This window comes from Bifidobacterium pseudolongum subsp. pseudolongum DSM 20099, from assembly GCF_000771225.1.
Classification (GTDB): Bacteria; Actinomycetota; Actinomycetes; order Actinomycetales; family Bifidobacteriaceae; genus Bifidobacterium; species Bifidobacterium pseudolongum.
Genome location: NZ_JDTZ01000002.1, coordinates 1 through 57,671, shown reverse-complemented (window position 1 = coordinate 57,671; position 57,671 = coordinate 1). Strand labels below are relative to the sequence as shown.

General features: G+C 65.0%; 51 protein-coding genes and 2 tRNA genes (1 of these 53 running past the window's edge). 40 read left to right on the top strand and 13 right to left on the bottom strand.

Features of this window, described 5'->3' with window-relative positions; translation table 11 throughout:
- On the top strand, nucleotides 1-2,168 hold the 3' portion of the coding sequence (gene ligA / locus OU02_RS00320) for an NAD-dependent DNA ligase LigA (protein ID WP_033488509.1). 388 nt of this gene lie to the left of the window's left edge; 2,168 of the gene's 2,556 nt are visible here — the last part of the coding sequence; the start codon falls outside the window, past its left edge; its stop codon occupies nucleotides 2,166-2,168.
- Between the two features lie 172 nt (nucleotides 2,169-2,340).
- Nucleotides 2,341-3,702 carry a hypothetical protein gene (locus OU02_RS00315; protein WP_033488270.1) on the top strand — a complete coding sequence of 454 codons (1,362 nt, stop codon included), beginning with the start codon at nucleotides 2,341-2,343 and terminating at the stop codon, nucleotides 3,700-3,702.
- Here OU02_RS00315 and OU02_RS00310 read toward each other — a convergent pair.
- Nucleotides 3,663-4,814 carry an Mrp/NBP35 family ATP-binding protein gene (locus OU02_RS00310; protein ID WP_051918196.1) on the bottom strand — a complete coding sequence of 384 codons (1,152 nt, stop codon included), beginning with the start codon at nucleotides 4,812-4,814 and terminating at the stop codon, nucleotides 3,663-3,665. The genes OU02_RS00315 and OU02_RS00310 overlap by 40 nt on opposite strands.
- Before the next feature lie 214 nt (nucleotides 4,815-5,028).
- Here OU02_RS00310 and OU02_RS00305 point away from each other — a divergent pair, with 214 nt between their 5' ends.
- The gene (locus tag OU02_RS00305; RefSeq protein ID WP_033488269.1) at nucleotides 5,029-5,451 is read left to right on the top strand and encodes a hypothetical protein; all 423 of its coding nucleotides are present in this window, start codon (nucleotides 5,029-5,031) and stop codon (nucleotides 5,449-5,451) included.
- A 101-nt stretch (nucleotides 5,452-5,552) separates the two neighbouring features.
- Here the strand turns inward: OU02_RS00305 and glnA are convergent, their stop codons facing one another.
- From glnA to OU02_RS00285, 4 genes are all read right to left on the bottom strand, one after another.
- Nucleotides 5,553-6,989, bottom strand: coding sequence for a type I glutamate--ammonia ligase (gene glnA / locus OU02_RS00300; RefSeq protein ID WP_033488268.1), 1,437 nt, complete (start codon nucleotides 6,987-6,989; stop codon nucleotides 5,553-5,555).
- A 252-nt stretch (nucleotides 6,990-7,241) separates the two neighbouring features.
- Nucleotides 7,242-8,030, bottom strand: a complete 789-nt coding sequence (locus tag OU02_RS00295) for a DUF4191 domain-containing protein (protein WP_033488267.1) — start codon at nucleotides 8,028-8,030, stop codon at nucleotides 7,242-7,244.
- Between the two features lie 88 nt (nucleotides 8,031-8,118).
- Nucleotides 8,119-9,594: a dihydrolipoyl dehydrogenase gene (gene lpdA, locus OU02_RS00290; RefSeq protein WP_033488266.1), complete on the bottom strand. Its 1,476-nt coding sequence runs from the start codon at nucleotides 9,592-9,594 to the stop codon at nucleotides 8,119-8,121.
- Nucleotides 9,595-9,730: 136 nt separating this feature from the next.
- Nucleotides 9,731-10,336, bottom strand: a complete 606-nt coding sequence (locus OU02_RS00285) for a DUF3043 domain-containing protein (protein WP_026643305.1) — start codon at nucleotides 10,334-10,336, stop codon at nucleotides 9,731-9,733.
- Between the two features lie 100 nt (nucleotides 10,337-10,436).
- On the opposite strand from OU02_RS00285, the gene OU02_RS00280 reads away from it, so the two are divergent.
- The 3 genes from OU02_RS00280 to OU02_RS00275 all read left to right on the top strand — a co-directional run bounded on the left by OU02_RS00280 (nucleotide 10,437) and on the right by OU02_RS00275 (nucleotide 13,269).
- Nucleotides 10,437-11,804 (top strand): dipeptidase, encoded by a 1,368-nt coding sequence (locus tag OU02_RS00280; protein ID WP_033488265.1) that lies wholly within the window; start codon nucleotides 10,437-10,439, stop codon nucleotides 11,802-11,804.
- 49 nt (nucleotides 11,805-11,853) lie between these two features.
- Entirely contained in the window at nucleotides 11,854-12,015 is a 162-nt protein-coding gene (locus tag OU02_RS08795; protein WP_155270059.1) for a hypothetical protein, read from the top strand.
- Between the two features lie 111 nt (nucleotides 12,016-12,126).
- Nucleotides 12,127-13,269, top strand: coding sequence for a sensor histidine kinase (locus OU02_RS00275; protein WP_033488264.1), 1,143 nt, complete (start codon nucleotides 12,127-12,129; stop codon nucleotides 13,267-13,269).
- A gap of 9 nt (nucleotides 13,270-13,278) precedes the next feature.
- Here OU02_RS00275 and OU02_RS08975 read toward each other — a convergent pair whose 3' ends face one another.
- Nucleotides 13,279-13,887 (bottom strand): hypothetical protein, encoded by a 609-nt coding sequence (locus OU02_RS08975; protein ID WP_238551884.1) that lies wholly within the window; start codon nucleotides 13,885-13,887, stop codon nucleotides 13,279-13,281.
- A gap of 215 nt (nucleotides 13,888-14,102) precedes the next feature.
- A complete protein-coding gene (locus OU02_RS00265; protein WP_160248836.1) occupies nucleotides 14,103-14,738 on the bottom strand; it encodes a response regulator transcription factor in 636 nt (211 codons plus the stop codon).
- A gap of 685 nt (nucleotides 14,739-15,423) precedes the next feature.
- On the opposite strand from OU02_RS00265, the gene OU02_RS08000 reads away from it, so the two are divergent.
- From OU02_RS08000 to OU02_RS00245, 4 genes are all read left to right on the top strand, one after another.
- Nucleotides 15,424-16,176 carry a hypothetical protein gene (locus OU02_RS08000; protein ID WP_225531478.1) on the top strand — a complete coding sequence of 251 codons (753 nt, stop codon included), beginning with the start codon at nucleotides 15,424-15,426 and terminating at the stop codon, nucleotides 16,174-16,176.
- A 6-nt stretch (nucleotides 16,177-16,182) separates the two neighbouring features.
- Nucleotides 16,183-16,794 (top strand): ABC transporter ATP-binding protein, encoded by a 612-nt coding sequence (locus tag OU02_RS00255; protein WP_033488262.1) that lies wholly within the window; start codon nucleotides 16,183-16,185, stop codon nucleotides 16,792-16,794.
- Nucleotides 16,795-16,803: 9 nt separating this feature from the next.
- Entirely contained in the window at nucleotides 16,804-17,889 is a 1,086-nt protein-coding gene (locus OU02_RS00250; protein WP_033488261.1) for a hypothetical protein, read from the top strand.
- A gap of 126 nt (nucleotides 17,890-18,015) precedes the next feature.
- Entirely contained in the window at nucleotides 18,016-20,511 is a 2,496-nt protein-coding gene (locus tag OU02_RS00245) for an ATP-binding cassette domain-containing protein (protein WP_033488260.1), read from the top strand.
- A 1-nt stretch (nucleotide 20,512) separates the two neighbouring features.
- Here OU02_RS00245 and OU02_RS00240 read toward each other — a convergent pair whose 3' ends face one another.
- The 3 genes from OU02_RS00240 to OU02_RS08965 are packed head-to-tail and all read right to left on the bottom strand — an operon-like array spanning nucleotide 20,513 to nucleotide 22,478.
- Nucleotides 20,513-21,217, bottom strand: a complete 705-nt coding sequence (locus OU02_RS00240; protein ID WP_033488259.1) for an ABC transporter ATP-binding protein — start codon at nucleotides 21,215-21,217, stop codon at nucleotides 20,513-20,515.
- Between the two features lie 44 nt (nucleotides 21,218-21,261).
- A complete protein-coding gene (locus OU02_RS09180) occupies nucleotides 21,262-21,897 on the bottom strand; it encodes a hypothetical protein (RefSeq protein WP_052110221.1) in 636 nt (211 codons plus the stop codon).
- The gene (locus OU02_RS08965; RefSeq protein ID WP_241434865.1) at nucleotides 21,870-22,478 is read right to left on the bottom strand and encodes a hypothetical protein; all 609 of its coding nucleotides are present in this window, start codon (nucleotides 22,476-22,478) and stop codon (nucleotides 21,870-21,872) included. Before OU02_RS08965 ends, OU02_RS09180 begins: the two co-directional genes overlap by 28 nt.
- A 251-nt stretch (nucleotides 22,479-22,729) precedes the next feature.
- On the opposite strand from OU02_RS08965, the gene OU02_RS00225 reads away from it, so the two are divergent.
- The 17 genes from OU02_RS00225 to OU02_RS00145 all read left to right on the top strand — a co-directional run bounded on the left by OU02_RS00225 (nucleotide 22,730) and on the right by OU02_RS00145 (nucleotide 42,583).
- Entirely contained in the window at nucleotides 22,730-23,599 is an 870-nt protein-coding gene (locus tag OU02_RS00225; protein WP_033488258.1) for a TrmH family RNA methyltransferase, read from the top strand.
- A gap of 40 nt (nucleotides 23,600-23,639) precedes the next feature.
- Nucleotides 23,640-24,731 carry a phenylalanine--tRNA ligase subunit alpha gene (gene pheS, locus OU02_RS00220; RefSeq protein WP_051918198.1) on the top strand — a complete coding sequence of 364 codons (1,092 nt, stop codon included), beginning with the start codon at nucleotides 23,640-23,642 and terminating at the stop codon, nucleotides 24,729-24,731.
- A 6-nt stretch (nucleotides 24,732-24,737) separates the two neighbouring features.
- Nucleotides 24,738-27,347 (top strand): phenylalanine--tRNA ligase subunit beta, encoded by a 2,610-nt coding sequence (pheT, locus tag OU02_RS00215; RefSeq protein ID WP_033488257.1) that lies wholly within the window; start codon nucleotides 24,738-24,740, stop codon nucleotides 27,345-27,347.
- Nucleotides 27,348-27,376: 29 nt separating this feature from the next.
- On the top strand, nucleotides 27,377-28,069 hold the full coding sequence (locus tag OU02_RS00210) for a DUF4190 domain-containing protein (RefSeq protein ID WP_051918199.1): 693 nt from the start codon (nucleotides 27,377-27,379) through the stop codon (nucleotides 28,067-28,069).
- Between the two features lie 106 nt (nucleotides 28,070-28,175).
- Nucleotides 28,176-29,270: an N-acetyl-gamma-glutamyl-phosphate reductase gene (gene argC / locus OU02_RS00205; RefSeq protein WP_033488256.1), complete on the top strand. Its 1,095-nt coding sequence runs from the start codon at nucleotides 28,176-28,178 to the stop codon at nucleotides 29,268-29,270.
- Nucleotides 29,267-30,439: a bifunctional glutamate N-acetyltransferase/amino-acid acetyltransferase ArgJ gene (gene argJ / locus OU02_RS00200; RefSeq protein ID WP_033488255.1), complete on the top strand. Its 1,173-nt coding sequence runs from the start codon at nucleotides 29,267-29,269 to the stop codon at nucleotides 30,437-30,439. The genes argC and argJ overlap by 4 nt, the downstream gene beginning before the upstream one ends.
- A gap of 4 nt (nucleotides 30,440-30,443) precedes the next feature.
- Nucleotides 30,444-31,400 (top strand): acetylglutamate kinase, encoded by a 957-nt coding sequence (gene argB, locus OU02_RS00195; RefSeq protein WP_033488254.1) that lies wholly within the window; start codon nucleotides 30,444-30,446, stop codon nucleotides 31,398-31,400.
- Nucleotides 31,390-32,652 (top strand): acetylornithine transaminase, encoded by a 1,263-nt coding sequence (locus tag OU02_RS00190; RefSeq protein ID WP_033488253.1) that lies wholly within the window; start codon nucleotides 31,390-31,392, stop codon nucleotides 32,650-32,652. Before argB ends, OU02_RS00190 begins: the two co-directional genes overlap by 11 nt.
- Nucleotides 32,653-32,693: 41 nt before the next feature.
- On the top strand, nucleotides 32,694-33,659 hold the full coding sequence (argF, locus tag OU02_RS00185; protein WP_101428543.1) for an ornithine carbamoyltransferase: 966 nt from the start codon (nucleotides 32,694-32,696) through the stop codon (nucleotides 33,657-33,659).
- A complete protein-coding gene (argR, locus tag OU02_RS00180) occupies nucleotides 33,659-34,180 on the top strand; it encodes an arginine repressor (protein ID WP_033488251.1) in 522 nt (173 codons plus the stop codon). Before argF ends, argR begins: the two co-directional genes overlap by 1 nt.
- 93 nt (nucleotides 34,181-34,273) lie before the next feature.
- Nucleotides 34,274-35,512 (top strand): argininosuccinate synthase, encoded by a 1,239-nt coding sequence (locus OU02_RS00175; RefSeq protein WP_033488250.1) that lies wholly within the window; start codon nucleotides 34,274-34,276, stop codon nucleotides 35,510-35,512.
- Nucleotides 35,513-35,629: 117 nt separating this feature from the next.
- Entirely contained in the window at nucleotides 35,630-37,141 is a 1,512-nt protein-coding gene (gene argH, locus OU02_RS00170) for an argininosuccinate lyase (RefSeq protein WP_033488249.1), read from the top strand.
- A gap of 75 nt (nucleotides 37,142-37,216) precedes the next feature.
- Nucleotides 37,217-37,711 carry an HD domain-containing protein gene (locus OU02_RS00165; RefSeq protein ID WP_033488248.1) on the top strand — a complete coding sequence of 165 codons (495 nt, stop codon included), beginning with the start codon at nucleotides 37,217-37,219 and terminating at the stop codon, nucleotides 37,709-37,711.
- A gap of 94 nt (nucleotides 37,712-37,805) precedes the next feature.
- Complete coding sequence (gene tyrS, locus OU02_RS00160) at nucleotides 37,806-39,128, top strand: tyrosine--tRNA ligase (RefSeq protein ID WP_033488247.1); 1,323 nt, start codon at nucleotides 37,806-37,808, stop codon at nucleotides 39,126-39,128.
- Between the two features lie 113 nt (nucleotides 39,129-39,241).
- Nucleotides 39,242-40,786 (top strand): hypothetical protein, encoded by a 1,545-nt coding sequence (locus OU02_RS00155; RefSeq protein ID WP_033488246.1) that lies wholly within the window; start codon nucleotides 39,242-39,244, stop codon nucleotides 40,784-40,786.
- Between the two features lie 6 nt (nucleotides 40,787-40,792).
- On the top strand, nucleotides 40,793-41,824 hold the full coding sequence (locus tag OU02_RS00150; protein WP_033488245.1) for an HAD-IIA family hydrolase: 1,032 nt from the start codon (nucleotides 40,793-40,795) through the stop codon (nucleotides 41,822-41,824).
- Between the two features lie 18 nt (nucleotides 41,825-41,842).
- Nucleotides 41,843-42,583 carry a TlyA family RNA methyltransferase gene (locus OU02_RS00145; protein WP_033488244.1) on the top strand — a complete coding sequence of 247 codons (741 nt, stop codon included), beginning with the start codon at nucleotides 41,843-41,845 and terminating at the stop codon, nucleotides 42,581-42,583.
- 11 nt (nucleotides 42,584-42,594) lie between these two features.
- Here OU02_RS00145 and OU02_RS00140 read toward each other — a convergent pair whose 3' ends face one another.
- Both OU02_RS00140 and OU02_RS00135 read right to left on the bottom strand, forming a co-directional pair.
- A complete protein-coding gene (locus OU02_RS00140) occupies nucleotides 42,595-43,245 on the bottom strand; it encodes a potassium channel family protein (protein ID WP_033488243.1) in 651 nt (216 codons plus the stop codon).
- A 77-nt stretch (nucleotides 43,246-43,322) separates the two neighbouring features.
- Nucleotides 43,323-44,786 carry a TrkH family potassium uptake protein gene (locus OU02_RS00135; protein WP_033488242.1) on the bottom strand — a complete coding sequence of 488 codons (1,464 nt, stop codon included), beginning with the start codon at nucleotides 44,784-44,786 and terminating at the stop codon, nucleotides 43,323-43,325.
- Nucleotides 44,787-44,959: 173 nt separating this feature from the next.
- On the opposite strand from OU02_RS00135, the gene OU02_RS00130 reads away from it, so the two are divergent.
- From OU02_RS00130 to OU02_RS00120, 3 genes are read left to right on the top strand one after another with little or no spacing between them, the layout of a single operon-like run.
- Complete coding sequence (locus OU02_RS00130; RefSeq protein WP_033488241.1) at nucleotides 44,960-45,901, top strand: NAD kinase; 942 nt, start codon at nucleotides 44,960-44,962, stop codon at nucleotides 45,899-45,901.
- Nucleotides 45,902-45,957: 56 nt separating this feature from the next.
- Nucleotides 45,958-47,715: a DNA repair protein RecN gene (gene recN / locus OU02_RS00125; RefSeq protein WP_051918200.1), complete on the top strand. Its 1,758-nt coding sequence runs from the start codon at nucleotides 45,958-45,960 to the stop codon at nucleotides 47,713-47,715.
- On the top strand, nucleotides 47,705-48,373 hold the full coding sequence (locus OU02_RS00120) for an HAD family hydrolase (protein WP_033488240.1): 669 nt from the start codon (nucleotides 47,705-47,707) through the stop codon (nucleotides 48,371-48,373). The genes recN and OU02_RS00120 overlap by 11 nt, the downstream gene beginning before the upstream one ends.
- A 59-nt stretch (nucleotides 48,374-48,432) precedes the next feature.
- On the opposite strand, the gene thrC is transcribed toward OU02_RS00120, so the two are convergent.
- Nucleotides 48,433-49,920, bottom strand: coding sequence for a threonine synthase (gene thrC / locus OU02_RS00115; protein WP_033488239.1), 1,488 nt, complete (start codon nucleotides 49,918-49,920; stop codon nucleotides 48,433-48,435).
- A 175-nt stretch (nucleotides 49,921-50,095) separates the two neighbouring features.
- Between thrC and OU02_RS00110 the strand changes: the two genes are divergently transcribed.
- The 10 genes from OU02_RS00110 (at nucleotide 50,096) to OU02_RS00065 (ending at nucleotide 57,637) form a co-directional block, all read left to right on the top strand.
- Complete coding sequence (locus OU02_RS00110) at nucleotides 50,096-51,412, top strand: glutamate-5-semialdehyde dehydrogenase (RefSeq protein WP_051918201.1); 1,317 nt, start codon at nucleotides 50,096-50,098, stop codon at nucleotides 51,410-51,412.
- Nucleotides 51,413-51,468: 56 nt separating this feature from the next.
- Nucleotides 51,469-52,002 (top strand): hypothetical protein, encoded by a 534-nt coding sequence (locus tag OU02_RS00105; RefSeq protein ID WP_033488502.1) that lies wholly within the window; start codon nucleotides 51,469-51,471, stop codon nucleotides 52,000-52,002.
- Between the two features lie 19 nt (nucleotides 52,003-52,021).
- Nucleotides 52,022-52,687, top strand: a complete 666-nt coding sequence (gene nadD, locus OU02_RS00100; RefSeq protein WP_033488501.1) for a nicotinate-nucleotide adenylyltransferase — start codon at nucleotides 52,022-52,024, stop codon at nucleotides 52,685-52,687.
- Between the two features lie 51 nt (nucleotides 52,688-52,738).
- The gene (locus OU02_RS00095) at nucleotides 52,739-53,797 is read left to right on the top strand and encodes a ribose-phosphate diphosphokinase (protein ID WP_051918203.1); all 1,059 of its coding nucleotides are present in this window, start codon (nucleotides 52,739-52,741) and stop codon (nucleotides 53,795-53,797) included.
- A 90-nt stretch (nucleotides 53,798-53,887) separates the two neighbouring features.
- Nucleotides 53,888-53,958 (top strand) — tRNA-Gln (locus OU02_RS00090).
- A 75-nt stretch (nucleotides 53,959-54,033) separates the two neighbouring features.
- Nucleotides 54,034-55,425 carry a bifunctional UDP-N-acetylglucosamine diphosphorylase/glucosamine-1-phosphate N-acetyltransferase GlmU gene (gene glmU, locus OU02_RS00085; RefSeq protein WP_033488236.1) on the top strand — a complete coding sequence of 464 codons (1,392 nt, stop codon included), beginning with the start codon at nucleotides 54,034-54,036 and terminating at the stop codon, nucleotides 55,423-55,425.
- Nucleotides 55,422-55,817 (top strand): ribosome silencing factor, encoded by a 396-nt coding sequence (gene rsfS, locus OU02_RS00080; RefSeq protein ID WP_033488235.1) that lies wholly within the window; start codon nucleotides 55,422-55,424, stop codon nucleotides 55,815-55,817. The genes glmU and rsfS overlap by 4 nt, the downstream gene beginning before the upstream one ends.
- Nucleotides 55,818-55,819: 2 nt before the next feature.
- Nucleotides 55,820-56,524, top strand: a complete 705-nt coding sequence (locus tag OU02_RS00075; RefSeq protein WP_080720459.1) for a histidine phosphatase family protein — start codon at nucleotides 55,820-55,822, stop codon at nucleotides 56,522-56,524.
- 16 nt (nucleotides 56,525-56,540) lie between these two features.
- Entirely contained in the window at nucleotides 56,541-57,440 is a 900-nt protein-coding gene (locus OU02_RS00070; RefSeq protein ID WP_033488234.1) for a hypothetical protein, read from the top strand.
- A 124-nt stretch (nucleotides 57,441-57,564) separates the two neighbouring features.
- Nucleotides 57,565-57,637, top strand: a tRNA-Ala gene (locus tag OU02_RS00065).
- Nucleotides 57,638-57,671: the final 34 nt, after the last annotated feature.

Here is a 57,671-nt window from a genome sequence, read left to right as displayed (position 1 = left end):
ACGACGAGCTGCGCGCATGGTACAACAGCGTGCGGCGCGATCTGGATTGGCCGGAGGGCAAGCCGCTGCCGATGACGTGCGAAATCAAGATCGACGGCTTGGCGCTCAACCTCATCTACCGCAACGGCGTGTTGGTGCAGGGCCTGACACGCGGCGACGGCGTGACCGGCGAGGACATCACGATGAACGTGCGCACATTCCAGTCGATTCCCGCCACGCTGCACGGGCCGGAAGGGGACATTCCCGAACTCGTGGAAATCCGTGGCGAGGTGTTCATGCGCTGGGACGACTTCAGGGCGCTCAACGCGCGCAACGAGGACGAAGGCAAACCGCCGTTCGCCAACCCGCGCAACGCGGCTGCCGGGTCGCTGCGCCAGAAGGACCCACGCATCACCGCGAGCCGGCATCTGAGCTTCTACGCGCACGGCATCGGCGAATTGCAGTGGGGCGAAGGCAAGCCGGTGGACGTGGCCGACGAGGTGCACGACCAGTCGGAGGCCTATGCGCTCTATGAACGGTGGGGCATCCCCGTCTCGCCGCATACGCGCGAGGTGACGAATTTCGACGAGATCATCGAGATGATCGAGTATTACGAGCGGCACCGTTACGACATAGAGCACGCCCTTGACGGCATTGTGGTGAAGGTGGACGATCTGGCGCTGCAGCGCCGTCTGGGCGCCACGTCGCGTGCCCCGCGCTGGGCGATCGCCTACAAGTATCCGCCGGAGGAAGTGAACACCGAACTGCTCAACATCATCGTGCAGGTGGGCCGTACCGGCCGCGTGACGCCTGTGGCGATCCTGAAACCGGTGTATGTGGCCGGCTCGACCGTCTCGCGCACCACATTGCACAACGCCTACGAGGTCAAGCGCAAAGGCATCCTCATTGGCGACACGGTGGTGGTGCGCAAGGCCGGTGACGTGATTCCCGAGCTCGTGGGCCCCGTGATCGCACGGCGCGCCGGGCGGGAGGCCGATCTGCGAGAGTTCGTGATGCCCACGCATTGCCCGTCGTGCGGCACACTCCTGCGCCCCATGAAAGAGGGCGACAAGGACCTGCGGTGCCCGAACGCCGAATCCTGCCCGGCGCAGCTCACCGAACGCATCATCAACCTCGCCTCACGCAAGGCGTTCGATATCGAGCATTTGGGGGAGGCGAGCGCGGTGGCGCTCACGAACCCCGAAGAGGACCGGCCGGATTCCGTCGAGGCGTATGCGCCTGGCATCCGTGAACTCCTCGTGGCGCCGGGCGACGAACCCGAGCCGTATGTGGCGCCGGAAGGGCTGGAACTGCCCGAACCGCAGCAGCCGGTGCTGTCGAGCGAAGCGGGTGTGTTCGCGCTGACGGCATACGACCTCAAAGACGTGCAGGTGTGGCGTGAGGCGCCGATTATCGAGGTGCGTGAACATGTGGATGAGGCGGGCAAGACACACAGGACGCGCCGTCGCATCGGTGGGTCGGGCCTGTGGCATCAGGTGCCGGCGTTCTGGACGAACCCGATCAAACAGGGCAAAGACAAGCCGGTGCCCAGCGACGCCGTGGTCGTGGGCGTGCAGGAACGCAACGGACGTGCCATCTATGTGGGACCCGCGGAGAACACACGCAAGATGCTCGCCGAAATCGACAAGGCCAAGCACACCGACCTCGACCGTGTGCTCGTGGCGCTGTCGATTCGCCGGTTGGGCCCCCCGACCGCTCGCCTGATCGCCCAACGGTTCGGCACGCTCGACGCGGTGGCGCACGCGAGCGTCGACGAGCTCACCCAGATCAGCGGCATCGGCGTCGAGATCGCCGAATCGGTCGTCGACTGGTTCGCCAAGGCACGTGAGTCCGGCGATTTCCGCGGCCGTGTGCTTGAGGCGTGGAAACAGGCGGGTGTGCGCATGGAGGCCGACCATAGCGACCTGCCGCAAACCCTCGCCGGTACCACGGTTGTGGTGACCGGTTCGTTGGAAGCGTACTCGCGCGATTCCGCGAAAGAGGCGATTGTGGCGCACGGCGGCAAGGCGTCGGGCACGGTGAGCGGCAAGACAGACTGGGTCGTGGTGGGCGCCAATCCGGGGTCCAAGGCCGCGAAGGCGGAGGCGCTCGGTGTGCCGATGATTGACGAACGCCAGTTCGGCGAACTGCTGGAAACCGGCACGGTGCAAGGCCTGGCCAAAGGCTGAGGGAGGGCATCGCACCGCGGTCCGCCTGCGGTGTGGAGCAATGTGGATAGCGGCGTGTCGTCCACTTATCCACATTGTTCACTCCGACGATTGCCCGTCCAAGCGTGATGTGCCAAGCTGCTCACGGGACGCCACCCCCGGCGTGCCCCGGCCAGCAGCGGAAAGGAACACCATGCCCAGTGCATTCGCTACACACCCACCCATCCTGTTCAACACCCACGGTTTTCTGCGTGATGTGCGCGTGGTGCAATGCCGGTTCGAGACGCTCGTCAGCGAACACCGCCGCACGCCGTTCACCCTGACCGATGATCTTGGCTACACCGACGTCGTGCTGACGCCGCTCGCCGAACACCTGTTCGGTGGCACGGCATGGCCCGACACGCTGCACTTGGCGATCGTGACCGGCGAACCGGCGATCGTGGAGCAATGCCGCGGGTTCCTCGACGGCATCGTCGGCGAGACCGAGGACCGCAGCTGGCAATGCTGGCTCATGCGCCTCGTCATAGACGGCATCATGGCCATGTGCGCGAACCGCACACTCGACGGTCTGCCCATGGCGTTGCGTGTACGCCGCAGGAAGGCGCTGCGCAAAACATTGCGGAACCGCCGACCCCACCGGTCGGACGATGGGCACAAATGCTACGAGGACCATTTGGCATATGCCCGGCAGAACCAATGGCTGTGCGCCACGACGCTGCTGCGCTGGGGCACGCCGGCGCAGACGACGGTGCGTGCCGCCCGCCAATTCATGATGTGCCACGAAAGCGCGCTAATGCTCATCGACGACGGCGAGTGCTTCACCCACGGCGAGACCGTGCATGTCGTCGGCGAAGACACATGCCCCGACCCGACGGCACCAGGTACATCGCCAATCGACGACTACTTGCAGGGTCTGCGCAGCCAGGCCGACACCGCATACCGCATGTCGGCGCGCCACACGCAGATTGTCCAGGAACTCGAATCCAGCCGCGGCGTACCACCATCTGAAGCCGACGTGCGGTACCTGTACGACGCCGAACGGCTCATCGGCGCATACCAGCGCCTGCAGCACGACGACATGCCCTCCCACACGGAACTCCTGACGCAGGTCCTGCTGTATGACAATCCCACCGGCATGGCCCTGTGGGAGAACCCGGTATACCTGTTCGACATGGCGTGTTCACTGCTCGGCTGCATGGAGGGTTTCCGCGCAGCGCGGTTCTTCGAAGCACACTGCTCAAGCCAACACGCAGCCAGCATCGACCTGTTGGAAGACCACATGCGCGTCGTACGCGACGAAGGATTGATGCGGTTGCCGTTGCGCATCGTCGGCGAGACACAGGAACTGTATTCCCAGGTGGATGCCGTGGGGCCATCCTGCCGCACCTCATTGCACAACATCCACCGGCGCAACCGCGCCGACGCGTTCTCCATCATCCTCGACCGGCTTCCGGCCCGCAATCCCGCGCGCGTGCGCGACATCGCCCTGTGTTTCGCGGACGAACGCTACGACGACTATGCGCGCATGGTCGAACCGTTCGTGGCGGCCACCTGACCACCGCGCATGAGCGTGCGTGCCAGGTCAGCGAACGTGCGTCCGAACGCGTCGTCACGCAGCGAACCATCGGCTTCGAGCACAGCGGGGCGGCCGCCCTCGCCGGTCTCACGCACATCCGGGTCGAGTGGCAATTGCGCTAGCAACGGCACATCGTAGCCGAGCGCGCGGGTCAACTGCGCGCTCACGCGTTCGCCGCCGCCCGCACCGAACAAGGCGAGGCGTTCGCCGGCATGGTCGAAATAGCTCATGTTCTCAATCACCCCGCGCACATGCATCGGCACCTGCAAGGCGACGAGTCCGGACCGTACGGCGATGTCGGAAGCGGATGGCTGTGGGGTCGTGACGACAACGAGTTCAGCGTTCGGCAGCGCCTGCGCCACCGAGATCGCCATATCGCCGGTGCCGGGGGCCAGGTCAAGGATGAGCACATCCGGCTCGCCCCACCACACGTCGGCGAGGAACTGTTCGAGTGAACGCTGCAGGCGGGGGCCGCGCCACAGGATCGCGCGGTCGGAGCCGGCGAACATGCCGATCGACATGAGTTTGACCCCCCACGCGGTGACCGGCATGAGCATGCCGTTGAGGTTCGTCGGCTGGCTGTGAGTGCCGAACAGGCGGGGCAGTGAGAAGCCGTAGATATCGGCGTCGATGGCTGCCGTATCGTAGCCGAGCGCGGCGAATGTGGCGGCCAGATTGGCGCTGATCGACGATTTGCCGACGCCGCCCTTGCCGGAGGCGACCGCGAAAATGCGTGTCTTCGTGCCGGGTTTGTTGAACGGGTTGTCGCGGCGCTGCGCTTTGAGATCGGAGACAAGCGCCTGCAACTTGCCTTCGTCCATCGCGCCGACGGTGATGCGCGCGGTCAAGGCAGCCTCGGGGTAGGAGGCGACGGCTTCTTCGATTTGCGCGCTGATCTGCGCGGACAGCGGACAGCCGGGCACGGTGAGCTCCACATCGACCATCACGTCATAGGCATTCGGCCCCGACGGTTGCGCCCGCACGCTGGCGATCATGCCCAGATCGGTGACCGAGCGGCCCAACTCCGGGTCGATGACATGGCTCAGACGGTCTATCACCGCGGTTTCAATGAGTGTCGTCCGGTCGTCCATGCCATGCCTTTCTGTGTGGTCGAAGCGGTGCCACCGCGGGGAACAACAGCCCACTGTATTGCATAAACGCATGACGCGCCAGATGGGCACAGATGCGCGGATGGTGAGTTCGCATCGGGCGAAGCGGATACGCGTACACTTGCCAAAGTAATGGCGCGTCCATTGCATTTGGGTCGCAATGGGCTGTGCAACCGGTCCAAGGCAAGGAGTGGGCATGACCGATTTGACACTGGCATTGGCGCAGGTAGCCCCTGGGATTGGCGAACAGGCCTGCCGCTCGGCGGCGTTGTGCGGGGCGGACATTGTGGTGTTGAGTGCCGAAGCCAGTGACGAACTGTTACGCACATGCGCGTGTCTGGCACCTGAACTGCGCCTCGCCATCGCCATCACGTCCAACAACGTGGTGCTGTTCGACGAAGACGGACAACAGGTCCGCAGCGTCACCACGCCGCACGGGGCCACGGTCGGGGTGGCGGGCACCCATGCCAACCTGGCCATAGCGCCCGCGACAATGGATGTCGGATGTCTCACGGCCAGTGGCGGGGCATGCTGCAACGGGCGCATGCTGCTATGTGGCGGCGAAGAACACGACATTGACGGGCCGGGCCTGTATCTGTCCAATCTGGTCGTCGACTGACGAATCGGGGCGACACGAAAAAAGAGTGGGGAACCGGGCGGTTCCCCACTCTTTTTTCGTGCCACTACCGTGGACCGGCATTCGAACGAATCGGATGCCGATCAGATGTGGAAGTAGAGCTCGTATTCGAGCGGCGTCGGCTGCAGGCGGGCCTGGTCGATCTCGCCGCGCTTGAGGTCGATCCACGTCTTGATCAGGTCGTCGGTGAACACGTCGCCGGCGGTCAGGAAGTCGTGGTCCTCTTCAAGGGCGTCCATCGCCTCGGCGAGCGAGCTCGGCACCTGCTTGATGCCGGCATGCTCCTCCGGGGGAAGCTCGTAGAGGTCCTTGTCGACCGGCTCCGGAGGCTCGATGTGGTTGAGGATGCCGTCGAGGCCCGCCATGAGCTGTGCGGAGAACGCCAGGAACGGGTTGCACGACGGATCGGGGGCGCGGAACTCGATGCGCTTGGCGGCCGGCGAAGTGCCTGCGAGCGGAATGCGGATCGCGGCGGAACGGTTGCGGGCCGAGTAGACGAGGTTGACCGGCGCCTCGAAGCCCGGGACCAGGCGGTGGTACGAGTTGAGCGACGGGTTGGTGAACGCGAGCACGGCGGAGGAGTGCTTGATCAGGCCGCCGATGTACCAGCGGGCCAGATCGGACAGGCCACCATAGTTCTTCTCATCGTAGAACAGCGGCTTGCCGTCCTTCCACAGCGACTGATGGCAGTGCATGCCGGTGCCGTTGTCGCCCGCGAGCGGCTTCGGCATGAACGTCGCGGCCTTGCCGGCGAGCGCGGCGGTCTCGTGGATCACATACTTGTACTTCATCAGGTCATCGCCGGCGTGCTGCAGCGAGTTGAAGCGGTAGTTGATCTCCTGCTGGCCTGCGCCGCCGACCTCGTGGTGGGCGCGCTCGAGGATCAGACCGACCTTCTGCAGGTTGGCGACCATGTCGTCACGCAGGTCCTGCGTGTGGTCCAGCGGCGGGACGGGGAAGTAGCCACGCTTGACGCGGTTCTTGAAACCGATGTTCGGCGTGCCGTCGGCTTCGACGTCCAGTCCGGAGTTCCACGGGGCCTCAACCGAATCGACCTCATAGAAGGAGCCGCGCATGTCGTTGCCGAAACGCACCTTGTCGAAGATGAAGAACTCGGCTTCGGGGGCGAAGGACGCGGTGTCGGCGATGCCAGTGGACTTGAGGTAGGATTCGGCCTTGGCCGCCACCTGGCGGGGATCGCGCGAATACGGTTCGTCGGTCAGCGGGTCGACGATGGAGAACGCCACGTTGAGCGTCTTGTGCTTGCGGAACGGATCCACGAACGCCGTTTCGATATCCGGGACGAGCTTCATGTCGGATTCGTTGATCGCTTGGAAGCCTTCGATGGAGGAGCCGTCGAACGGCATGCCCTCGTCGAACGCATCCTTGAGGAATTCGCTGGCAGGGACCGTGAAGTGCTGCTGAACACCAATCAGATCAGTGAAGCGAACGGAGACATATTCGATGCCTTCCTTGTTGATGAGGGCCTCGGCATCTGCCTTGGTTTCGAGTGTGGTCACGGGACCGCTCCTTTCGTAAGTTGGTTACGAGTACTCAGCATAGGGCCGCGAGTTTCGCCCGCTCGAAGGTTGGGTTACGAATATGTTTCGTCTGCTTGGATATGTTCGTGCGAATGCTGCAAAACATTGGTAGTGCGCGGTTTTCTCAGTGTTGGCGTGGCTGTGTGGGCGACTTGCGGCCCCGTTGCGCAATATGGACGAGGCCCCGATCCGGTGGGGGTCGGGGCCTCTGGGATGCTTGGGGCTCAGGCGTCAGCGGCCACGCATGGCACGGCGGCTGACCTTCTGCGTGCGCATCGGGTCCATGCCCTTGGGAATGCCCATGCCGTTCTTGCGCTGCAGGGTGTGCAGGCGCTCGTTGAGTGTGGTGAGCTGGTCCTTGCTCATCATGAACCGTGTGCGCGGGCGCAGTTTGCGCATGAGCGCGTTCTTGTGCGTGCTGGGAAGGTAGGTGCGCTTCTTGATGATGGTCTGGCGCAGGTCCTTGAGGCGCACCTGCTTGGGGCTGGTCCCGACGCAGATGCGGTAGACGGGGATGTCCGAACCGGCGGTCACGCCCTTGATCTGCTTTTCGAGGCGGTCCATGGCGCGCATGACACGTCCGTAGTCGCCCTCACCGACCAGATAGATGCCTTGATAGCCGGTGCCGCGCCACACGGCGTCCTTGGAACGCGGGTCGACCCACACCGGCTCCTGCGGGAAATCGAATCCGGCGCGCTTCATGTTGCCGAGCACGCTGATCGCGGCGCCCGGATGGCCTTCGAGCTGCTTGAATCCCACCGCGTCGGCGCGGCGTGTGAGCACAATCGTGAATAGCAGCAGGCCGATCATGAGGGCGAGGATGATGGATGTGATCCACGCGAACCAACCCCAATGGAACACAAGGCCCAGCACCACGCACAGGATGACCGGCGCGATGAATACGCCGCCGCACAGCCACGGCAACGCCTTGTCTTCTTTGTAGGTGAACGCGAAGATCTGCTTCAACTGGCTGAACATGCCGCGCTTCTTCTGCGCAGGCTGTGCTTCCTTCGATGCCATGGGCTGCCTCTCTATGTGCTCTACTGTGATGTCACGACGAACATACTGTATCAGTTGACGTGCCCGCCGCATGGCGCGGCGGTGCGGTTCAGCGCGTATGCAGGGGGCGTCCGTCCGCTTTGAGCAGCGTCTCGCCGATCATCTCGCTGAACGTGGGGTGCGGGTGGATCGCATTGGCGGCCTCGTGCAGCGGGATGTGGTTCGCCACGATCTGCTGCGCCTCGGCGATCAGGTCGCTCGCGTCGGGCGCCACGACGTGCACGCCCAGCACGGTCTGCGTGCCGTCGCCGTCGCGCAATGCACCGGTGACGATGGAGAACGAGCCGCCCATGCCGCTCATGACCATGCGCGCGTTCGCCATGACCGGGAATATCGTCTCGTGTACGTCGGCGTACCGCTCGTCCGCCTGCGCCTCACGCAGCGTCAGGCCGACCGTCGCGAATTCCGGCGTGGAGAAGATCACGCTCGGCACCGTATGCTCGTCGACCGGCTGCGGGTCGAGGCCGCCGATAGATTCCGCAATCACCAATCCTTGGGCAAAGGCGCGGTGCGCGAGCAGTTGCCCGCGCGTCACATCGCCCACCGCCCACACATGGTCGAGATTGGTGCGCCCATACGCGTCGGTGGGAATCATGCCGTCGTCGTCCACCTGCAGCCCGCTGCTCGCGAACCACGGCGCCTGCGTGTTCGGCGTGCGGCCGATCGCGACGAGCGCGAGCTCGGAGGCGAAGGTCTGCTCGCCGCCGTCGGCCGTGGTGTAGTGCACGACCGCGCCCAGGTTCTCGCCGGTGTCCACATGCGTGACCTGCGCGTTCGCGACGATCGTGATGCCGAGCCGCTTGAGTTCGCGGTTCAGAGCGAGCGCGGCGCGGCGGTCGCTGTGCGAGAGCACGTTGCCGTGGCGGATGAACAGCGTGACGTCGCAGCCCGCCGAACGCCACATCGACGCGAATTCGAGCGCGACGGCCCCCGAGCCGATGATCGCGGCGCTGTGCGGGAACGTGTTGAGTTCGAGTGCGTGCGTCGAATCGATGACCGCGGCGCTGAACGGCGTGCCGGGCAGGGGGCGGGGGGAGGAGCCGGTGGCGATCACGACGTCGGTGGCCTGGATCTCCATGTGCTCGTCGACGTCTTCGAAACCGCCGTCCTCCGCATACCGCCGCACATGCGCGTTGTCGTCCGAGGGGTCGACATGCACGGTGCGGTCCGCGTCGAGCGATGCCTCGCCTTGGTAGACGGTGATCTTGCGGAACGCGACCAGGCCGCGCAGTCCCTGCGTCATCGTGTCCACGGTGTGTTCGCGGTAGTCGCGCAACTGGCCAAAGTCGATCTCCTCCAGCGAGGACACGATGCCCATCTGCGTGCCGTGGCGCATCGTGTCCAATGTGCGGGTGGCGGTGATGAGCGCCTTCGAGGGGATGCAGCCGCGGTTGAGGCATGTGCCGCCGAGCGTGGCGTCACGCTCGACCATGACGACGCTCTTGCCCAGTTGCGCCGCCCTCAATGCGGTGGCGTACCCGCCGGGACCTGCGCCGATGATTGCGATATCGAACTGTTGTGCCATCGTGCTCCTTTGTGGGATCGACCCGGACCCGAAAAACGGCCGGCTGCCCCTGATTGTAGTCGCAGTACAGGGTTCAAGAAAGGGCGGTCCGATCGCACACGATCGGACCGCCCTGAAGCGAATGGGTGCACAGGCGTTACTTCGGCCAGTGCCCGCGCTTCTTGTAGCGCGGTTTGGGAAGACGCCAGCGGCGCAGCTGGATCGCGCGGCTCCACGCATAGGAACCGGTGCGCATGCCTTTGGCCACGGACTGTTCGCCGTACTTGGCGATCAGGAGCTTCTTGAGTTTGCGCCACATCACCACCACGTCGATGACGATCGCGAACAGGTACACATACAGAACCGTCATCAGGATCAGTGTGACGACCGGGTTGGGGTAGACGGCGGTGAGGATCACCGACGCGATCAGGATGACGAGCGCGACCGGAATGAAGAACTCGCCGATGTTGAAACGCGCATCGATGTAATCGCGCGTATAGACGCGCCACGGCAGGCGCTCGGCCTTGGGCATGTGCTGCAGGTCGCCGGTGCGCATGGCCTCGTATTCGATGTTCTCGCGCTCGCGGATGCGGGCCTTGGCGCGCTTGCGCTGCTCCTTGCTGTCTTTGGGCACGAGCGGGCGGAGTTTCTGAGCCTGGGCCTCTTTGCGCTTAGGGGTGGGGCGGCCCTTGCCCGCCTGTTCGCTCTGCGCTTCAACCTTCTGTTCGGAAGCGGAATCCTTGTCTTGCTTCAACACTGCCATGGTTCGCAAGCGTACGGGAATCCGTAGACGCGCCCCAAGTCATTACAATGGCTCACGGACACAGATTCGAGACCGTCCTGATACAGGGAGGAACCAAGGCATGATCCTGACCGCAAAAGAAATACGCAACCGTGTGGACGCCGATTGGAACGGCATCCTCGACGTGGTGAAGCACCGCATCGCACTGAAGGCCATTTCCTCGCAGGGCATCGCCGGTGACCATATGCGGCGTTCCGCCGAGTACGTGGCGTCGCTGCTGCAGGAGGTGGGCGTGGACGCGCGGGCGGTCCAGGCCACGGGCGCGGATGGGCAGCCCGGCGCGTGGGAGGTCATCGGGTCGCTCACCGTCGATCCCGAGGCGCCGACTGTGCTGCTGTACGCGCATCATGACGTGCAGCCGGTGCCCGATGCGGGCGAATGGGACACGGACCCCTTCACCGGCACGCAGGTGGGTGACCGTCTTTACGGCCGCGGGGCGTGCGATGACGCCGGTGGCATCGCCATCCACTACGGCGCCCTCAAAGCGCTGGGCGACGATCTGGGTGTGAACATCAAGGTGTTCATCGAAGGCGAGGAGGAGATGGGCAGCCCCAGCTTCATCCCGTTCATCCAGGAGCACCGTGACGAGTTCGCAGCCGATGTGATCATCGTGGCCGATTCAGGCAACTGGGCCCCGGACGTGCCGTCGCTGACCACGAGCCTGCGCGGCAATGCCACATGCGATGTGCACGTGAAGGTGCTGGACCATCCGGTGCACTCGGGCCAGTACGGCGGCCCGGTGCTCGACGCCAACACGCTCGCCGCGATGCTCATCGCCTCGATGTACAACAAGCATGGCGAACTCGCCATCCCCGGTCTGGACGGTGGGGAACCAATCGGCGGTCTGGACCGCGATATCGAGGAAGTGGACATGCGCGCCGACAGTGGTGTGGTCGATTCGTACCGGCTCGCAGGCACCGGCTCGCTCGCCTCACGCCTGTGGACCAAGCCGAGTGCCACGGTCATCGGCTTCGACGCGCACCCCGTGGACGGGTCGTTCAATGTGATCAGCCCCGAAACGCGGTTCCGCATCAGCCTGCGCGTGGCCCCCACTCAGGAGCCGCACGCCGCGATGCAGGCAATGGTGACGTTCCTTGAATCGCATGCGCCCTTCGGTGCCGAGGTCCATGTCACGCCGCTCGACGAGGGCATGGGCTGGGCCATGGACCCGCAGTGCGAGGCCACCCGTGACGCCGAGGAGGCGTTGCGTGAGGCCTTTGGCGTCAATCCGGTGAACAAGGGCGAAGGTGGCTCCATCCCGTTCATCCCCGAACTGCAGCGCATCTTCCCCCATGCGCAAGTGCTCGTGACGGGCCCCGAAGACCCCCAGTCCAACGCGCACAGTCCCAACGAGTCCGTGAGTGTGTCCGGCCTGCGCAACGACGTGGTGGCGGAGGCGCTCCTGCTCGACAAACTCAACCACCGCTAAGATGGGATGATGCATCCAATAACCATGTGAGTACAGGAGGACATGCATCATGGGCATCTCATCATTCATTGTGACCATCGCGCTTGTGGCGACCACCGCCGTCGCACCGGCCGCTCCGGCCGACATGCGTTCAGTGGAACTGGGAGAGGGCGGCAATCCGTCCATGGTGGAATATTGTCCCGATTGGGCTCATAAGTTCGGGTTGTGCTAGGCGCCGCCTCTGGCTCGACCGAAGTAGGGGAGAGCCCTTCCTGTAGATTGGGAGGGATTCTTTTCCCCCCCCTACCATGAGAAGGCAACGATATATTCTAGGTGGCAGACCATGAAACAGAAACTCATCGATGTTTTGAACCACATCCAGCATCCCTATCTTTTCCTGGTCATCGCGATGTTCTCGTGTATGCTGCAATTCGAGATATGGAGCTTTGGCAAAGCCAACGGCGCCGCAATCATCACCGCCCTCGTCATCGTGCAGGTCTTGGCGGTCACATGCTACTGGTTCCCCGTCCAGGCCGCGCTCGCCATCCTCGTGTTCAATGGCATAGGTGAATACGCCATTGCCGGGTATGGGGTGTTCACGTCGTACATGCTGCTCATGGCGTTGCTCATCCTGAGCTATAAACTGAGCAACCGTGGCGCCATCGCCGTGTATGTGGCCATAATCTGCTACACCATCCTCGAAGGTGTGCTGCGCTCTGAGTTCATGCCTGCGCAAACGGTGTTGGCATTTTGCGCCGGTTACACGCTCATCGCCGTTCTCGGACGCTTCTTCCGGTGGAACAGCGAACGCAACCGCAAGTATCGCCAGTTGTTGCGTGTGCAATCCGAACTGCGCATCCTGCGCCGCGACCAGATGCTCGCCGCGCACATCCACGACACCTTGTCGCAGAAACTCTCCGCCATCTCGATGATCGCCCAGTGCCAACACACTGCTGATGGCGAGGATGCGGATGCCTGGCGGCGGATCCTGGAATACAGCAGCGCCGCCCAGCTGGACATGCGCACACTGATCCGCCAATTGCACGAAAGCGGCGAAAGCGAGGAACTTCAGTTCGATGCGTTCACACGGGACCTGCGTGCGGAAATTGACGAAGACGAACAATACCTGCGCGACAACGCCTTCCAAGGGCATACTGAGGTGCGCATCGATGAGCACGCGGCCACAACGCGCGTCCTCCAGACCTCGTCGGTCGCCTTGATGGTGGTGCATGAGATCTACACGAACATCTTCAAACACGCCGATTCCGCACAGCCGTATGCGGTGTCCATCGCCATCAGTGCAGACGGCATCCGTATGGATGCGCGTAACACCATCGCCGCTGAGGGCCAAGTGGTGGAATATGGCGGCAGTGGGTTGCAGTCCCTCACCACCGTGATCCGTGAACTCGGTGGCACACTGGTTGGGTCAGCGGATGGGGTCCAATGGCGTACACGGGCGTTCATTCCGCTGCAGGAGGCTGAATAGGCCGCCCTGTCAGCCTAGTGGTTTCCATATCTCCAACCGGGGTTGGAGCAGTGTCGGTGCGGTTGTGGCCATGCAGGTGAGCGTGTCGCTGTCGTTGATGTTGAAGCTGAACCGGTCGAATGCGTGTTCGCTTGTATCATTCATATACAAGTCGGACTCCTTCCGGTACTGGTCCATCGTATAGCTCTGCGGCACCAGGTTCTTGCGGTGCAGGCAATCGACCAAAGCCACCTCGGGATCGCCGTAGAACTCGGGATTGCCGAGCCGTGTCCGGTATGCCAAATCGATGGCAGCAACCCGTGATGTTCGGCATTCACCGATGTCGTCATTCAGTTTGCGGTCTTGCTCTTCTGTCAGACCCTCAGACGATACGTATGCCGGTGCGAAGTAGATGCCGTTGGTGAGGTTTTGCGGTGGTTTGGTGTACCCTTTATCTACCAAGCACTGCCTGTAGGACTCCCATGCCGCACTGTAGGAAGCATACGGAATCTCCCCATTGTGCTGCAACGCAGTACGTAGGACATTCTTCTGTGCCTCGTCGTATTGGTCATCATCAAGCAATGAATCGATAAGGTCGGTCATTCCGCTTGCAAATTTTCCGGTATCGACTCCTGTCATGGCATTGTTGGATTCGGCTTCGCTCTTCGAACAGGACGACAGACTGACAACGGAAGCGATGATTGTGATTATTGACAGTACCTTGTGAATGCTTCTCATGATGCCCCTCAAATGGTGACTTCTTCGTCGAACACAGTCTGGACATCTCACTGTACCCGTTTCTGGGAAGACATGTGGCAAACCGTGCGGTGTAGTCGGCAAAAGACTACACATCCTTATTCGCCCCGTCTGTTGCGCCATGCGATGATAGCCTCGACCTGTGTGCGCACGCCCAGTTTCGTGTAGATGCGCTGCGCATAGGTTTTGATGGTGGATTCGGAGGTGTTGAGCCGTTTGGCGATCCATGAGGATGACTTGCCCAAATCGATCCATGTCATGACTTCCTCTTCACACGGTGACAGCATGACCACGCGAACTGGGTTCACCTGCTGCTCCTCACTGAGGCGGCGGTGGGCTTCGTCGGCGCTTTCCGTGGAGAAACGCGCGTCGTTGGGTATCCGGCATTCACAGAGCGCCATGACGGCTTGGCAGATGTCCTGCGGCCTGTCCTTGGGCAGCAGGCATTGAGCCCCGCTATCCATCATGGCGTCATGGAAGCGGTCGAGGATGAACGAAGTCACTCCCACAAGCACGATCTCGGTATCGTTGGTGCGGATGCGCCGGCAGACCTCGCTTCCGGTCATGCCTTCCAAGGAGGCGTCAACGATGAGCGCGTCCGGTGTGGTGGCGGGTGCCGAGCAGAGGGACACCGCCCTGTTCCCATCGGTCTCTTTCCAGATCACCTCGCTCTGCGGCAGATAGGTGCGCACCACATACTGCAAGGCGCCTAAGACAAGGGCGTCGTTGTCCACGATCCCGATTCTGATGTGTTTTCCCGGATAGCGCATTATTCCCCCTTCTGAACATGTCCCATCATACCAATGGAGACGGTGCATGCAGCGGCACATGAATGCGGAGCATCAGAGTTGTCTTCGCTGTTGGTTTGAAAATCACCGCCATACGACTCAATAAAGCGCGCAAGTGACTATCTGTTGTCATCTAAAGACGACAACAACGCCTGTGGCACGGAAAATCCCGTGAGGCTCTCTATGCTTGGGGTGGTGCTAGGCATACACATAACGAGCATGCCGGTTGCGTTTTGCGGGAAGTATACGTGAGACTGGATATGCACTGTGGCATACCGCGAGGCAGGGGAGGGGCCATGACGAGGAAACAGCAGCACAATGGCAAGCGCAGAGCCGCACCCGTGTTGACTTGGGTGTTGCTTGCGGCGATCACCGCCGCCGCGCTTACGGTAGGGGCATGCGCATTGTGGTTGCCGGACCGCGCACCCTCGGTGTTGAGTGCCCCAAGCATGGTGGAATCGGCGCCGGCCAGCGTGCAGGAGTACTCCGGCACACAACAGGTGAACGTGGTTCCCACGGTCTCCGGCAACCGCGACCTGTTGGGCAACGCCAGCGGCACTGTGACCGAGAACTGGACGGGGGAGAGCTGCGTTCCGGTACACGGGCCTATCAGGTCAACGACCGGAACATCGTGGCGCTGCACACGGCGACACCCCTGTACCGTGACCTCAAGGTGGGGGACAGGGGAGAGGACGTCCGTTCGTTGAATGACGAGCTCGGCAGATTGGGCTATGACAGCGTGCCGCAATCCGCGGAATACAACTGGAACACCGGCAACGGGTGGCGGCAGCTCATGGTGGATGTGGGCAACTCGGACGGCGTTGCGCCAGAAGACATGGACATGCGTCTTTCGGACACCATGTGGATTCCCGAGGATGTGGTGAACGTACGGGACTGGACGGCGGTCCAAGGCAGCAATGTGCAGGCGGGAGCCGCATTGGGGATGGTGCCAGGCGGGTTGGTGAAGCTCGCGATCCGCAACGGTTCCCCTTCCGACAAGGAACGCACACTGACGGTGTTCGGCGTTGCGGCGCCACTGCCCGCAGGCTCCACGGAGATCACCGATGCCGGTCTGCTCGCACAGATCGCCGCCACCGAAGGCTACCAAGGCAAGACGCCGGAGGAACGGGCCGCGGGCATGGACGCCCAGCTCACGCTAAACCAGGCCATACAAACACTGCGGGTGCCCGCCGGCGCCGTGTTCGGCACCGATGGGGCCTCGGCATGCATCGCCACGGGCACGGCGCGATCGCCCAAGACGGTACCGGTGCGCATCATCACGAGCGAATTGGGCGCGTCGCTTGTGCAGCCTGAACACTTGGACGTCAAGGACGTGCATGATGTGCTGATCGGCCCCACGCTGGCCACATTGCAGTGCGGGTGATCGGCCATGCGGTTGGTAGTGCATGATTTGGCCCACCGGTTCCCCGGAACCGACCTGCTGTTCGAACATCTTGACATGACCGTGGACCCCGGGATGACGGTGGCGGTCTGCGGGCCGTCCGGATGTGGGAAGTCCACGCTACTGTCGATCCTGGCCGGTTGGGAAAAGCCCTATGCGGGCAGCGTGGAGCGCATTGGCATCGCCCGGACCGGCTGGGTGTTCCAGAACCCGGTGGGTGTGGCGCAACGGAGCGCGTTGGACCACGTGGTGTTCCCGCTGCTCGCCAAGGGGTTCAGCCGTGAGGAAGCGGAACCACAGGCCTTGGAGGCGATGGGGCTGTTCGATCTTGACCATGCGGCCGGCCGGCGGTTCAGTGAGCTGTCCGGAGGCGAGGCGCAACGGCTCATGCTGGCGAGGGCCGTGTGCTCACGACCCGACATGCTGCTTGTGGACGAGCCAACGGCCCAACTGGACACACGGACCGCGCATTCGGTGAGCCACGTGCTGGGCAACCTCGCCAACCAAGGCATGATCGTGCTGGTGGCCACCCATGATCCCGACACCAGGGACGCCTGCGACCATGTGGTCGATCTTGCACACTACGCACCCAATGGATGAAGGGGGGACATGAGACTCAGGTCGATACTCTCCGAGGCGATGCGCAATGTGGGCGCCGGCAACGCGCACGCATTGGCGTTGTTCGTCGCCGTGCTGCTTGGTGGCATGCTGCTCGGGGGATACGAAGCCTACACGGTGGTGGCGATGGAACATGAGGCCATGGCACGCGTGCAGGCCATGGCCGACGTGGATACGGTGGTCGGCGGCACCGTGGACGGTGGTGCATGCGACCGGCTCGCCCAATCGTCAGGCGTTCCCATCGCGCAATCGGGCGCCGTGCGCACCGGCGAGGAGATCACGCCATTGTCCACGCCGAACAACGCCCTGCAATCATTCGAGGTCACACAAGGCATGCTATCGCTCATCGCGTCGAACGGCGCCGTCGCCTCGCCGATCGACACGTCGGGGATCTGGGTGTCGACCGACGTGGCGCGTGACTTCGGGCTCACGGTCGGCTCCACATTGGCCACGGACCATGGCAACGCCACCGTGGCAGGCGTCTACCCATGGCCCAACGATGGGCGTGACACCCGTTTCGCCTACGCGTTCCTTGTGCCACGCGCCGCCGCCCTAGGCGACTACAACGAATGCTGGATACGCCAATGGCCGCGTTCGGAACCGGCGAGCAACCTGCTGTACTCCACGCTGCGTGTGGGCAATGGGCAGAACCAAGCCGGTGTGGTCGCACTCAACAAGAGTTTCGACGCGCACTACGACCCCTACGCCACCTACATGGCGCGCACCACCCGTTGGATCCCGTTCCTCGCGGCGCTTCTGGGCCTTGCCATCGGTGTGATCGCCGTGCGCATGCGCAGGCTCGAATACGCCGCCGCGCTGCATTCGGGGGAGTCAAAGCCGGCGCAATTGCTCGGCATATGCGTGGAGACGCTCGTATGGGCCGGATTGGCCACGGCGGGCTCATGCGCGCTCATCGCCGCCTATGGTGTGCGCATGGCCGTCGGGGATACCGCGGTGGTCATCGCGACCGCATGCCGTGCCCCACTGGCGTTGCTGTGCGCCGTGGTGCTTGCGGCGCTCGCCAGTGGCCTGTGTGTGCGGCAGTCGCAATTGTTCCGCCTGTTCAAAGGCCGGTGAGCGGGACATCTGGCCCCAGACTATGCTTACCGGTCCTCGGCCTGTCTTAGACTCGGAACTCGACACGGGGGCTGATGCGCGCGGCGCATCGGCATATCCACCACCGCAAAGGAACACGCAGCAACCATGACCACTCCAGCATCCGCAGCACACGCCGCCTCGATACAATTCCGCGATTGGGGCTACCGGCATGCCTCGCGCAACCATTTCGCCGTGCGCAAGCTCAACCTCACCATCAAGGCCGGCGAGCGCGTCCTGCTGCTGGGCGCTTCCGGCATCGGCAAATCCACGATCCTCGAAGGCGTGGCCGGCCTGCTCGGCGACGAATCCGCCGCACAGACCGCGGCGCAAGACACCGGCGTGCAGGTCGAAGACGCGGACGGCGGCGTCACCGAAGGCGAGATCCTCATTGGCGGCGTCGAAACACACGCCGCGCGCGGCGCCGTGGGACTCGTGCTGCAGGATCCGGAGGCGCAGGCCATCTTCCAGCGTCTCGGAGACAATGTGGCGTTCGGGCCGGAAAACCTCGACGTGCCTCGTGAGCAGATCTGGCCACGTGTCGACGATGCGCTCGCCGCGGTGGGCATGGGCGGCCTGCAGCTCGACCGCTCGGTCATGCATCTGAGCGGCGGGCAGATGCAGCGGCTCGCCCTCGCCGGCGCGCTCGCGATGCAGCCGCGTGTGCTGCTGCTCGACGAGCCGACCGCCAACCTCGATCCCGACGGTGTGGCGCAGATCGTCGGCGCCGTGGGCGATGTGCTCACGCGAACCGGCGCGACGATGGTGCTTGTCGAGCACCGCGCCGACCGGTGGGTCGACATGATCGACCGCGTCGTCGTACTCGGCCTGGAAACCGAACATGACGCGCGCCAAGTGGAACAGCACGGGTTCGAAGAGGAGATCGACCGCAGCACGTTCCGCAACACCGTGGTCGTGGCCGACGGCACGCCCGAAATAGTGTTCACCGACCCCACACTCGACTTTGCGCAGCTCGGCATCTGGGTGCCCGAACGCTTCCGCCGCGCCGAAGACGAGATCACGCGCATCCGCACCGACGGCGAACCTGCATACGAGCCGGCCGATGGCACAGGCGAACCGGTGCTCACGACCGACGACCTGGCGATCGGCCGGGACGGCAATGCCATCGCCGAACACATCAGCCTCGCGTTCCGCCCGGGCCAGATCACCGCGCTCGTCGGCGCGAACGGCGCGGGAAAATCCACCCTGTCGCTCACCCTCGCCGGGCTCCTCGAACCCATCACCGGCCGCGTCGTCGCCGGAGCGGCGCTCGCCCCCGACGCACAGCACCCGTGGCCGGTCGACTGGACGTCACGCCAGCTCGCCTCGCGGATCTCCTACGTCTTCCAGAACCCCGAGCACCAGTTCGCCTGCTCAAGCGTGCTCGGCGAAGTCATGCTCGGCCCCACGCGCACCGGCGTGGACGAACAGACGGCCCGCGAGCGCGGCATGGAACTGCTGCGCCGGTTCCACCTCGACCAATACGCGCGGATGAACCCCTACACGCTGTCCGGCGGCGAAAAGCGGCGTCTGACCGTGGCCGCCGCGCTCGCCGCCGCACCGCGCGTGCTCATCCTCGACGAGCCGACCTTCGGGCAGGACCGGCGCACATGGATGCAGATCGTGCGGCTCATCCACTCCCTGCGCTCCGACGGCGTCAGCATCATCGTCGTCACGCACGACCGCGAGCTCGTCACCGCGCTCGGCGCGCGCGTCGTCGAACTCGTGCCGCACGACGCACACGGTGAATGGGTTGCGGCTCCGCAGTCCGCGCCCGCCGCGCACTCCACTGACATCGAGGTCAGCGCGGTCAACGAGCGCGAAGACACGATCAAACCGGCGAGCAGGTCACCCCTGCTCGCCTCGATCAACCCCGTCTACCGGTTGGGCGGCGCGTTCCTGGCGTCGCTGCCGCTGCTGCTGAGCCTCGACTGGGTCTCCGCGAGCGTGGCGCTCGGGCTCGAGGTGCTCATCCTCATGGCCATCGGGTTCACGCCGTGGCGCATCGTGCGCTCCACGTGGCCGATCTTCATCGGCGCGCCCGGATCCGCCTTGGCGGTGCTGCTGTACGGCAAATCAGGAGGCGGCACATGGTGGCACTGGGGGTGGATCACCATCACCGACCGTTCCGCCGAACTGGCGCTCGCCACGGCGTTGCGCATCCTCGCAATCGGCATTCCCGCAATCATCGCCGTGCTCGGCATCGACGCGACCGATCTGGCGGACGGGTTCAGCCAGCTGTTGCACCTGCCCGACCGGTTCGTGTACGGCGGGCTCGCCGGCATGCGTCTGTTCTCCGTGCTGCAGGACGACTGGGCCGCACTCACCGCGTCGCGCCGGTCGCGCGGACTGGGCGACGACAGCAAATTCAAGTCGTTCTTCCCGCAGGCCTTCGCGCTGCTCGTGCTGTCGATACGCCGTTCCACCACGCTCGCCGTGGCCATGCAGGCGCGCGGGTTCGGCTCCGACGAACCGCGCAGCCACGCGCGCGTCAGTGTCGTACGCGCGCGCGACCGCTGGTTCCTCGTGGTCTGCCTGCTTATTCCGGTGGCCGCGCTCACGGCCGCCCTATGCGCAGGCACATTCTCGTTCTTCGGCAACTGACCTACCGTTGCGCCGGGGCCAGCCGCAGCACCGCGTCGGACATCTCGGCGATCTGCGGGCTGTGCGTCACGATGATCACGCAACGGCCCTGCTGGTGCGCAAGGTCGAGGAAGATGCGCATGATGTCGTCCTGCGTGGCCGGGTCAAGGTTGCCGGTCGGCTCGTCGGCGATGATCACCCGCGGGTCGTCGCTCAGCGCGCGGGCGATCGCCACGCGCTGCTGTTCGCCGCCCGACAGGTGCAGGATGCGCTCGTCCGCATACCGCTCGGGCAGATGCACCTGCTTGAGCAGGTCGAGCGCGATCTCGCGTTTGATCCGGTCGAACCGTTTGCCCGAGGCGTCCATCGTGAGCATGATGTTCTCCAGCACGGTCAATCCGGGCAGCAGGTTGTAGCTTTGGAAGATCACGCCGATGTCACGGCTGCGGTACCAGTAGCGGTCGATCGACGCCAGGTCGCGTCCTTCGAAGAGCACGGCGCCGCCGGTCGGCGTCGTCAAACCGCTGATGAGCGAGAGCAGGGTGGTCTTGCCCGCGCCCGAAGGTCCGACGATCGAGGTGACCTGCCCTGCGGCGAAGTCGTGGCTGATATGGCTGATGACGTCGGGTCCGCCCTTGGCGTAGGCGTAGCTCACGTCGTCCAACGCGAGGATCGGGGTGGCGGTTGCGGATGTATTCGATGATGGTGCGGAAGATGGTTGTGCCATGGTGACAATCCTTACTCGTGATGGTGGGTGTGGGTGGTGTGCGCTCAGGAGCGGTCGGCCAGAATCTGCAGGGGTTCGTAACGCATCACGAACACGGCGGCCACAAGCGAGGCGAGCAGGGTCAGGCCAATGCCGATGAGCAGCATCCAGCCGATTGTGGCCCAGTTCACTGTGGCGTTGACCTTGGAGACCATCTGCGTGGCATGTCCCCACTGCTGCGGGGCACCGTTGCCTTTCTGCGGAGCGTTGGGTAGGCCGTCCTGAGAGGATCCGCCCTGCGCCGAACCGCTCGGCGGCTGTATGTCACGGCCGAACTGCGCGCGCTGCTGTTGCTGCTGCTCGGCCTGCGCCTCGACTTGGGAGGAGAGCAGCGAATTCGACACAGGGAACGATGCCGCGGCACCGGCACCGACGCCGAGCAGGGTCTTCGCGAATTTCGCTAGGTTGTCCAACGGCACGAGGCTCGCTTCGTATGGTTGGACGTCAGCGGACGAGACGGTGTATGCGTCGTCCAGACCGGCCGTCCGGACGTTCTTGACGAACCGGTCGTACTGTGCCTTGCCGTCGAAGACGTAGGTGTAGCTCAATTGCGCCGCCTGCGTCTCGCGGGTGTCGCCACGCGCGTCGGTGACCTCGATCGTCTTGCCACTGGTCAGGCCCAGTGTATCGAGCGTGGACACCGAGGTGTAGATCGCGTTCGCGGGGTCATTTGCGGTGGGGCCATGGGTCCGCCCGTCGGCATTGTGTTCTCGGCGGTGTTGCGGTAGATGCCGACGATGGTGAACGTGTAGGTCGTGGTGTCGTCGGTGATGTCGGCGACCTTGAAGGTGTCACCAATCGACTGGTCCTCTTGGCTTGTCACGGTGGCGTTGGAATCCACCGGCTCGATGCCGTCGTCCACGGCGGCGGCCGAAGCTGTCTCGGTGTAATACGATGAGGCGACGCCATACGCCGTTTTGTCGTATTTCTGGTAATCAGCGAGGGTGAGTTGCTTGCTGGTCATCGCCTCGCGCATCGACTGTATGTCCACGCCGCCGGACTGCGTGTCGCGGGCCTTGCCGATCATCGCACTGTGGTCGATCGAGATCTGCGCGCTGATTGTGGTGTCGTCCAAGGCTGAGGTGCGTGCGCGTTCCGCGGCCTGCACGATTGCGAGCGCCACGGCCGCAGCCGCGGTGATGATGGCGATGATGAGGATCATCAACGCGTTTCGGCCTTTGTTGCGCACCACGTTGTGCAGTGCGTTCCTGACTATGAGCATGGTCGGTTCCTTTTGTGATCAATCGATGGATGGGGTGGGCCTGCGCCTGGGCGCTGCATGTCGCAGTGCAGGGCATATGCCCGGAGCGTAATCAGCGTTGGTGTGATTGCGCTTTGACGCCACTGCGATTCGACTCGGTACTTCGTGGCCGCGTGCTGAACGCTCGCTGGGAGTTTTTCTGAAAACAGGTGGTTGATGGGTGAGATGACGGAAGGCCGACGCTTGCCCCGCGCTGGCGGTAGGGTGGGCATATGCCGATTGATGCAACTGTGATGACCAATGTCAAGGCGGACCGTGTGCGCCGCACGGCCGATCTTTCCTCCCGCAAACACCGTGAACGCAGCGGAAGGTTCCTTATCGAAGGTCCCCAAGCGGTGCGTGAGGCGCTCACCTGGCAGCCTGGCGTGGTGCGCGACCTCTATGTGGCCGTGGATGGCACCGAACCCGACGCCGGATTCGCCAACCCCACCGTCGCCTCGCTCGCTGGCCTGGCCATGGGGGAGGGCATCTACGTGCATAAGGCCACACCGGATGTGGTGGCACATATGAGCCGTGACGCCCAAGGCGTGGTAGCTGTGGGTGACCTTGAGGCGTGCCGTGCACGGCTCACCCAAGCGCCGTCCACGCCGCGCCCGTTCATCGCGGCGTTCTGGCAGGTGCGCGACCCCGGCAACGCGGGCACCGTCATCCGCAGCGCCGATGCCGCCGGGTGTGACGCCGTCGTCATGGTCGGGTCATGCGTGGACGTGTTCAACCCCAAGGTCATCCGTGCCACGACCGGATCGCTGTTCCATCTGCCGGTGCTCGCGATGGATGAAAACGCGTTCTTCGTGTTCTGCGCCGACCACGCCACCACCGTCATGGCCGCCGACGTCTATGGCACGGAAGGCAGGCCTCCGGAAAGCCTGCCCGATGTGGTGCGCGAAGGCGCCGCGCTGGACGGCTCGATTGCGGTGTTGTTCGGCAATGAGGCACGAGGACTGGATCCTGTCCTGCTCGAACAGGCGGACATCATCACCTCGATCCCGATCTATGGCAAGGCCGAATCGCTCAACCTTGGCACAAGCGCCGCGGTGATGCTCATGACCTTGGCTATGTCGAGTCGTATTGAAAGAATGTGAAGTCGGTAAATCGTTGGAATGACGCGTTTTCGCGTCTCCGATGCATGTGACGGAAAGGTATCTCGTGGCACAAGGCACACAATTTGATGCCGATGCGGTAGCCAAAGCGGTTGCCGAAGGCATCGCCGCAATAGCACAGGCCTCCAGCATGGAGGAACTCAAGGCGATCAAGACGCAATACGCCGGCGCCCAATCCGCGATGACCCAGGCCAGCAAGGCCATCGGTTCGCTCGACAAGGACCAGAAGAAAGAGGCCGGCAAGCTCATGGGCAAGCTGCGCGCCGACTTCGGCCGAGCCTACGGCACGAAGGAAGCCGAGGTGAAAGCCCAAGAGGAAGCCCGCGAACTGGCCGCCGAAACCGTGGACATGACGCTGCCGGTACGCCGCAACCCGCTTGGCGCGCGCCATCCGCTGCCCAAGCTCATGGAAGACGTCGAGGACTTCTTCGTCGGCATGGGTTGGCAGATTTCCGACGGTCCCGAAGTGGAAACCGAATGGTTCGACTTCGACGCGTTGAACTTCGGCCCCGACCATCCGGCACGCCAGATGCAGGACACGTTCTATGTCAAGGGCAACCAGTCCAAGGATGCCGCCGGGTTTGTGGGCTCCAACATGGTGCTGCGCACCCAGACCTCGTCGGACCAGGTCCGTGGGCTCATCGCCCATGGTGTGCCGCTGTATATCGCGTGCCCCGGCCGCGTGTTCCGCACTGATGAGCTCGACGCGACCCACACACCGGTCTTCCACCAGGTCGAGGCGCTCGCCGTGGACAAGGGCCTGACGATGGCCGACCTCAAGGGTGTGCTCGACAAACTTGCCGTGGCCATGTTCGGCCCCGAAGCCAAGAGCCGTCTGCGCCCCAGCTACTTCCCGTTCACTGAGCCGAGCGCCGAACTCGACCTGTGGTTCCCCGACAAGAAGGGCGGCCCCGGTTGGATCGAATGGGGCGGCTGCGGCATGGTCAACCCGAATGTGCTGCGCTCCGCGGGCCTCGACCCGGACGTGTACACCGGCTTCGCGTTCGGTGTGGGAGTCGAGCGCACGCTGCTGCTGCGCCACGATATCAACGACATGCACGACCTGGTCGAAGGTGACGTGCGATTCAGCGAACAGTTTGTGATGGGGGAGTGATTCGAGATGCCCATGGTAGATATTGATTGGTTGCGCGACCACGTGGAGGTGCCCGAGGGGCTCACGTACGAGCAGCTCGCGAAGGACCTCGTGCGTGTCGGACTCGAGGAGGAGGAGATCCACCAGTCGCAGGTCACCGGTCCAATCGTGGTAGGCTACGTTGTCGACGCCACGCCCGAACCGCAGAAGAACGGCAAGGTCATCAACTGGTGCCATGTGGACGTGGGCGACGCATACAACAGCGTCGACGAGCAGGGCAACAAGGTGCCGCGCGGCATCATCTGCGGCGCACCGAACATGAAGGCCGGCGAGAAGGTCGTTGTCACGCTGCCCGGCGCCGTGCTGCCCGGCGACTTCCGCATCGAACCGCGCAAGACCTACGGCCACATCTCCGATGGCATGTGCGCCTCGGAACGTGAGCTCGGCCTCGGCGACAGCCACGACGGCATCATCCTGCTGCGTGACTACGGCTTCACCCCCGAGGAATACGAGGCGCTCAAGCCCGGTGACGACGCGATGCACCTGCTGCACCTCGACCAGCCGATCCTCGAGATCAACGTGACTCCGGACCGCGGTTACGCGTTCTCCTACCGCGGCATCGCGCGCGAATTCCACAATTCCACGGGCGCCGAGTTCACCGACCCGGTCGGCGAGCTCAATGCGCATGTGCCGCAGATCGAAGAACAGGCCGAAGGCACGACGCACGACATCGACGTGATCATCGACGATGAGAACCCGATCCACGGCGTCGTCGGCTGTGACCGCTTCTATGCGCGCGCCGTGCATGGCTACGACGCCGCGAGCAAGACACCGAACTGGATGCGCCGCCGCCTGACGCGCGCAGGCATGCGTTCGTTGACATTGCCGGTCGACGTGACGAACTACGTCATGCTCGATCTGGGACAGCCGATGCACGCCTACGACCTCGACAAGATCGAGGGGCCGATTGTCGTGCGCCGTGCGCGCGCTGGAGAAACGCTCACCACGCTCGACGGCAAGGACCACGACCTCGACCCCGAGGACCTGCTCATCACCGATTCGCCGAATGGCGAACAGGGGTCGCGCATCCTCGGCATCGCCGGCGTCATGGGCGGCGAATACGGCGAGGTCACCAGTGAGACAACGAACATCCTGCTCGAAGCCGCACACTTCGATCCGATCTCCGTGGCGCGCTCCTCGCGCCGCCACAAGATCCCGTCAGAAGCCGCCCGCCGTTTCGAACGCGGTGTGGACGACCAGATCCAGCCGGCCGCCGCGCAGATGGCATGCGACCTGCTCGAGGCCTACGGGTCGGCGACCGCCTCGCAAACACCGCGCGACGTAAACAACACCAAGCGCCGCCAGCCGATCGTGTTCAAGGCGAACGAAGTCAAGCGCATCGCAGGCCTCGATCTGGACCTCAACGACATTAGTGCGATCCTCACCGACATCGGTTGCACCGCCGCGGGTGGCGGCAACGGTGAATTCTCCGTCGTGCCGCCGTCGTGGCGCCCGGACCTGAACGAGCCATGCGACCTTGTCGAGGAAGTCGCGCGCATCTACGGGTACGACAAGATCCCCGTGCATGTGCCGCACGCGCCGGTGGAAGGGCATGTGGGCCTCACCGCCGACCAGCTCCACAAGCGTCAGGTGGCCGACGAGCTTGCCGAATACGGCATGGTGGAGACACTGAGCTACCCGTTTGTGGGCCCTGCCGACTACAAGGCATTCATGATCGACCCCAAAGAGGTGGAGCCGGTGAGCGTGGAAATCGTCAACCCGCTCGCCGACGACCGCCCGTACCTGCGCCGCCAGATCCTGCTCACGCTGGCGCAGACGGTGCAGCGCAACATCCGCCGTGGCCTTGACAACGTGGCCTGCTACGAGCTCGGCCACGTGTATCTCGCCTCGCCGGACGCCCCGGCGATTCCCGCACTGCCCGGCGGCGTGCGTCCCACGCCTGAACAGCTTGCCGCACTCGACGCCGGCCTGCCTGACCAGCCGCTGCATGTGGCCGGCATGATGACCGGGCTCGCCGAAGACGACGGCTGGCTTGGCGACCGCCGCACCGTCGACTGGAGCGACGCCGTCGAAGCGGTACGCCGCATCGCCGCGCGCCTCGGCGCCGATGTGACCTTCGACCAGCCCGCCGCGCAGGATGTGCCTGCGCAATGGCACCCCGGCCGCAGCGCCCATGTGGTGGCCGGCGGCAAGCGCGTCGGCTTCGTCGGAGAGTTGCACCCCAAGGTCGACGACGCGCTCGGCATGCCGCACCACACCGCCGCCTTCGAACTCGACCTGACCGCGCTGTTCGGCACCCTGAGCAACAAACCGGTGCAGGCCAAGCCGATCTCCACGTTCCCGCCGGTCAAGCAGGACCTCGCGTTCACGGTGCCCGACACGGTGAGTGCGCATGATCTCGGCGAAGCGATCCGTGACGCCGCCGGCGACATGCTCGAGTCCATCGAACTGTTCGACGTGTATACGGGCGATCAGGTGGGCGAAGGCAAGAAGTCGCTCGCGTATGCGGTCACGTTCCGCGCGCCGGACCGCACCCTCACTTCCGAAGACAGCGAGGAGATCCGCCAGCGCATCGTCGACAAGGCATCCGAACTCGGTGCGCAACTGCGCGCCTAGTGCACACCAACCACCAAACGAACAGGACCATGATGAGTCAACCGGACCAGTATCCATCGTCGCAGCCGCAGCAGGGGCCGAACGGGGCCAATGCTGCTCCGGTCGACTCATCCGGCCCTGCAGCCGGCACACAAGGGGCCAGCCAGCCGAGATACGGGCAATATCTGCGCCCGGCGTACGGCGCGATGGACAACCAGTTCCCGCAGGACTACGACCCCTACATCTTCGGGCGTCCCGACCCCGAGCCCCAGCCGGCGGAAGCAACGCAAGCGGGGCCGACGCCGGCAGTGCCGCAGCCGAACCAGGCGCCCACCCAACCGTGGGCCGGGCAGCAGGCGCAGGCGCCGCAAGCACCCGGCGCCACCCAGCAGGGCAGCAAATACCCGCGCTACGTCAACGGCATTGACATGGAGGACCCCAACCAGAACATCTTCTACGGGCGGTGGGACGCCGGCGCGATCATCGCGTTCGTGTTCGCGTTGTTCTTGCCCGTGCCGATCATGCCCGCGATCCTGGGCGCACTGAGCATGCGCCGCACGCGCATCATGCGCATGAAAGGGTATGGGCTCGCCCTGGCCGCGGTCATCATCAACGTGCTCTACACAATCGCGTTCGTGTGGCTCATGATCAACGGCGTCTCGATGGACGACGTGATGAACCAGATGCTCCAGTCGCTCAATTCCTCCACGTCCGGCGGCTCCGGCGACTCCGTGCAGGCGTGAGCGGCGCTCGGCGACACGCACAGACGGCTCCCCAAGAACGTATAGTTATGCATTGTTCTGCATAAAGTGTATACTCGGCAGCTAACCAAGCACAGAGGAGCTGACCATGGGCAAACATACCGTCGCCGTCGCAGGCGCCACCGGCTATGCCGGCGGTGAGATGCTGCGTATTCTGGCTGCGCATCCGGACTTCGAGGTCACCACGGTGGCCGGGCATTCGTCGGTGGGGCAGCCACTGGGCGCCTTCCAGCCGCATATTCCCCAATTGGCCCACCTGATCGTCGAAGACACTACACCCGAGGCGTTGAACGGGCACGATGTGATTGTGCTCGCCTTGCCCCATGGCGCATCCGGCGCCCTCGCCGCACAGCTCGACGACGACGCGGTGATCGTGGACCTGGGCGCCGACCACCGCCTCGAACAGCAGCAGGCGTGGGACGACTATTATGGTGGCGCGTTCTACGAGCATTGGGTGTACGGCATGCCCGAACTCATTCTCGGCAAGGATGCCAATGGCGCATACCGGCGCCAGCGCGAGCGGCTCGCGCTGGCCAAGCGCATCGCCGGTCCCGGTTGCAACGTCACCGCCGTCACCTTGGCCATGCAGCCCGGTATCGCGAACAACCTCGTCGTGCCACACACGATCGTCGCCGATCTGGCCGTCGGGTATTCCGGGGCCGGCAAGAACCTCAAGCGCACCAACCTGCTCGCCTCCGAGGCGCTCAATTCGGCGGTACCGTATGCGGTGGGCGGCACCCACCGCCACATTCCCGAAATCCTGCAGAACTTCGCCCACGCCGCCGGTCTGGACGCCGCGGCGGCCGGCGAGTTCACCCTCGCGTTCACCCCGATGCTCGTGCCGATGTCGCGTGGCATCCTCGCCTCGGTGAGCGCGAAACTCACCGACGCCGCCATGGACCTGACCGACGAGCAGATCCATGCCATATGGACCGGCGCATACGAGGGCCAAGGGTTCATCAGCGTGCTCGCCCCCGGCGCCATGCCGGCCACGCAGAACGTGCTCGGATCGAACGCCGCGCATGTGCAAGTGGCCGTGGACCGGCGCAGCCGAACCCTGCACGCGTTCGCCGCGATCGACAACCTCAACCGCGGCACAGCCGGCCAGGCGGTCGAATCCCTCAACCTGGCCTTCGGACTCAATGAGGAAAACGGTTTGACGAAGATTGGAGTCGCACCATGAGCGTGACATTCGCGCAAGGATTCTCAGCGGCCGGTGTCGAAGCCGGCATCTCGGCTACACCGGGCAAGAAAGATGTGGCGCTCGTCGTGAATGAGGGGCCGCTCACGGCCGCCGCCGGCGTGTTCACCACCAACCGGTTCTGCGCCGCGCCCGTGCAATGGTCGCGCAAGGCCGTGGCCAACGGTTCGCTCAAGGCCGTCATCCTCAACTCCGGCGGCGCCAACGCATGCACCGGCGAAGCGGGGTATGCGCAATCCGTGGCAACCGCACATGAGGTGGCCGGGCTGCTCGGCACCGAAGACGGCGAAGTGGCCGTATGCTCCACCGGTCTCATCGGTGAACTGCTTCCGCTCGACAAGGTGCTTGACGGCGCCGCGCGCGCCTTCGCCAAGCTTGAGCCGACGATGGCCGCCGGCGAGGACGCCGCCCACGCGATCATGACGACCGACACCAAACCCAAGACAGTCACACGCATGGGGTCGAACGGATTCCGTGTGGGCGGCATGGTCAAGGGCTCGGGCATGATCGCCCCACAGCTTGCCACGATGCTCTGTGTGGTCACCACCGACGCCGTGGTGACAGCCGGCCAGCTCCAAGCGGCGCTGGGAGCGGCGGTCGACACTTCGTTCAACCGCATTGACGTGGACGGTTGCATGTCCACCAACGACACCGTGCTGCTGCTGGCCTCGGGAGCCTCGGGCATCGAACCCGACCCGGATGAGTTCAACGACCTCATCGCGAACTGCTGTGCGAGCTTGGCCCGCCAGATCATCGGTGACGGCGAAGGCGCGAGCCACGACATCCGCATCACCGTGGCCGGTGCCACAAGCGAGGATGCGGCGCTGGCGTGTGGACGTGCGATCGCGTCGTCGAACCTGCTCAAATGCGCGATCAGTGGCAACGACCCCAACTGGGGGCGCATCGTCAGCTCACTCGGCACCGTGCCGGTGGATGTGGCGCCCTACGACCCCGACGCGGTGACGGTCGATGTCAACGGCGTGCGCATCTGCGATGGCGGCAAACCTGGCCGCGACCGCAGCGAGGTCGACATGACGCCACGCCAGATCGACATCGACGTGGACCTGCATGCGGGCACAGAGTCCGCCACCGTGTGGACCGACGACCTGACCCACGAATACGTGCACATCAATGCGGACTACGAGAGCTGAGGATATGGCAAAGGAACTGAAAGGACCGGGATTCCACCTCGACGTGCACACCGACCTGCGCGCCGACCAGAAGGCGGAAGTGCTCATCGAGGCACTGCCGTGGCTTGAGGAATTCTACGGCAAGACGATCGTCATCAAATACGGTGGCAACGCGATGGTCGACGACCACCTCAAGGAATGCTTCGCCGAAGACATGGTGTTCCTGCGCCAAGTGGGCCTGCACCCGGTGATCGTGCACGGCGGCGGCCCGCAGATCTCGCACATGCTCAAGGCCTTGGGCATCCACTCCGAGTTCAAGGGCGGCCTGCGCGTCACGACGCCCGAGGCGATGGATGTGGTGCGCATGGTGCTCACCGGCAAGGTCTCGCGCGAACTCGTCGGCCTGATCAACGCGCACGGACCCCTTGCCGTCGGCCTGTCCGGTGAGGACGGCGCGCTGTTCTCCGCGATCCAACGCAAGCCGCTCATCGACGGCAAGCCCACCGACATCGGCCTGGTGGGCGACGTCGTCGGCGTCGATGCCTCGGCCGTGATCGATTTGATCAACGCCGGTCGCATCCCCGTCGTCTCGTCGGTCGCCCCGAACGAGGACGACGCCACCGAGGTGCTCAACGTCAACGCCGATTCCGCCGCGGCCGCGCTTGCCACCGCGCTCGGCGCGCACAAGCTCGTCATCCTCACGGATGTGGACGGCCTGTACGCGGACTGGCCCGACCGCAATTCGCTCATCGGCCGCATCGGCGTCGAGGACCTGCGCGACCTGCTGCCCGACCTCGAATCGGGCATGCGCCCCAAGATGGAGGCGTGCATCCGCGCCATCGACGGCGGCGTGCGCCAGGCGCACATCATCGACGGACGCAAACCACACTCCATACTCAACGAGATATTCACCTCGGCGGGCATCGGCACGATGGTCGAACCGGGTGAAGGACTGGAAATGAGGAGCTCATATGGCAACTGAGACACAGCCACTGGGGCAGGACGCCGCTTGGCTCGGCAAATACGACGATGTGCACATGCACGTGTTCGGCACGCCGCTGCGCGTGCTCGACCATGGGCAGGGCATGCGCGTGTGGGACGTCGACGGCAACGAATACCTCGACTTCCTCGCGGGCATCGCGGTGAACGCGCTCGGCTACGCACACCCGGACTGGTGCGAGGCCGTCGCGCAACAGGCACAGCGCGCCGCGCACGTGAGCAACTATTTCGCGACCAAGCCGCAGATCGAACTGGCCACCAAGCTCATCGAACTCGCCGGCGCCCCGCAGGGCTCGCACGTCTACTTCGGCAATTCAGGGACCGAGGCCAACGAGGCCGCGCTCAAGATGGCCAAGCTGTACGGCGCCACCCTGCAGACCGACGATGCGCGCCCCTACCGCATCCTCGCGCTGACCCACGGATTCCACGGGCGCACGATGGGTGCGCTTTCGGCCACCTGGAAGCCGGCGATCCGCACGCCGTTCGAGCCTCTTGTGCCGAATATCGAGTTCGTCGAGGCCAACGACCTCGACGCGATGGGCGCCGCGCTCGCCACCGATGACGGCAAAGGCCCGGTGGCCGCGGTCATCATGGAACTGATTCAGGGCGAGGCGGGCGTGCTGCCACTCGACGCCGAGTACATCCGCGGCGTGCGGGCGCTGTGCGACGAGCACAACGCCCTGATGATCGTCGACGAGGTGCAGACCGGCATGGGCCGCACGGGCGCATGGTTCGCGTTCCAGCGCGACGATCTGGGCGGCATCACCCCCGACATCGTAACCTTTGCCAAAGGCGTGGCCGGCGGATTCCCGATGGGCGGCATGATCTCGTTCGGCGAGGAACTCTCGGCGTTGTTCTCGCCCGGCACCCATGGTTCGACGTTCGCCGGCAACCCGCTTGGCGCCGCGGCGGCCCTCGCCACCATCGGCGTGATCGAACGCGAAGGGCTTGTGGCGCAGGCGAACGAGCGCGGCGAGCAACTGCGCACGGGCATCATGGCCACCGACAACCCGCTGTTCGCGTCGGTGCGCGGCCGCGGCCTGCTCAATGCGATCGTGCTGACGCGGCCGTGCGCGCATGCCGCTGTGGGATGGGCGCTCGACCACGGTCTGATCATCAACGCACCGTCGCCGACCGTGCTACGTCTGGCACCGCCGTTGATCGCGAGCGAACAGGACATCAACGAGGCCGTCGGCATCCTCGCCCTCATGCCGAACGATCTGGCGACCGAATAGGCGCGGGAGCCGAAAACCACCCACCATACAGCAAGGAGGCCATTATGGCGCAGCTTCGGCACATGCTTCGCGATGACGACGTCAATCACGAGGAGCAAAAGCAGATTCTGGAACTGGGCATGAAGTTCCGCGAGAACCGTTTTCACCACCGACCTTTCGAGGGGCCGCAGGGCGTGGCCGTGCTCTTCGACAAGCCGAGCACGCGCACGCGCTCGAGCTTCTCGATCGGCGTGGCCGAATTGGGCGGTTATCCGCTCGTCATCGACAAGTCCGGGTCCCAGTTGGGTCGTGGCGAGCCAATCAGCGACACGACCGAAGTGCTCACGCGCATGGCGTATGCAATCGTCTGGCGCACGTTCGAACAGTCGCGCATCGAGGAGATGGCCTCGGTGGCCACAGTGCCGGTCGTCAACGCGCTCACCGACGAATTCCACCCCTGCCAGGTGCTCGCCGACTTCCTGACCCTGGCCCAGTTCAAGGGTGGCGTCGACGCGCTCGAAGGCATGTCGATTGCGTACTTGGGCGATGCGGCGAACAACATGGCGAACTCGTACCTGCTCGCGGGCGCCGTGGCCGGCATGCATGTGGCCGTGGCCGGCCCGAACGGCTACCTGCCCGATGAGGCGATTGTGCAGGACGCCGAGGCGATCGCCGCCACGACCGGCGGATCGATCCTCGTGACGACCAGTCCGCGCGAGGCCGTGGCCGGCGCGGACTGCGTGTTCACTGACACTTGGGTCTCGATGGGCGAGGAATCGCAGTACGCTGTGCGTTCCAAGCCGTTCTGGCCCTATCAGGTCAACGAGGAGCTCATGGGGTATGCCAAGCCCGATGCGCTGTTCCAGCACTGCCTGCCCGCCTACCGCGGCAAGGAGGTGACCGCCGAGGTCATTGACGGCCCGCAGTCGGTCGTGTGGGACGAGGCCGAGAACCGGTTGCACGCGCAGAAGGCGCTGCTCACCTGGCTCATCGGCAAGCAGCGTGGCGACGAAAGCCTGCTGGTCTGATGACGCAGGACTCCCAGCCGATGCAACGTCCGGCGAGCCGCATCGCGCGCTTGAACGCGATCGAGCAGGCGCTCGAGAACAATGTGGTCACGTCGCAGGCGGAGCTCTCCGAAATCCTCAGTAGCCAGGGCATCGATGTGACCCAAGCCACATTGAGCCGCGATCTCGACGAGATCAACGCCACGAAGACACGCCTGCCAGACGGCGTGCTCGCCTACACCGTCGGTGAGCACGCGCCGGCGGAGGCGGAGGGCCACGAGCCCGATGAGCGTGCCCAGCAGCAGATGTCGAAAGTACTGTCGGGCATCGTCACCTCGGTGGCCCGTGCGCGCAACCTCATCGTGGTGCACACCTCGTCGGGCGCCGCCCAATACGTGGCGAGCGTCATCGACCGCCACGCCGTCCCGGGCATCCTCGGCACGATCGCCGGCGACGACACCGTGCTGGTGATCTGCCAGGACGACCAGTCGGCCCTGCGGCGCAGCGCATGGCTGCTTGACATCGCGTCCAAACGCGGCTGAGCATTCGCATTGTGGGCACATCGTGCCCACAATGCATATTTATACACACTTTTGTATATACTGGCGCGTATCGCACCTGAAGAAAGGCAAGACATGAGCGATAAGAACCGTATTGTGCTCGCGTACTCCGGCGGCCTCGACACCTCCGTCGCCATCCCGTACCTCAAGGACCGCACCGGCAAAGACGTGGTGGCCGTCTCGCTCGACGTCGGCCAGGGCGGCGAAAGCCTCGAGACGATCAAGGAACGCGCGCTCGCGTGCGGCGCCGTCGAAGCGTACATCGTGGACGCACGCGACGAGTTCGCGAACGAATACTGCATGCAGGCCCTCAAGGCGAACGCCATGTACGAAGGCGTGTACCCGCTCGTCTCCGCGATCTCGCGCCCGTTGATCACCAAGCATCTGGTGCGCGCCGCACACCAGTTCGGCGCCGACACGATCGCGCACGGCTGCACCGGCAAGGGCAACGACCAGGTGCGCTTCGAGGTCTCCATCCAGTCGATCGACCCCGAACTCAAGGCGATCAGCCCGATCCGCGACCTGTCGCTGACGCGCGACGTGGAGATTGCCTACGCCAACGACCACGACCTGCCGATTGTGCAGACCGAGAAGAGCCCGTTCTCCATCGACCAGAACGTGTGGGGCCGTGCCATTGAGACCGGCTTCCTCGAGGACCCGTGGAATGCGCCCACCAAGGACTGCTACTCGTACACCGACGACCCGGACTTCCCGCCGGTCGAAGACGAGGTCGTCATCGAATTCAAGCAGGGCGTGCCGGTCAAGATCGACGGCCGCGACGTGACCCCACTGCAGGCGATCGAGGAGATGAACCGCCGCGCGGGCGCCCAGGGCATCGGCCGCGTCGACCTCATCGAGGACCGCCTTGTCGGCATCAAGTCGCGCGAACTCTACGAGGCGCCCGGCGCGATCGCGCTGATCACCGCGCACGAAGAGCTCGAGAACATGTGCCTCGAACGCGAACAGCACCGCATCAAGCGCGACATCGACAAGCGCTGGGCCGAGCTCGTCTACGACGCGCAGTGGTTCTCCCCGGCCGTCAAGTCGCTCAACGCGTTCATCAACGACACCCAGCAGTACGTCAACGGCGAGATCCGCATGGTGCTGCACGGCGGCCGCGCAGTGGTGGTGGGACGCCGTTCCGACAGCTCGCTGTACGACTACAACCTCGCCACCTACGATTCGGGTGACACCTTCGACCAGAACGCGTCGAACGGCTTCATCGAGATCTACGGCCTGCCCACCAAGGTGGCCGCGGCGCGCGACGTGAAGTTCGGCAACGGCATCGAAGTTCCGGACAACGACGTAGAGTAGGGCACATCACCAGGCGGTTGCATCCGCTGCGCGAACAGACGGGCGGCGCGCCCGCGGCACGAGCCGCGCGCGGCCGCCCTTTTTCGGCCGGCAAGGCACCGGGAAAGAGAGGAAACCATGACCGAGGGCACCACGCACGAAGGGGAGCATCTGGCATTGTGGGGCGGGCGGTTCTCGTCCGGCCCGTCGCCCGAGCTCGCCGCGCTGAGCAAATCCACGCAGTTCGACTGGCGTCTGGCCGACGACGACATCGCGGGTTCGCGCGCACACGCCCGTGCCTTGGCCCGCGCGGGACTGCTCACCTCCGACGAGCTGCAGCGCATGGAAGCGGCGCTCAACGAGCTGCAATACCGCGTGGACACCGGCGCGTTCGCACCGGTCGAGGACGACGAGGACGAAGCGACCGCGCTCGAACGCGGCCTGCTGGAGATCGCCGGCGACGAGCTGGGCGGCAAACTGCGCGCCGGCCGTTCGCGCAACGACCAGATCGCCGCGCTGATCCGCATGTGGCTGCGCCGCCAGTCGCGCGTCATCGCCAACCAACTGCTCGACCTGTGCATGGCGCTCATCGACCAGTCCCTCAAAGTCGGTCGCACCGTGATGCCCGGCCGCACCCACATGCAGCACGCCCAGCCCGTGCTGCTCGCGCACCAGCTCATGGCGCACGTGTGGCCGCTGCTGCGCGACGTGGACCGCCTGCGCGATTGGGACCGGCGCATTGACGCGAGTCCCTACGGCTCCGGTGCGCTCGCCGGCAACACGCTCGGCCTCGAACCGGTGGCCGTGGCACGCGAACTGGGGTTCACGACCGTCACCGAAAACTCCATCGATGGCACCGCGAGCCGCGATCTCGTGGCGGAGTTCTCGTTCGTCGCGGCTATGGCCGGCGTCGACATCAGCCGCCTGGCCGAGGAGATCATCATCTGGAACACGCAGGAGTTCGCCTTCGTGCGGCTCGACGACGCGTACTCGACCGGCTCCTCGATCATGCCGCAGAAGAAGAACCCCGACATCGCCGAACTCGCGCGCGGCAAGGCCGGCCGCCTCATCGGCGACCTGACCGGCCTGCTCGCCACGCTCAAAGGCCTGCCCACCGCGTACGCGCGCGATTTGCAGGAAGACAAAGAGGCCGTGTTCGATCAGGTCGACACACTCGAAGTGCTGCTACCTGCGTTCACCGGCATGGTGGCCACGATGACCTTCGACGCCGCCCGTCTCGAGGCCGAGGCGCCGACCGGCTTCGCGCTCGCCACCGACATTGCCGAGTGGCTCGTCAAGCAGGGCGTGCCGTTCCGCCACGCTCATGAGCTTTCCGGCGCATGCGTCAAGATCGCCGAAGGCCGCGGCGAAGAGCTGTGGGACCTGACCGACGACGATTTCATCGAGGTGTTCCGCGAATTCCTGCCCGCCGAACAGGCCGTGGGTGTGCGCGAAGTGCTCTCCACCGAAGGCTCGGTCGCCGCGCGCGCCGGCAAGGGCGGCACCGCGCCGACCCGCGTGCGCGAGCAGATCGTCTCCGCCAAATCCGCTGTCGAACAGCTGCGCACGTATTTCCACGCGAGCAGCGACGGCACGGCGTATGTCTCGCCCGAGGCGATTGTCAAACTGCACGACGCCGACCAGGCGTGACGCGTCCGGTGTGGCGGCGGCCGCGCATACCGCCGCCACACCGGACGCAATCCGTGTGCGCAGGCAGGGGGAGTCGTGCTCAGCAGACGCGCGATCGACCGCATCGTGCGCCATTACGGCGCCGACATCCTGACGCATGAGCATATGGAGGTGGAGCGCCGCGCGTACCAGCACGGCAACGTGACGACCTACGAGCATTCGGTGCGCGTCGCGCGTCTGGCCGTGTGGTTCGCCGACCGCCTGCGCCTGTGGCGGCGCGTGGACCTGCGCTCACTGGTGCGCGCCGCCCTGCTCCACGACTATTTCCTGTACGACTGGCACGAGTATGACAACGGCACACACCGCTGGCATGGGTTCAGGCACCCGGTCACGGCCGAACGCAATGCGCGCGCCGATTTCGCCATCGACGACGTGGTGGCCAACAGCATCCGCACACACATGTTCCCGCTCACGCCGGTTCCACCGCGCCATGTGGAAGGCTGGCTCGTCACCGCCGCCGACAAAATCAGCGCGACCGCCGAGACGTTCTCGCCCGACCGCTTCGCAAAACCCCACGGCAAAGGCCGGTGAGTGTCTGCGAGCCGTGCGACACTGGGAACCGGCCGGGGCCGTGCTATGCACGCGCCCCGCGTAGACATACGTCAGATTCAGGAGAACATTAGGCATGGCTCACGTCATCGATTACAAGGAAGCCGGATTCGATTCGGTACTGGATGAATTGGAATGGCGCGGGTTGATTTCCCAGTCGACCGACCGGGAACGACTCGCAGAGACGCTCGATGGAGATCCGATCACCTATTACTGCGGGTTCGACCCCACCGCGCCGTCACTGCACATCGGCAACCTCGTGCAGCTCATCATCATGCGCCACCTGCAGGCGGCCGGGCACCACCCGATCGCGCTCGTGGGCGGTGCCACCGGCCTGATCGGCGACCCGCGCCAGTCAGGTGAGCGCGTGCTCAACTCCAAGGACATCGTGGCCGGCTGGTGCGATCGCCTGCGCGCACAGATCGGCGAAGTGCTCGTGCAGGACGGCGCCAACCCGGTGCGCTTTGTCTCAAACTACGACTGGACGGCGTCGATGAACGTCATCGATTTCCTGCGCGACGTGGGCAAGAACTTCCGTCTGGGCACGATGCTCTCCAAGGACATCGTGGCACGCCGCCTCAATTCGGAGGAGGGCATATCGTTCACCGAGTTCAGCTACCAGGTGCTCCAAGGCAACGACTACCTGCACCTGTACGACAATTTCGACTGCGTGCTCGAGCTCGGCGGATCCGACCAGTGGGGCAACCTCACGTCGGGCCTCGACCTGATCCACAAGGTGCGCGGCGTCAATGTGAACGTCATGGCCAGTCCGATCATCACCGACGCCAGCGGCAAGAAATTCGGCAAGTCCGAAGGCAACGCCGTGTGGCTCGACCCCACGATGCTCAGCCCGTACCGGTTCTACCAGTTCTGGATCAACCGCCCGGACGCCGAGATGGAAAGCCTGCTCAAGGCCTTCACGTTCCTGCCGAAGCAGGAGATCGAACGCCTCATGGAGAGCACCGCCACGAACCCGGGCGCCCGCGAGGCCCAGCGTGTGCTCGCATGGGAGGTCACAAGCCTCGTGCACGGCGAGGACGCCACACGGCAGGCCATCGAGGCGTCCGCGGCGCTCTTCGGACGCGGCGGCGACCTGGCGGCCATTGGCATGGACACGCTCGAAGCGGCGCTCGACGGCCTCAAGGTCGAGAACGAAGAGGGAGCCAAGGTCTTCGCCACGGCCACGGCCGGTGAGCGTGTGAGCGAGGCCGGTGTGCGTGCCGGGTTGTTCAAGTCGATATCCGAAGCGCGCAAGACAATCGCTTCGGGGGGTGTGTATCTCAATAATGCGCGCGTGGAGGACCAGGAGCGTCTGCTGGGCGCCGATGACTTCCTGCAGGGCCGGTTCGCGCTCATCCGCCGCGGCAAGAAGGCGCTTGGCGTGGTGGAGCTCGGCTGAGTTTACGCTATCGCCCCAATGCGCCGCGTCGGCGCCGGCGAGCGATTACACTGAAGACATAAGAACGGATGAGGCGGGCGCACGGCCCGCCTCTCGAATGCAAAGGGCATAGAATGGCAGACGAACGCGGATCCCAGCATCAATCACACGGGTCGAACCGCCGGTACGGGTCGAACAATTCCGGCAAGCGCAAGGGCTACGGCCAGCGCAAGGGCCAAGGCGGCGGATCGTTCCACCGCAGCGGCTCCCAGCACCGCAACCGCGACTTCCACCGCGACGGCGAACGCGGTGAATTCCGGCAGGACGGCGAACGCCGCCAGCGTTTCCACCGCGACGGCGAGTCGGGCGGGTCGCGCGGCTACCGTTCGGGCGACCGCAGGAACCGCAACAACCACGGCAACGGCCAGCGCCGTGACTTCCACCGTGGCGACCGCAGGGATTTCCGTCGTGATGACCGCCGTGACGGCGAACGCCGTGACTTCCACCGCGAGGGCGAACGCCGTGATGGCGACCGCAGGGATTTCCGTCGTGATGACCGCCGCAACAACCATCATGACGACCGCCGTGGGGACCGCTTCAACCACCATGACGACAAGCGCCGTGAGTACATGTCGAAGTCGCGCAAGAACTCCGATGGCACGGTCAGCTTCCCCTCGCAGAACCCTTACACCGACCGTCGTCCGGGTGAGCCGGTCATGCCCAAGGGTCTGGAATGGAACATGCTGAGCAAGGACGAGCGCGAACGTCTGCGCGGACTGTCGAAGGAGCATGCCGAGAACATCGGCCTGCACATCCTGGCCGCGTACACGCTTGAGGCCGACGACCCGAAGGCGGCGCTCGAGCACGCCAAGTGGGTGGCCAAGCAGGCGTCGCGCATCGATTTCGCCCGCGAGACGCTCGCGATGGTGGCCTACCGCAACGGCGACTACAAGCTCGCGTTGCGCGAGTTCCGCACGGCGTTCCGCATGAACGGCTACTTGGATTACCTGCCGTTCATGGCGGATTGCGAGCGTGGGCTCGAACAGCCCAAGAAGGCGATCGACATCGCGCTGTCCGACGACGCCAAGCACCTGACCGGCGAACCGAAGGCCGAGATGTTCCTCGTGTACGCCGGCGCGCTCGCCGATCTGGGCATGTGGGACCAGGCGATCGAGGTCGCGTCGAAACTCGTGCACGCCAAGGGCTTGGCGGGGGAGTACCGCATGCGCGCCGCACAGGCCGAGCAGTACTTCCTCGAGCAGGCCGGCCGCTCCGACGAGGCCGTGGCGATGGATGAGCTCATCGACGACCTGGAGGCCAAGTACGCCGATATCGAAGAGGATGAGACGAGCGATGACTTCGTGGTCGACTACGACGTGGAGGATCTGCCCGAAGACCTGCAGGCCAAGCTCGGCGTGACCGAGGATGACGCGCAGTACGCGCCATTCGACGACGAGGACGGTGTGAACATGGACGACGAGACGCGCCTGCCGGAAGAGGAGCAGCGCGAAGGCGCCGCCATGGACATCGAACCCGCCGAGATGGAGGAACGCAACGAACGTCGTGACGAGGAAGGCGTGATGGCCGACCCCGACCTGACCGACGTCGCTGAGGACTTCAACGATGAGGATGCCCAGATCGGCGACGACGAAGAGCAGATCGACAGCGAAACGGAGTGACCCAACGTGCTGAAAGCCACCACGACCGCGCTCAGTGAGTCCTACCGTCTGGCGCTGCTGGACCTCGACGGCGTCGTCTATTACGGCAAGCAGCCGGTGCCGCACGCCAGTGCGAGCATCACCGAGGCCGAGCGGCTCGGCATGACGATCGAGTACACCACGAACAACTCCTCGCGCATGCAGGGCGTGGTGGCCGGCCAGCTCCATGGGTTCGGTCTGGAAGTCCAGCCGTGGCAGGTGATCACCTCGTCGGTCGTCGCCGCCCGCATGATGGCGCGCCATGTGCCCGTAGGCTCACGCGTGCTCGTGGTGGGCGCCGACCATTTGCGTGACGAAGTGGCCAAGCAGGGTTTGGTCATCGTCGAAGACGCCAAGGATGACCCGGCCGCGGTCATCCAAGGCTGGTATCCGCAGATGACGTGGCAGCAGATGGCCGAAGCCGCGTATGCGGTCGAGGCGGGAGCCCGGTATTTCGTGACAAACCGTGACCTCACGATTCCCCGTGAGCAGGGCATCGCGCCGGGATGCGGTTCGATGATCCAGGCCGTCATCAACGCCACCGGCGTCGAACCGATCGCCTCGGCGGGCAAACCCGAATCGGCGATGTATGACGAGGCGCGCATGCTCGCCGCCCATGACGGTGAGAGGATGGTGTCGGTCGCGCAGAGCCTCGCCATCGGCGACCGCTTGGACACCGACATCGAAGCGGGCAACCGCGGCGGCTATGATTCGCTGCTCGTGCTCACCGGCGTGACCGACGAACGGCTCCTCATGTGCGCCCCGGCCGCATTGCGCCCCACGTACATCGCCCGTGACCTGCGTGGACTGAATGTGCCCCACCCGGGTGTCGAACGGCTCGCGGATGGTGACTGGCGTTGCGGTGGCATGACCGCCACATGGCGCGACGGCGCCGTCAGTGTCAGCGACACGACGAGCGTCGACGCGCTGCGCGCCGCATGCGCGCTCATCTGGGACCGCATGGACAATGGCATTGACGCCGCGGGCATCGCCCTGCCGCAGTTCCATCTCGACGACTGACCGGCGGCCATGGTGGGGATGGAACGGCTTGACGCATACGTGGCGCGTTGTGCGCTGGCGCCATCGCGCGCCAAAGCGCAGCGCCTCATCCGCGACGGCTCGGTGTTCGTTGATGGCGTGTGTGTGCGCAAACCGTCGGCATCCGTGCCTCACGGCGCACACGTCGAGATACATGGCGCCGACGATTACGTCTCACGTGGAGCCTACAAGCTGCTCGGCGCGTTCAGCGCGTTCGCATCCCACGGTCTGCGGCCGCCCGCGGGCCTCGATTGCCTCGACATCGGCGCGTCGACCGGCGGGTTCTGTGACGTGCTGCTGCGCTGTGGCGCGCGGCACGTCATCGCGCTCGACGTGGGCCATGGGCAGCTCGATGCGCGCATCGCCGCCGACCCGCGCACCACGGAGATGAGCGGCGTCAATATCCGCGACGTCGGGCCGGAGGACCTGCCGTTCGTGCCGCAGATGGTCGTGTCGGACGTCTCATTCATCTCGCTGACATATGTGCTGCCGGTCGTCGCGCGCATCGCCGCACCAGGCGCGTCGGTGGTCATGCTGGTCAAACCGCAGTTCGAAGTCGGTAGGCAAGGGCTTGGCAAACACGGCATCGTCACCGACCCCCAGCTACGCGCACACGCGTTGGACGATGTCGTGCGATGCGCGCGTGAGTGCGGGCTGGATGTTGTGGCGACCGCCGACTCGCCGATCGAAGGCACGCACGGCAACATCGAATACCTCATGTATGCGCGGGCCCGTGCCTGAAGCCGGCTGGCTCAGCCGCGGATGAAGTGGTCGATCTGGTCCTGCTTGCCCATGATGATCAGTTCGTCATTGCGGTGCAGCTCAAGGCCGTTTGACGCGTACTGGAACTCATGGCCCGGCGATTTGACGCCGACGATCGTCACGCCATAGCGGTCGTGGATCTTCGCGTCTCCGATCGTATAGCCCACGAACTGCGCGGGCGTGTGGATCTTGACGACGTTGTACGCGCCTTCGAGCTCGATGTAGTCGAGGTAGTTGCCCGACACGAGATGCCCCACACGCTTGCCCGCATCGGTTTCGGCGTTGATGATGTGGCGTGCGCCGATGCGCTGCAGGATGCGCGCGTGCTCCTTCGACACCGATTTGGCCCAGATGTCGGAGATGCCGGCGTCGAGCAGGTTGCCGGCGGTGATCACGGACGCCTCGACGCTGTCGCCGATCGCCACGACCGCGGTGTCGAAGTCGGCGGCGTTGAGCTGTTCGAGTGCCAGCACGTCGGTCATGTCGGCCTGCACGGTGGGGATCTGCGAAGACCAGCGGTTCACGAGCTCGGGATCGCGGTCCACGGCCAGCACATCCTGGCCCATCGCGTCGAGCGTGGTGGCCACCGCGCTGCCGAAACGGCCGAGTCCCACCACAAGTACACTGCGGTTGTCCGCCATGGTTACCTCCTGCAAGTTGCGAGTGAATGATGATGAAGAACGATCGGTTGGCATTGGCGTGTGTGCATGGCCGCCTGTCAGCCCACCACGATCTGGTCGGTGGGGTAGCGCACCACCTCCAGTTGTTTTGGTCGGCTCACCGCATAGGCGAGCGTCATCGGGCCCAAACGCCCCACGACCATCGTCGCGGCGAGCACGTAGAGCGCCGCATCGCTGCCTTCCTGCGCCACACCCACCGAATAGCCGCCCAGGCCGAATGACGAGCATGCATCGAACAGCGCGTGGCTGAACGAGGCGTCGGTGATGAGCATGAGCGACATCGAGGCCACGAGCACGAGCGCGAAGCACGCGGTGGTGATGCTGACGGCCGTCATGATCACATGCGTGTGGATGCGCCGGTGGAACGCGTTCACATCGCTGTGCCCGGTGAACGCGGCCTTGCACACCAGCAGGATCACGGCGAAGGTCGTGACTCGGATGCCGCCGGCCGTGGAGGTGCTGCCGCCGCCGATGAACATGACGAAGCTCATGAATACTTTTGTCGCCTCGCTCACCTGCGGCACCCATGAAAGGTCGAAGCCGCTGCTGCGTGGCATCACCGCGGCCACCATGGCGCGCCGCATGCGCGTCTCCACGTCGGCGTGTTTGAACAGCGCCGGATTGTCCCATTCCACAGCCAGGAACCAGATGAGCGAGACAAGCACGATCGCGAACGTGGTGATGAGGGTGACCTTGGTGTGCAGGTTCCAGCGTTTGGGCGGCTGGTGCCGGCGTGTGCAACGGAAGATGTTGAGGATGACGGGAAAGCCGAGCGTGCCGCAGAACGCGGAGAGCATGATCGGCATGCCCACAGCCCAGTTGTTCACGTACAGCCCCGCACCGTCGGGGGTGAAGCCCGCGTTGTTGTACGCCATGACGGCGAAGAACAGCGACTCCCACAGCGAATGCCCCACCGACCCCTTGTTCACATGGAGCAGGCCGGGGAACAGGGCGATGAACGTGATGCTCTCGATGACGAACGTGGTGGTGAGCACCACCGTGAGCACGCCGCGGATCTCGCTGAGCTTGTTGGTGCCGAGCTCGGAGGCCGTCAGCAGGCGTTGCATGGCCTTGAGGTGGTGGTTGACGGCGAGCGCGATGAGCGAGGCGAAGGTCATGACCCCCAGACCGCCCATCTGCACGGCGATGATGAGCACCGCCTGGCCGAACATGGACCAGTGGCTTGTGGTGTTCACGATCGAGATGCCGCATGTCGACAGCGCGCTGACCGCGGTGAAGAACGCGGTGGAGAACGACGTGGACTGGCCCTCCTGTGTGGAGATGGGAAGGAGCAGCAGCGACGTGGACAGGCTTACCAGCACGACGAAGTAAATAATCGTCAACCGTCCGGGGTGCGAGTTGATCCGGTAGCTCAGCGAGCGCCGGATCGGTTTGCGTTCCTCGGCGGCGGCTTTCTCGAACGTGTCGCCCGAGAACCACCAGGCATAGCCTTGTGAAGCGTCGCTGTTCGACGCCGATTCGTCGAACAGGAGATTCGCCATGCTGCCTCCCCGTCAATGCCGTGTACACGATATGTGTTCTTACGTAGCCATTGTAAAGCCACGAGCGACTTCACGGCGCCTGTTCGCGCATCGCTGGGCCCCGGCATGGGGTTGGCCGATACGAGGCGTCGACTACCATGGTGGCGTACACCCACGCGAGAAACGGAGCGGCCATGACCACAACGCGGCATGTCATTGTCGTCACACACGAGCGTCTCATGCACCGGGGGGACGTGGTGCAGGGCACGGTCGGGCAACTGCAGGAGGCCGGGTTCGACGTGCAGGTCATCGACCGGCTCGACGTGCCCGAATTCGGACAGCCGTGCGAGCGTGTGCCTGAAGACACCGAGATTGTCGTCGTCCTCGGCGGCGACGGCACGATCCTGCGCGCCGCCGAACTCGTGCACTGCACGGACGTGCCGATCATCGGCATCAACATGGGCCATGTGGGCTTTTTGGCGGAATTCGAAAGCTTCCAGATCCACGACGCGATCCGGCGCATCGCCGAACGCGACTACAACATCGACGAGCGCATGATCGCGCATGTGGACGTCTGGCTGCCCGGTGCGCTCGAACCGTTGCGCGACTGGGCGCTCAACGACATCACGATCGAACGCGCCGACCGAGGCAAGATGGTCGAGCTGTCGATTGGCGTGGACGGTGTGGAGATGAGCTCGTTCGGCTGTGACGGTGTCATCTTCTCGACGCCCACCGGCTCGACCGCCTACGCGTTCTCCGCCGGAGGCCCGGTGATCTGGCCCGACGTGCAGGCCCTGCTCATGGTGCCGCTCGCCGCGCATGCGCTGTTCGCCCGTCCAATCGTCATCGGCTCCGACTCCTCGTTCTCGCTGCGCATCGACGACGATTCCACGTCCGAAGGATGGATCTGCTGCGATGGGCGCCGCCAGCACGCACTGCCCAAAGGCGCGCGCGTCGCCATCCGCCAATCGGCCGCACGCCTGCGCTTGGCACGCCTGTCGGACGCGCCGTTCACCAACCGGCTCGTCACGAAATTCAACCTGCCGGTCGTCGGATGGCGCGACCGCCACGCCACAGGGGCCAACACGTCGCTGCGCGGCCAGGGCGACGCCGATGACCCGGACTACGTCGCCTGACCCCGCCCATCGTCATACACCCCACACACCTCACACAAGGAACCGGTGACCCCACTTTGCTTGAAGAACTCGAACTGCGAGACCTAGGGCCCATCCACACCGCAACCATCACCCCCCACGCCGGCATGACGGCGATCACCGGTGAAACCGGCGCCGGCAAATCCATGCTCCTGTCCGCACTCAACATGGTCTGCGGCGCCCCGGCCGACCCCACGCGCGTCGCCAACGGCGCGACGGCCGCATGGGCGCAGGCGATCTTCACACTGCCCGCCGATTCGCCGGCCGCGCCACTGATCGACGACGCCGGCATCGGCACCGAGGACAATGAGGTGTTCCTCGCACGCACTGTGCCGGCGCACGGCCGTTCACGCGCCGTCCTCTGTGGCAAAACGGTGCCGCGCTCGCTACTGGGCGAGGTATGCGCCGAACTCATCACCGTCCACGGGCAGGCCGACCAGTTGCGGTTCGCCACCGCGGCCCGACAACGCGCGTTCCTGGACCGCTACGCCGCCGACGACGACCTGCTCCATGCCTACGCGCGCGCCTATGCCGCCTACCGTGAGGCGGACGACCATCTGCATCGGATCGAATCGCAGGAGGCGTCGATGCGCCAGCAAGCGGACTATCTGCGCGAATCGATCGCGCGTATTGACCGCGTCGACCCGCAGGCCGGCGAACTCGACGACCTCAAGGCGCGCCGCAGCCGTATCGAAAACGCCGCACGGGTCAACGCCGGTGTCGCCCAAGCGCTTGCCGCGCTCGACGCCGCCCAGAACGGCGACGGCATGGAGCTGCCCGGCGCATGCGAGCTCGTGCAGCGCGCCGCCGACGCCCTGCGCGCGCTCGGATTCGACGACGGGCTGCGCCAGTGCGCCGACCGGTTGGACGCCGTGGGCACCGAGCTCGCCGATGTGGTGTTCACGTTGACGCGGCAGCTCGACAGTGAAGGCGGCCCTGAAGAACTCGACGCGCTCAACGGGCGCATCCATGAGCTCGACGAACTGACGCGCCGGTGGGGGCCGACGCTCGCCGACGTGCTCGCATGGCGCGAACGGTCACGGTTCGAACTCGAGGACCTCGACGATTCACCCGAACGGCTCGCCCAATTGCGCGCCGAACGCGACGCGCGCGCCGCCACGGCGATGCGTGCGGCGCAACGGCTCACCAAGAGGCGCCAGAAAGCCGCCCGCGCATTATGCCAGGCGGTCGCGGACGAACTCGGGCAACTGGCGATGGACGGCGCGGCGCTCTCGATCCGCGTGCAGCCGCGCAGTGGCGAGGGCGCGCTCGACGCGCACGGCGCCGACGACATCGCGTTCCTGTTCACGCCGTTCCCGGGCGCCGAGCCGATGCCGATGGGTTCCAGCGCGTCGGGCGGCGAACTGAGCCGGCTCATGCTCGCGCTCGAACTGTCCGCGGCGGGCCATGGCGCGCCGGGGGAGCAGGGCGCGCCGATGACGTTCATCTTCGACGAGGTCGACGCCGGTGTGGGCGGGCGCACCGCGGTGGAGCTCGGACGGCGCTTGGCGCGCCTCGCCCGGCATGCGCAGGTCATCGTCGTCACGCATCTGCCGCAAGTGGCTTCGTGGGCCCAACGCCAGTACGTGGTGAGCAAAAGCACCGATGGCGGGGGGCGCACGGGCACGAGTGTGCACGAAGTACAGGGGCAGGCGCGCGTCGAGGAGATCGCGCGCATGCTCGCCGGCGACACGACACGCGCATCGCTCGAGCATGCGCGCGAACTGCTCGACGCGTCGCGCCTGGGCGACGGCCATACGGGGGCGGAACCAGGAGGCAGTGCGCATGACGACTGACGAGAACCTCGGCAAGGCCGCGATCTTCGACCTGGACGGCACCTTGCTCGACTCGATGGGCGTCTGGGACCAGATCGATGCCGCGTTCCTAGCGAAGCGCGGCATCGCGGTGCCCGACGACTATATGGAGACCGTCACGGCGATGCAGTTCCGTGACATCGCGCGTTATACGATCGACCGGTTCGGGCTTGACGACACCGAGGACGAGCTGATGGACGAATGGGACCGCATGGCGCATGACGCGTATACGAGCGTCGTGCGGCCCAAGGCGCATGCGCTCGACTACCTGCGTTACCTCAAAGACACCGGCGCCCGTCTCGCCGTGGCCACGACGATGCCGGCCGGATTGCGCGCGCCGGCCCTCAGGCATGTCGGCATGCTCGGCATGTTCGACGCCATCGTCGGCGTCGACGACGTGGGGCGGGGCAAGGAGCACCCCGACATCTACTTGGAGGCCGCCGCACGTGTCGGCGTGCCGGCCCATGCGGCCACAGTGTTCGAGGATCTGCTCGCCGGCGTCCGGTCGGCCGTGCGCGCCGGCATGCGGGTGTGGGGTGTGTACGACGCGTCGTCGGCGCAAGTCTGGCCGAGCATCGAGCAGGCCGCGCACGGGACGATCACCGATTTCGCGCAAGCGCCGCGCCCACTCGACGGATGAGGCTATGGCTGGGGCCCATCACCGGTGTGGTGATGGGCCCCAGCCATAGCCTCAACGGGTTACAGGCGGTCGGCGCACTGCTCCACGTAGTGGGCCATGTCACTGACCTCCACGCAGTCGCGGAACCGCACATCGGCGCTTTCCAGTCCACGCAGCATGGCGGGCACCTCGGTGCCAGTGGCGGCCGCGAGTTCGTCCATGCATTCGAAATCGGTGCCGTCGGACTTGAGCCCCAGCGCCTCATTGACCACGCGCGGGAACTTGTAGGGGCTCGCGGTGCTCAGCAGCACGCGCGGTGTGCCCGGATCGGCGGGCATCTGCCGCATCACGAAATAGCCGCACGCGGTATGCGGGTCGATCACGTACCGGTTGTCGCGCCAGCATTCGGCGATCATCTGGCGCACCTGGTCCTCGTCGGCCCAGCCGGTGGCGAACAGTTGGCGGATCTGCACGAGCAGCTGCGGAGGCACCTCGTAGGCCCCATACTGCGCCAGGTCGTTCATCAGGTAGGTGATCAGGCGCGGGTCCTTGTCCGCCATGTAATACAGCATGCGTTCCAGGTTCGAGGAGATGAGTATGTCCATCGACGGCGAGATTGTCTCGTAGAACGGGCGGTTGCGGTTGTAGGTGCCGGTCGTCAGGAAGTCGAACAGCACGTTGTTCTTGTCGGAGGCCACAACGAGCTGGCGCACCGGCAGGCCGAGCATCTTCGCGTAGTATCCGGCGAGCACATCGCCGAAATTGCCGGTCGGCACGACGAAATCGACGCCGTCGCCCACATTGATCACCTGAGATTCGAGCAGCTGCGCATACGCCGAGAAATAGTAGACGACCTGCGGCACCAATCGGCCCACATTGATCGAGTTCGCCGACGACAGCACCACATGGTCATCCGTGGCGAGGCGTCCGGCGAGCTCCTGGTCGCCGAAGATCTCCTTGACCGTGGACTGCGCGTCATCGAAATTGCCGTTGACGGCGCACACATGCACGTTGGAGCCGGTCTGCGTGGTCATCTGCAGCTCCTGCACACGGCTCACCCGGCCTTGCGGGTAGAACACGGTGATGCCGGTGCCGGGGGCGTCGGCGAACCCGGCCAGCGCGGCCTTGCCCGTGTCGCCCGACGTGGCGGTCACGATCATGATCTTCTCGTCCGCGTCGCCGTCGGCCGGCGTGGTGCGGGCCATGAAGCGCGGCAGGATCTGCAGCGCCACATCCTTGAACGCGCATGTGGGGCCGTTGAACAGTTCCATCACATAGTCGTCGCCGAGCGGCTTGACCGGGGTGATGCGCTCATCGGACCATTGGCTGCCATATGCTTCGGCGATGCACTGCTTCAACTCGTCTTCGCCGAAGTCGGGCAGCAGCACGCTGAGCACATCGAACGCAATCTGCTGGTACGACTTGCCGGCGAGTGCGGAGATGTCGACCGTGGTCTCGCCGAGTTGATCGGTCACAAAAAGGCCGCCGTCGTCGGCGATGCCTTTGCGGATGGCCTGCTTGGAGGTGAGCGCGTCGGTGCTGCCGCGCGTGCTGTGGAAAGTAGTCACTTGCGAATGGTCCTTACCGAACTAGAAATGTGCCGGATTGCTTGCGCAGCCCAGTCTAGCCGTATCAGTGGGCAGCGCAGGCCCGCACGTCCGTGCTGTGGGACGCGCCGGGCGCGCGTCCCACGTTCCGTGACGCCGCATGCGACTGTATGGCTCATCCACTATCCTCACAGATATGACGACTACAGCGATGGAAGAGACGAATCAGGTGTCTGGCGGCGTGTTCGAAGCGGTGTGCGCGATGGCCGACCGCGCCGCGCAGGCGCAACGCGCCCTGGCGAAATCCACGACCGACGTGAAGAACGGGCTGCTTGCGGCGATCGCCGACGCGCTCGACGCGCGCGCTGACGAAATCGCCGCGGCGAACGCGCTCGACATGAGCCAGGCGTTCGACGAAGGCATGGACGCAGGCAAGCTCGACCGGCTCAAATTCGACGTGCCACGCATCGCGGCCTCGGCGCAGGACATGCGCCATGTGGCCATGCTGCCCGACCCGGTGGGGCAGGTTGTGCGCGGGTTCGAAGCCCCCAACGGCCTGCGCCTGCAGCAGGTGCGCGTGCCGATGGGTGTGATCGGCATGATCTATGAGGCACGCCCCAACGTTACCGTGGACGTGGTGTCGTTGTGCATCAAATCCGGCAACGCGGCCCTGCTGCGCGGCGGCCACGCGGCCGAACGCACCAACGCGGCCACGCTGGCGATCGTCAAGGACGTGCTCGCCGAACTGCATTTCGACGCGGCCCTCGTCGACACCGTGGACCCGTACGGGCGCGAAGGCGCCACCGCGCTCATGGAGGCGCGCGGGCATGTCGACCTGCTCGTTCCCCGCGGCAGTGCGCGCCTCATCCAGGCAGTGGTGCGCAACTCCAAGGTGCCCGTCATCGAAACCGGCGCCGGCAACGTGCACATCTACGTGGACCGTTCCGCCGACCTTACGAAGGCCATCCCGATCCTGCTCAACGCCAAGACGCAGCGCGTCGGCGTGTGCAATGCGGCGGAAAAACTCATCGTGCACCGCGACGTGGCCGAGGCGTTCCTGCCGATGGCGGCGCAGGCGCTCGCCAACGCGCATGTGGCGATCCACGCCGACGGAGTCTCATACCGCATCATCGGCGAGGCGAACATCCGCGACATCGAACTGCTCGAAGCCGACGCGGCCGATTGGGACACCGAATACCTCGCCCTCGAGATCGGCGTGCTCGTCGTCGATTCGATCGACGACGCGATCGCGCACATCAACACGTATTCGACCCACCACACCGAGGCGATCCTCGCCGAGGACTACAGCGCGGTCGAACGCTTCACGAAAGACATCGACTCCGCGGTCGTCATGGTCAACGCCTCGACCCGCTTCACCGATGGCGGCGTGTTCGGCTTCGGTGCCGAACTGGGCATCTCGACGCAGAAGATGCACGCGCGCGGCCCGATGGGACTGCAGGAGATGACCACGACCAAGTGGATCGGCTACGGCACCGGGCAGGTGCGCGCATGAGCGGCGTCGCAGGCCAGTCCAGCCCATCGCCCGTGGTGCGCGTCAACGACCATGTGATGCCCAACCCGTGGGGCGTCAACTTGGAGCAGCGCACAAGCGTGCTCAAGATCGTCTCCGAACGGCTCAGCCTCGTGCGCTACGTGTTCCTCGTGCAGATCGAGGACGGCATCGCCACCGCCGCCCAGCGCGCGTCGCTCGAATACGCGGACGCGGTGCTCATCGGCTGGCCCGAGGAGGACGCGCCCGACCTCATCGCCGTCACCGACGAGCAATACCAGGAGGCGCTCGGCCAGGTCACCCTCATGGAGGAGTACATCGACCGCTTCCGCACAATGGAACAGCAGGCCGACATCGACGGCATGACCGACACACTCATCCGCATCACGGAGCGCGTGGCGCATGTGCGGCGCACGTTCCAGCCGAAGTTCCTGCTGCCGACCTTCGCGGAGATCCGCCGTGTCGTGCAGGACGAATGGGACGAGGACATGGGGCGCATCGACTCCGAAGGCGAATCGGACGCCGACACGATCCGCTCGCTGCAAGGCGAATTCGACGCGCTCGCCGACGAAGCCGGGGTGTCCGGTGAGTGAGCACGGCCAGCCGCGGCGCATGGCGGAACTGTCGGCGGCCCAGGCGCCCGCGCATATCATCTCGGCGCCCGGCAAACGCTCCGCCCGCGGCAATTGGCATGAGCGTTCGCGCGTCGGCATCATGGGCGGCACGTTCGACCCGATCCACAACGGCCACCTTGTGGCCGCGTCGGAAGTGGCGTGGGTCTACGACCTCGACGAGGTCATCTTCGTGCCGACGGGCCGGCCGGTGTTCAAACTCGACAAACATGTGACGAACGCCGAGGACCGGTACCTGATGACGGTCATCGCCACCGCGTCGAACCCGAAGTTCACCGTGTCACGCGTCGACATCGACCGCCCGGGCATCACCTATACGATCGACACGTTGCGTGACCTGCGGGCGCTGTACCCGGACGCGGACCTGTTCTTCATCACCGGCGCCGACGCCGTCGCCGAGATCATGCAATGGAAGGATGTCGAACAGATGTTCGACATCGCGCATTTTGTGGCGGTCACCCGGCCCGGCTATGCGGCGTCGAACCCCCTGCCCGAAGGCAAGGTCGACATGCTCGAAATCCCCGCGCTGGCCATTTCGAGCACCGATGTGCGCCGGCGCGCCACCCATGACGAACCGGTGTGGTACCTCGTGCCCGACGGCGTGGTGCAGTACATCGGCAAGCACGGCCTCTACCACGCCTCATAGCGGATTTCCGACGCGCGTAAGCGCCCGCGCCGGTCAGCTGGCGCCGTTACTATGGGACACGTCCACAACGAACTGACGTTTGGAGATACGGTGAGCGCAATCCTCGAAGGCAAACCTGATAAGAACCTCATTCTCGTTACCGGCAGGGCCCATCCCAAGCTCGCCACGGATGTGGCGCAGCAGCTTGGCATCGATGTCCTGGAGACCACGGCGTACGATTTCGCCAATGGCGAGATGTATGTGCGGTACACCGAATCCGTGCGTGGCGCGGACGTGTTCGTCCTGCAAAGCCACAGCGCCCCCGTCAACGACGCGATCATGGAGCAGCTCATCATGATCGACGCGCTCAAGCGCGCGTCCGCGCGGTCCATCACCGCGGTGAGCCCACTGCTGGGCTATTCGCGCCAGGACAAGAAGCACCGTGGCCGTGAACCCATCTCGTGCCGTCTGGTGTTCGACCTGCTCAAGACGGCGGGCGCCGACCGCATCATGAGCGTCGACCTGCATGCCGCGCAATCCCAGGGCTTCTTTGATGGCCCTGTGGACCACCTCATCGCCATGCCGGTGCTCGTCGATTACATCCGCGACCGGTTCGCGAACAATCTGGACAATGTCACGGTCGTCTCCCCGGACGCCGGCCGCATCCGCGTGGCCGAACAGTGGGCGCAGCGCCTCGGCGGCGGACCGCTCGCCTTCGTGCACAAGACGCGCGACATCACCCGGCCCAACCAGGCCGTGGCCAACCGTGTCGTCGGCGACGTCAAGGGCAAGGACTGCGTGCTTGTCGACGACCTGATCGACACCGCCGGCACAATCGCCGGCGCATGCAAGGTGCTGCAGGAATCCAGCGCCAAGTCAGTGACCGTCGTCGCCACGCACGGCGTGCTTTCAGGCCCCGCTGTCGAACGGCTCAAGAATTGCGGCGCCCGCGAAGTGGTGCTGACCGACACCGTGCCGATCCCCGAGGAGAAGCGTTGGGACGGGCTGACCGTGCTGTCGATCGCGCCGCTGCTGGCGAGCGCCATCAAGGCCGTGTTCGAGGACGGCTCCGTCGCCGAACTGTTCGACACCTACCCCGAGCACCATGGCAAGGGGTTCCTGTTCGCCTGACGGCCGTGCAGGCCCCTGACCGGCATGGCCGTGTCGCGGGAAAGTCCGGGCGTATGGCATAATAAACACTTGGCGGGTTCGCCCCGCCGTTCCCCCATGGTGTAATGGCAGCACACGGGTCTTTGGAACCCTTTGTCTTGGTTCGAGTCCAGGTGGGGGAGCGAGCCTAGCGCCCGCATTCCACGGTTCTTCCACTGTGGGAGCGGGCGCTTTTTCTATAATGTTTGGAGGATTCCATGACAGTCACCGCCGCTATCGTGCTGGCCGCGGGCGAAGGTACGCGCATGCGTTCGGCGACGCCCAAGGTACTGCACCCCTTTGCCGGCAAGACGTTCCTCGCACGTGTCATGGCGTCGGTCGCCGCGCTTGGCCCGGCCACCCTCGCCGTGGTCGTGCGCCATCAGGCCGAACACGTGGCGCAGGCAGCGCGCGCCTACGACCCGCGTGTGCGCATCGTGCAGCAGGATGAGATTCCCGGTACCGGCCGCGCCGTGCAATGCGCGATGGATCAGTTGCAGCACGACGGTCCGTTGGAGGGGCCGGTGCTCATCGCGGCGTCCGACATGCCGTTGCTCGACACCGCCACGCTCAGCGCACTGCTCGAGTACCATGTGGTGAGCGGCGACGGTGCCACCGTGCTTACGACCGAACTCGACGATCCGACCGGGTACGGCCGCATCATCCGCGGCTCCAACGGCGATGTGCTCAAGATCGTGGAGCAGAAGGACGCCAACAAGAGCGAACTGGCCGTGCGTGAAGTGAACACCTCGGTCTATGTGTTCGATGCGCAGGTGCTGACCCGTGCGATCGCGCACCTCGATGCGAACAACGCGCAGGGCGAGTTCTACCTGACCGACGCGTTGAAGGAGGCGAAAGCGTTCGGCAAGGTCGGTGCGTTCGCGGCCCCGGACCCGTTGAGCGTCGAAGGCGTGAACGACCGCGTGCAGCTCGCCGCGCTCGCCAAGGCGCACAACATGCGCGTCTGCGAGCATTGGATGCGGGCAGGCGTGACGATCCTCGACCCGCAGACCACGTGGATCGAAGACGATGTGCGCATCGAAGCGGACGCGGTGATCCTGCCCGGCTGCTTCCTGCAGGGGAATACGTCGATCGGCGCCGAAGCGCAGATCGGCCCGTACACGACGCTCATCGACGCCACCGTGGACGCGCAGGCGCATGTGGAACGCTCGCGCGTGCAGGACACGCACATCGGCCGCGCCGCCACCATCGGCCCCTGGACCTACCTGCGTCCGGGCAACGAGATCGGTGAGGAAGCCAAGGCCGGCGCGTTCGTCGAGATGAAGAAGGCGCACATCGGCCGTGGTACCAAGGTGCCGCATCTGAGCTATGTGGGCGACGCCGACCTCGGCGAACACACCAACATCGGCGGCGGCACGATCACCGCCAACTACGACGGCGTGCACAAACACCACACCACGATCGGCTCCGGTGCGCACATCGGCGCCGGCAACCTCTTCGTGGCCCCCGTGACCGTGGGCGACCATGTCACGAGCGGCGCCGGGTCGGTCATCCGCCACGAGGTGCCGGACGACGCCATGGTGTATTCAGAGAACACACAACACAATGTAGAGCATTGGAAACCAGCTTGGGAGCGTGAAACAGCATGACAGCATTGGAATCATCCATCGCATCGATCCGTACCGCGGCCACGGCCGCCGACCGCATGAAGGCGCATGACATCGTGGCCTACGACGTCAGTGACACGCTCGGCATCTGCGACGGCATGCTCATCGCGTCCGCACCGAACGAACGCCAAGTGCTCGCCATCGCCGAAGAGATCGAAAAGGACCTGTTCCTCAACGACGGCAAACGCCAGCCGCGCTCGCGCGAAGGCGTGCAGGAGGCCCAATGGATCCTGCTCGACTACGGCGACTTCATCGTGCACGTCATGCACGACGAGGCACGTGACTTCTACCATCTGGAGCGTCTATGGCGCGACTGCCCGCAGATCGAACTGCCCCTCGAACACCCCGAGGAACCGCAGTCCACGGAGCGCTGAGCATGCAGGTCCGTTCGATCACGCTCGTGCGGCACGGGCGCACCGCGTACAACAAGGCCGGCCGCATCCAAGGATGGGTCGACATCCCACTCGACACGACGGGCCGATGGCAGGTGGGCCAGACCGGCCGAGCGTTGCGTGACCTGTACGTCACGCCCGAACCCGCCGCACGCCAGCTCGTCGTCGCCTCCGACCTCAAGCGCGCACAACAGAGCGCGCACGCCTTCGCTGACCCGCTCGGACTCGACGTGCACGTCGACGAACGGCTGCGTGAACGGCACTTCGGCGACTGGGAGGGCATGTCCATGGACGAACTGCGTGCCGCGTTCCCCGACGATTTCGACTTGTGGACGCACGGTCTGGGCGGTGAAATGCGCCACCACGCCGAATCCCACACGCACGCCGGCACCCGTGGCTGGGACGCGTTGCGTGACTGGTCGCACCGCGCCGGTCCCGACACCGATCTGTTCGTCTTCTCGCATGGCGCGCTGATCGAGAACACGATCCAAGTGATGTACGGCATCGGCGAACGCTTCCCCGACTTCGTATCCATCACCTCGATGCGCAACGCGCACTGGACACGCCTCGTCGACGCGCGCATCGGTGAAGACGACCGGTGGATCCTCGTCGACTACAACCATGGCCCGGCGCGCGCCGACACCACCGCATGGGACGGTCCCGGCGCGCCCCGGGCGCAGGGCGAGTGAATCGGGGCGGTGCACAGTGAAGAACTTCTTCAAAGGACTGTCCTTCTCCCAACTGTTCGCGGGCGCGCTCGCGGCGATCACGTCATTCCTGCTGTCTTCGAAGATCGGCATCGCCGGTTCGGTCATCGGCGTCGCTGTGGCGTCGATCGTTTCAACAGCCGCTTCGCAGATCTACAAGAACGTCATCGACGCGTCGAGCAAGAAGCTGCAGGACGCCGCGCAGAACCAGCTCGGGCTCGCCCCCGCGGATGAGCACACCGGCGATACGGCGGACGGCACAGATGATGCGGGGGAGCGGACCGACAGCACCCAGCGGATCCCCACAGTGCAGGATGACACCGGGGGAGCGCGCATCGGGCGAACGGTCTCCTCGTCGCATGCTTCGTCCGCGCACGCCTCCGGCGCCCAGGTGCCGATGAGCGCGCGCAACAAGCGTGTGGCCATCATCGTGGCGGTCGTGTCCGCGCTTGTGGCCGTCGGCGCCACCGCGGGCATCATCCTGGCGCTGACCGACGGGCAGGGCACCGATTCCGTGGTGCGTGACATCGTGCATCCCACCGAGACGACCGAGGACACGCGGCACAAGGAACCGGTGATCACGCCCAGCCCGACCGACACGCCGACGCAACCCTCGTCGCAATCGTCCACGACTCCCACGCCCACACCGCAGGCCACCACCGAGCAACCCGATGCCACATCCGGCAATGGGCAGAGCGCCGGCGCCGATGACCCGAACGGTGGGGCGGGCGCTGGCAGCAGCGATACGGATACGGGCAATGGCGCGGACTCCGGGGTCGACAATGAATCCGATACGGGGCACAGTGGCGACTCCGGTGCCGCTGACGGCACCCAAGGCGGTGACAACGCGGATTCCGGCACCACCCAACACAAGGATGGCAGCCAAACAGGGCAGTGAACCATTGGGGCTCCATGCCTAGAACCGGATGCGGACGGCGTGTCGACACAGTGCGACACGCCGTCTTTTGCGTCTCGGGAGCAAATGATGTAACCTATCTCAGGTTCGATTGAGCAAGTCGAATGGGGCTATGGCGCAGCTGGTAGCGCATCTCCATGGCATGGAGAGGGTCAGGGGTTCGAATCCCCTTAGCTCCACGAAGCGGCTGGTGGCACACCGGCCGTCCCATTC

What these genes read in the sequence shown, in the direction of transcription:
- OU02_RS00295 (WP_033488267.1), bottom strand. Translation starts at nt 8,030, where the DNA reads ATGGCATCGAAGGAAGCACAGCCTGCGCAGAAGAAGCGCGGCATGTTC.
- glmU (WP_033488236.1), top strand. Translation starts at nt 54,034, where the DNA reads ATGACAGTCACCGCCGCTATCGTGCTGGCCGCGGGCGAAGGTACGCGC.
- OU02_RS08975 (WP_238551884.1), bottom strand. Translation starts at nt 13,887, where the DNA reads ATGACAGGAGTCGATACCGGAAAATTTGCAAGCGGAATGACCGACCTT.
- OU02_RS00075 (WP_080720459.1), top strand. Translation starts at nt 55,820, where the DNA reads ATGCAGGTCCGTTCGATCACGCTCGTGCGGCACGGGCGCACCGCGTAC.
- OU02_RS00155 (WP_033488246.1), top strand. Translation starts at nt 39,242, where the DNA reads ATGGCAGACGAACGCGGATCCCAGCATCAATCACACGGGTCGAACCGC.
- argR (WP_033488251.1), top strand. Translation starts at nt 33,659, where the DNA reads ATGACGCAGGACTCCCAGCCGATGCAACGTCCGGCGAGCCGCATCGCG.
- OU02_RS00245 (WP_033488260.1), top strand. Translation starts at nt 18,016, where the DNA reads ATGACCACTCCAGCATCCGCAGCACACGCCGCCTCGATACAATTCCGC.
- argB (WP_033488254.1), top strand. Translation starts at nt 30,444, where the DNA reads ATGGCAAAGGAACTGAAAGGACCGGGATTCCACCTCGACGTGCACACC.
- pheS (WP_051918198.1), top strand. Translation starts at nt 23,640, where the DNA reads ATGCATGTGACGGAAAGGTATCTCGTGGCACAAGGCACACAATTTGAT.
- pheT (WP_033488257.1), top strand. Translation starts at nt 24,738, where the DNA reads ATGCCCATGGTAGATATTGATTGGTTGCGCGACCACGTGGAGGTGCCC.
- OU02_RS00310 (WP_051918196.1), bottom strand. Translation starts at nt 4,814, where the DNA reads ATGGACGACCGGACGACACTCATTGAAACCGCGGTGATAGACCGTCTG.
- OU02_RS00275 (WP_033488264.1), top strand. Translation starts at nt 12,127, where the DNA reads ATGAAACAGAAACTCATCGATGTTTTGAACCACATCCAGCATCCCTAT.
- OU02_RS00105 (WP_033488502.1), top strand. Translation starts at nt 51,469, where the DNA reads ATGCCCAACCCGTGGGGCGTCAACTTGGAGCAGCGCACAAGCGTGCTC.
- OU02_RS00280 (WP_033488265.1), top strand. Translation starts at nt 10,437, where the DNA reads ATGATCCTGACCGCAAAAGAAATACGCAACCGTGTGGACGCCGATTGG.
- OU02_RS08965 (WP_241434865.1), bottom strand. Translation starts at nt 22,478, where the DNA reads ATGCTCATAGTCAGGAACGCACTGCACAACGTGGTGCGCAACAAAGGC.
- OU02_RS00095 (WP_051918203.1), top strand. Translation starts at nt 52,739, where the DNA reads ATGGGACACGTCCACAACGAACTGACGTTTGGAGATACGGTGAGCGCA.
- OU02_RS00120 (WP_033488240.1), top strand. Translation starts at nt 47,705, where the DNA reads ATGACGACTGACGAGAACCTCGGCAAGGCCGCGATCTTCGACCTGGAC.
- OU02_RS00210 (WP_051918199.1), top strand. Translation starts at nt 27,377, where the DNA reads ATGATGAGTCAACCGGACCAGTATCCATCGTCGCAGCCGCAGCAGGGG.
- OU02_RS00250 (WP_033488261.1), top strand. Translation starts at nt 16,804, where the DNA reads ATGAGACTCAGGTCGATACTCTCCGAGGCGATGCGCAATGTGGGCGCC.
- OU02_RS00240 (WP_033488259.1), bottom strand. Translation starts at nt 21,217, where the DNA reads ATGGCACAACCATCTTCCGCACCATCATCGAATACATCCGCAACCGCC.
- OU02_RS00145 (WP_033488244.1), top strand. Translation starts at nt 41,843, where the DNA reads ATGGAACGGCTTGACGCATACGTGGCGCGTTGTGCGCTGGCGCCATCG.
- OU02_RS00175 (WP_033488250.1), top strand. Translation starts at nt 34,274, where the DNA reads ATGAGCGATAAGAACCGTATTGTGCTCGCGTACTCCGGCGGCCTCGAC.
- OU02_RS00285 (WP_026643305.1), bottom strand. Translation starts at nt 10,336, where the DNA reads ATGGCAGTGTTGAAGCAAGACAAGGATTCCGCTTCCGAACAGAAGGTT.
- OU02_RS00130 (WP_033488241.1), top strand. Translation starts at nt 44,960, where the DNA reads ATGACCACAACGCGGCATGTCATTGTCGTCACACACGAGCGTCTCATG.
- rsfS (WP_033488235.1), top strand. Translation starts at nt 55,422, where the DNA reads ATGACAGCATTGGAATCATCCATCGCATCGATCCGTACCGCGGCCACG.
- OU02_RS08795 (WP_155270059.1), top strand. Translation starts at nt 11,854, where the DNA reads ATGGGCATCTCATCATTCATTGTGACCATCGCGCTTGTGGCGACCACC.
- tyrS (WP_033488247.1), top strand. Translation starts at nt 37,806, where the DNA reads ATGGCTCACGTCATCGATTACAAGGAAGCCGGATTCGATTCGGTACTG.
- OU02_RS00305 (WP_033488269.1), top strand. Translation starts at nt 5,029, where the DNA reads ATGACCGATTTGACACTGGCATTGGCGCAGGTAGCCCCTGGGATTGGC.
- OU02_RS00315 (WP_033488270.1), top strand. Translation starts at nt 2,341, where the DNA reads ATGCCCAGTGCATTCGCTACACACCCACCCATCCTGTTCAACACCCAC.
- OU02_RS00190 (WP_033488253.1), top strand. Translation starts at nt 31,390, where the DNA reads ATGGCAACTGAGACACAGCCACTGGGGCAGGACGCCGCTTGGCTCGGC.
- argJ (WP_033488255.1), top strand. Translation starts at nt 29,267, where the DNA reads ATGAGCGTGACATTCGCGCAAGGATTCTCAGCGGCCGGTGTCGAAGCC.
- argH (WP_033488249.1), top strand. Translation starts at nt 35,630, where the DNA reads ATGACCGAGGGCACCACGCACGAAGGGGAGCATCTGGCATTGTGGGGC.
- OU02_RS00255 (WP_033488262.1), top strand. Translation starts at nt 16,183, where the DNA reads ATGCGGTTGGTAGTGCATGATTTGGCCCACCGGTTCCCCGGAACCGAC.
- OU02_RS00140 (WP_033488243.1), bottom strand. Translation starts at nt 43,245, where the DNA reads ATGGCGGACAACCGCAGTGTACTTGTGGTGGGACTCGGCCGTTTCGGC.
- lpdA (WP_033488266.1), bottom strand. Translation starts at nt 9,594, where the DNA reads ATGGCACAACAGTTCGATATCGCAATCATCGGCGCAGGTCCCGGCGGG.
- OU02_RS00225 (WP_033488258.1), top strand. Translation starts at nt 22,730, where the DNA reads ATGCCGATTGATGCAACTGTGATGACCAATGTCAAGGCGGACCGTGTG.
- nadD (WP_033488501.1), top strand. Translation starts at nt 52,022, where the DNA reads ATGGCGGAACTGTCGGCGGCCCAGGCGCCCGCGCATATCATCTCGGCG.
- OU02_RS00135 (WP_033488242.1), bottom strand. Translation starts at nt 44,786, where the DNA reads ATGGCGAATCTCCTGTTCGACGAATCGGCGTCGAACAGCGACGCTTCA.
- OU02_RS00110 (WP_051918201.1), top strand. Translation starts at nt 50,096, where the DNA reads ATGACGACTACAGCGATGGAAGAGACGAATCAGGTGTCTGGCGGCGTG.
- argC (WP_033488256.1), top strand. Translation starts at nt 28,176, where the DNA reads ATGGGCAAACATACCGTCGCCGTCGCAGGCGCCACCGGCTATGCCGGC.